General features: G+C 42.5%; 52 protein-coding genes (1 of these 52 only partly in view). 48 read left to right on the plus strand and 4 right to left on the minus strand.

The window, feature by feature from the left end:
- From QOL74_RS09630 to QOL74_RS09795, 34 genes are all read left to right on the plus strand, one after another.
- Nucleotides 1–404 carry the 3' portion of a S41 family peptidase gene (locus tag QOL74_RS09630; protein WP_283409259.1) on the plus strand. It extends 1120 nt beyond the left edge of the window, so the window shows 404 of its 1524 coding nt (coding positions 1121–1524); its start codon lies off the left edge, out of view; it ends in the stop codon at nt 402–404.
- Between the two features lie 189 nt (nt 405–593).
- Nucleotides 594–2192, plus strand: coding sequence for a CTP synthase (gene pyrG, locus QOL74_RS09635; RefSeq protein WP_283409260.1), 1599 nt, complete (start codon nt 594–596; stop codon nt 2190–2192).
- 455 nt (nt 2193–2647) lie between these two features.
- The gene (locus QOL74_RS09640; RefSeq protein ID WP_283409261.1) at nt 2648–4897 is read left to right on the plus strand and encodes a copper amine oxidase N-terminal domain-containing protein; all 2250 of its coding nucleotides are present in this window, start codon (nt 2648–2650) and stop codon (nt 4895–4897) included.
- 88 nt (nt 4898–4985) lie between these two features.
- Entirely contained in the window at nt 4986–6101 is a 1116-nt protein-coding gene (locus tag QOL74_RS09645) for a TolC family protein (RefSeq protein ID WP_283409262.1), read from the plus strand.
- Complete coding sequence (locus QOL74_RS09650) at nt 6101–7966, plus strand: copper amine oxidase N-terminal domain-containing protein (RefSeq protein ID WP_283409263.1); 1866 nt, start codon at nt 6101–6103, stop codon at nt 7964–7966. Before QOL74_RS09645 ends, QOL74_RS09650 begins: the two co-directional genes overlap by 1 nt.
- Nucleotides 7967–8053: 87 nt before the next feature.
- A complete protein-coding gene (locus QOL74_RS09655; RefSeq protein ID WP_283409264.1) occupies nt 8054–8953 on the plus strand; it encodes a hypothetical protein in 900 nt (299 codons plus the stop codon).
- Nucleotides 8954–9134: 181 nt separating this feature from the next.
- Nucleotides 9135–11054: an S-layer homology domain-containing protein gene (locus QOL74_RS09660; RefSeq protein WP_283409265.1), complete on the plus strand. Its 1920-nt coding sequence runs from the start codon at nt 9135–9137 to the stop codon at nt 11052–11054.
- A 19-nt stretch (nt 11055–11073) separates the two neighbouring features.
- The gene (locus QOL74_RS09665; protein WP_283409266.1) at nt 11074–14130 is read left to right on the plus strand and encodes an O-antigen ligase family protein; all 3057 of its coding nucleotides are present in this window, start codon (nt 11074–11076) and stop codon (nt 14128–14130) included.
- A gap of 12 nt (nt 14131–14142) precedes the next feature.
- Nucleotides 14143–15213: a Wzz/FepE/Etk N-terminal domain-containing protein gene (locus QOL74_RS09670; RefSeq protein ID WP_283409267.1), complete on the plus strand. Its 1071-nt coding sequence runs from the start codon at nt 14143–14145 to the stop codon at nt 15211–15213.
- Between the two features lie 176 nt (nt 15214–15389).
- On the plus strand, nt 15390–15926 hold the full coding sequence (locus QOL74_RS09675; protein ID WP_283409268.1) for a winged helix-turn-helix transcriptional regulator: 537 nt from the start codon (nt 15390–15392) through the stop codon (nt 15924–15926).
- Nucleotides 15927–16019: 93 nt separating this feature from the next.
- Nucleotides 16020–16625 (plus strand): sugar transferase, encoded by a 606-nt coding sequence (locus tag QOL74_RS09680; RefSeq protein WP_283409269.1) that lies wholly within the window; start codon nt 16020–16022, stop codon nt 16623–16625.
- Nucleotides 16626–16686: 61 nt separating this feature from the next.
- Complete coding sequence (locus QOL74_RS09685) at nt 16687–17529, plus strand: NAD-dependent epimerase/dehydratase family protein (RefSeq protein WP_283409270.1); 843 nt, start codon at nt 16687–16689, stop codon at nt 17527–17529.
- 2 nt (nt 17530–17531) lie between these two features.
- On the plus strand, nt 17532–18641 hold the full coding sequence (locus QOL74_RS09690; RefSeq protein ID WP_283409271.1) for a glycosyltransferase family 4 protein: 1110 nt from the start codon (nt 17532–17534) through the stop codon (nt 18639–18641).
- Entirely contained in the window at nt 18641–19960 is a 1320-nt protein-coding gene (locus QOL74_RS09695; protein WP_283409272.1) for a nucleotide sugar dehydrogenase, read from the plus strand. Before QOL74_RS09690 ends, QOL74_RS09695 begins: the two co-directional genes overlap by 1 nt.
- Before the next feature lie 17 nt (nt 19961–19977).
- Nucleotides 19978–20952, plus strand: a complete 975-nt coding sequence (locus tag QOL74_RS09700; RefSeq protein ID WP_283409330.1) for an SDR family oxidoreductase — start codon at nt 19978–19980, stop codon at nt 20950–20952.
- A 1-nt stretch (nt 20953) separates the two neighbouring features.
- Nucleotides 20954–21541: an acyltransferase gene (locus QOL74_RS09705; RefSeq protein ID WP_283409273.1), complete on the plus strand. Its 588-nt coding sequence runs from the start codon at nt 20954–20956 to the stop codon at nt 21539–21541.
- Complete coding sequence (locus QOL74_RS09710) at nt 21538–22680, plus strand: glycosyltransferase (protein WP_283409274.1); 1143 nt, start codon at nt 21538–21540, stop codon at nt 22678–22680. The genes QOL74_RS09705 and QOL74_RS09710 overlap by 4 nt, the downstream gene beginning before the upstream one ends.
- 11 nt (nt 22681–22691) lie before the next feature.
- On the plus strand, nt 22692–23957 hold the full coding sequence (locus tag QOL74_RS09715) for an O-antigen polymerase (protein ID WP_283409275.1): 1266 nt from the start codon (nt 22692–22694) through the stop codon (nt 23955–23957).
- Nucleotides 23958–23989: 32 nt separating this feature from the next.
- Complete coding sequence (locus QOL74_RS09720; RefSeq protein WP_283409276.1) at nt 23990–25495, plus strand: MATE family efflux transporter; 1506 nt, start codon at nt 23990–23992, stop codon at nt 25493–25495.
- Between the two features lie 4 nt (nt 25496–25499).
- Nucleotides 25500–26858: a surface carbohydrate biosynthesis protein gene (locus QOL74_RS09725; protein WP_283409277.1), complete on the plus strand. Its 1359-nt coding sequence runs from the start codon at nt 25500–25502 to the stop codon at nt 26856–26858.
- 21 nt (nt 26859–26879) lie between these two features.
- A complete protein-coding gene (locus tag QOL74_RS09730; RefSeq protein WP_283409278.1) occupies nt 26880–27857 on the plus strand; it encodes an NAD-dependent 4,6-dehydratase LegB in 978 nt (325 codons plus the stop codon).
- A 16-nt stretch (nt 27858–27873) separates the two neighbouring features.
- Nucleotides 27874–28545, plus strand: a complete 672-nt coding sequence (locus tag QOL74_RS09735; protein ID WP_283409279.1) for an LbetaH domain-containing protein — start codon at nt 27874–27876, stop codon at nt 28543–28545.
- 45 nt (nt 28546–28590) lie between these two features.
- A complete protein-coding gene (locus QOL74_RS09740) occupies nt 28591–29709 on the plus strand; it encodes an N-acetyl sugar amidotransferase (protein WP_283409280.1) in 1119 nt (372 codons plus the stop codon).
- Nucleotides 29710–29718: 9 nt separating this feature from the next.
- Nucleotides 29719–30882, plus strand: coding sequence for a LegC family aminotransferase (locus QOL74_RS09745; protein WP_283409281.1), 1164 nt, complete (start codon nt 29719–29721; stop codon nt 30880–30882).
- A 25-nt stretch (nt 30883–30907) separates the two neighbouring features.
- Nucleotides 30908–31954 carry a sugar phosphate nucleotidyltransferase gene (locus QOL74_RS09750; RefSeq protein WP_283409282.1) on the plus strand — a complete coding sequence of 349 codons (1047 nt, stop codon included), beginning with the start codon at nt 30908–30910 and terminating at the stop codon, nt 31952–31954.
- Nucleotides 31944–32798, plus strand: coding sequence for an imidazole glycerol phosphate synthase subunit HisF (gene hisF, locus QOL74_RS09755; RefSeq protein WP_283409283.1), 855 nt, complete (start codon nt 31944–31946; stop codon nt 32796–32798). The genes QOL74_RS09750 and hisF overlap by 11 nt, the downstream gene beginning before the upstream one ends.
- 8 nt (nt 32799–32806) lie before the next feature.
- Complete coding sequence (hisH, locus tag QOL74_RS09760; RefSeq protein WP_283409284.1) at nt 32807–33469, plus strand: imidazole glycerol phosphate synthase subunit HisH; 663 nt, start codon at nt 32807–32809, stop codon at nt 33467–33469.
- Complete coding sequence (locus tag QOL74_RS09765; protein WP_283409285.1) at nt 33470–34699, plus strand: N-acetyl sugar amidotransferase; 1230 nt, start codon at nt 33470–33472, stop codon at nt 34697–34699.
- A gap of 69 nt (nt 34700–34768) precedes the next feature.
- Entirely contained in the window at nt 34769–35362 is a 594-nt protein-coding gene (locus tag QOL74_RS09770; RefSeq protein ID WP_283409286.1) for an acyltransferase, read from the plus strand.
- Nucleotides 35363–35467: 105 nt separating this feature from the next.
- Entirely contained in the window at nt 35468–36466 is a 999-nt protein-coding gene (gene neuB, locus QOL74_RS09775; protein WP_283409287.1) for an N-acetylneuraminate synthase, read from the plus strand.
- The gene (neuC, locus tag QOL74_RS09780; protein ID WP_283409288.1) at nt 36463–37632 is read left to right on the plus strand and encodes a UDP-N-acetylglucosamine 2-epimerase; all 1170 of its coding nucleotides are present in this window, start codon (nt 36463–36465) and stop codon (nt 37630–37632) included. The genes neuB and neuC overlap by 4 nt, the downstream gene beginning before the upstream one ends.
- Nucleotides 37633–38610 carry a Gfo/Idh/MocA family protein gene (locus QOL74_RS09785; RefSeq protein WP_283409289.1) on the plus strand — a complete coding sequence of 326 codons (978 nt, stop codon included), beginning with the start codon at nt 37633–37635 and terminating at the stop codon, nt 38608–38610.
- Nucleotides 38611–38612: 2 nt separating this feature from the next.
- The gene (locus tag QOL74_RS09790; RefSeq protein WP_283409290.1) at nt 38613–39563 is read left to right on the plus strand and encodes a Gfo/Idh/MocA family protein; all 951 of its coding nucleotides are present in this window, start codon (nt 38613–38615) and stop codon (nt 39561–39563) included.
- Entirely contained in the window at nt 39563–40324 is a 762-nt protein-coding gene (locus tag QOL74_RS09795; protein ID WP_283409291.1) for an acylneuraminate cytidylyltransferase family protein, read from the plus strand. Before QOL74_RS09790 ends, QOL74_RS09795 begins: the two co-directional genes overlap by 1 nt.
- 40 nt (nt 40325–40364) lie before the next feature.
- On the opposite strand, the gene QOL74_RS09800 is transcribed toward QOL74_RS09795, so the two are convergent.
- Nucleotides 40365–42785: a S8 family serine peptidase gene (locus QOL74_RS09800; RefSeq protein WP_283409292.1), complete on the minus strand. Its 2421-nt coding sequence runs from the start codon at nt 42783–42785 to the stop codon at nt 40365–40367.
- A gap of 307 nt (nt 42786–43092) precedes the next feature.
- Between QOL74_RS09800 and QOL74_RS09805 the strand changes: the two genes are divergently transcribed.
- The 6 genes from QOL74_RS09805 (at nt 43093) to QOL74_RS09830 (ending at nt 49685) form a co-directional block, all read left to right on the plus strand.
- Entirely contained in the window at nt 43093–44949 is a 1857-nt protein-coding gene (locus QOL74_RS09805; RefSeq protein WP_283409293.1) for a nucleoside-diphosphate sugar epimerase/dehydratase, read from the plus strand.
- Between the two features lie 388 nt (nt 44950–45337).
- Nucleotides 45338–46765 (plus strand): ATP-binding protein, encoded by a 1428-nt coding sequence (locus QOL74_RS09810; RefSeq protein ID WP_283409294.1) that lies wholly within the window; start codon nt 45338–45340, stop codon nt 46763–46765.
- Nucleotides 46766–46941: 176 nt separating this feature from the next.
- Nucleotides 46942–47229 carry a hypothetical protein gene (locus QOL74_RS09815; RefSeq protein WP_283409295.1) on the plus strand — a complete coding sequence of 96 codons (288 nt, stop codon included), beginning with the start codon at nt 46942–46944 and terminating at the stop codon, nt 47227–47229.
- A 235-nt stretch (nt 47230–47464) separates the two neighbouring features.
- On the plus strand, nt 47465–48463 hold the full coding sequence (locus QOL74_RS09820; protein ID WP_283409296.1) for a type II toxin-antitoxin system antitoxin SocA domain-containing protein: 999 nt from the start codon (nt 47465–47467) through the stop codon (nt 48461–48463).
- A 372-nt stretch (nt 48464–48835) separates the two neighbouring features.
- A complete protein-coding gene (locus tag QOL74_RS09825) occupies nt 48836–49132 on the plus strand; it encodes a hypothetical protein (protein WP_283409297.1) in 297 nt (98 codons plus the stop codon).
- Complete coding sequence (locus QOL74_RS09830) at nt 49059–49685, plus strand: hypothetical protein (protein WP_283409298.1); 627 nt, start codon at nt 49059–49061, stop codon at nt 49683–49685. The genes QOL74_RS09825 and QOL74_RS09830 overlap by 74 nt, the downstream gene beginning before the upstream one ends.
- A 204-nt stretch (nt 49686–49889) precedes the next feature.
- Here QOL74_RS09830 and QOL74_RS09835 read toward each other — a convergent pair whose 3' ends face one another.
- On the minus strand, nt 49890–50489 hold the full coding sequence (locus QOL74_RS09835) for a hypothetical protein (protein ID WP_283409299.1): 600 nt from the start codon (nt 50487–50489) through the stop codon (nt 49890–49892).
- Between the two features lie 318 nt (nt 50490–50807).
- On the opposite strand from QOL74_RS09835, the gene QOL74_RS09840 reads away from it, so the two are divergent.
- The 6 genes from QOL74_RS09840 (at nt 50808) to QOL74_RS09865 (ending at nt 54798) form a co-directional block, all read left to right on the plus strand.
- Nucleotides 50808–51032, plus strand: coding sequence for a DUF1659 domain-containing protein (locus QOL74_RS09840; protein ID WP_283409300.1), 225 nt, complete (start codon nt 50808–50810; stop codon nt 51030–51032).
- 40 nt (nt 51033–51072) lie between these two features.
- Nucleotides 51073–51294 (plus strand): DUF2922 domain-containing protein, encoded by a 222-nt coding sequence (locus QOL74_RS09845; protein WP_283409301.1) that lies wholly within the window; start codon nt 51073–51075, stop codon nt 51292–51294.
- Nucleotides 51295–51497: 203 nt separating this feature from the next.
- Complete coding sequence (locus QOL74_RS09850) at nt 51498–51650, plus strand: YvrJ family protein (protein WP_283409302.1); 153 nt, start codon at nt 51498–51500, stop codon at nt 51648–51650.
- Between the two features lie 391 nt (nt 51651–52041).
- Nucleotides 52042–52779 (plus strand): sigma-70 family RNA polymerase sigma factor, encoded by a 738-nt coding sequence (locus tag QOL74_RS09855; RefSeq protein ID WP_283409303.1) that lies wholly within the window; start codon nt 52042–52044, stop codon nt 52777–52779.
- 54 nt (nt 52780–52833) lie between these two features.
- Complete coding sequence (locus QOL74_RS09860; protein ID WP_283409304.1) at nt 52834–53208, plus strand: YcbK family protein; 375 nt, start codon at nt 52834–52836, stop codon at nt 53206–53208.
- Nucleotides 53209–53310: 102 nt separating this feature from the next.
- Nucleotides 53311–54798 (plus strand): copper amine oxidase N-terminal domain-containing protein, encoded by a 1488-nt coding sequence (locus tag QOL74_RS09865; RefSeq protein ID WP_283409305.1) that lies wholly within the window; start codon nt 53311–53313, stop codon nt 54796–54798.
- Nucleotides 54799–54908: 110 nt separating this feature from the next.
- Here the strand turns inward: QOL74_RS09865 and QOL74_RS09870 are convergent, their stop codons facing one another.
- The gene (locus tag QOL74_RS09870) at nt 54909–56123 is read right to left on the minus strand and encodes an ATP-binding protein (protein WP_283409306.1); all 1215 of its coding nucleotides are present in this window, start codon (nt 56121–56123) and stop codon (nt 54909–54911) included.
- Between the two features lie 264 nt (nt 56124–56387).
- On the opposite strand from QOL74_RS09870, the gene QOL74_RS09875 reads away from it, so the two are divergent.
- Both QOL74_RS09875 and QOL74_RS09880 read left to right on the plus strand, forming a co-directional pair.
- Nucleotides 56388–56702, plus strand: a complete 315-nt coding sequence (locus QOL74_RS09875) for a nucleotidyltransferase domain-containing protein (protein WP_283409307.1) — start codon at nt 56388–56390, stop codon at nt 56700–56702.
- Entirely contained in the window at nt 56674–57075 is a 402-nt protein-coding gene (locus QOL74_RS09880) for a nucleotidyltransferase substrate binding protein (protein ID WP_283409308.1), read from the plus strand. Before QOL74_RS09875 ends, QOL74_RS09880 begins: the two co-directional genes overlap by 29 nt.
- Before the next feature lie 74 nt (nt 57076–57149).
- Here QOL74_RS09880 and QOL74_RS09885 read toward each other — a convergent pair whose 3' ends face one another.
- The gene (locus QOL74_RS09885; protein WP_283409309.1) at nt 57150–57629 is read right to left on the minus strand and encodes an ATPase P; all 480 of its coding nucleotides are present in this window, start codon (nt 57627–57629) and stop codon (nt 57150–57152) included.
- Nucleotides 57630–57671: the final 42 nt, after the last annotated feature.

Below are 57671 nucleotides of genomic sequence, written 5' to 3' on the forward strand. Positions count from 1 at the left end.
ACCCGGCCATCAACATGCTCCGTTTTCACCCCAATCACGACCCTGAAAAACTCCTTCCCCTTGAAATCAATCGCAAGCCCCTTTTGGGAGAGCAGGGAGAAGATATCGCCGCCGCCCAGCAGCGGCTGCGCAACATGGGCTATTCCATCACCGACCCCGCCGGCGCCTTTGGCACCAGCACCCAGGAGGCCGTGAAGGCTTTTCAGGAAGATCAGGGCCTGTTCCCCTACGGCGTGCTTGACTTCTCCACCCAGCGCCGCCTTCAAAGAACCTACATTTCATGGCTGCTGGCCCCCGAGCAAGACATGCAGCTCACCACCGCCCTTTATTATCTCCGGGGTAACCGGTCATCCCATATGGGGGTGGAACCCATCCCCTTTGGCAGCCCGGCGGTGAACCAATAACCCACCCGTCAACATCCTTCCGCCTTCCCGGTTTTCAAAAAAACTGCGGCAGGCGGTTTTCTTTTGCCTGGTCATCTGATAAAATAAGCATATTGTAAAAACTTCTGAGACGTATCGACCCCGACATGCTGGCAGCCACCATACCGCCAGCATCCTTTATGTAATGGAAGAATTGAAAGGAGATTGTAAATGACCAAATACATCTTTATTACCGGCGGCGTGGTTTCCTCCCTTGGCAAAGGAATAACAGCCGCCTCACTGGGGCAGCTCTTAAAAAGCCGGGGCCTGAAAGTCACCATGCAAAAATTTGATCCCTACATTAATATTGACCCGGGTACCATGAGTCCCTACCAGCACGGAGAAGTTTTCGTCACCGACGATGGTGCCGAAACCGATCTTGATCTGGGCCACTATGAGCGTTTTGTCGATCTCAACCTTTCCAAGTACAGCTCCGTCACCTCCGGCAAAATCTATTGGTCAGTCATCTCCAAAGAAAGAAAAGGCGACTATCTGGGGGGCACCGTCCAGGTGATTCCCCACATCACCAACGAAATCAAAGACCGGGTGTACCGCCTGGGCAAAGACGGCAACTACGACGTGGTCATCACCGAGGTGGGGGGAACCGTGGGCGACATTGAATCCCTCCCTTTCTTGGAAGCCATTCGCCAGGTGAAACACGAAGCCGGCCGCGAAAATGTCATGTACATTCATGTGACCCTGGTGCCCTTTTTGGGGAAAGCCGGAGAACTGAAAACCAAACCCACCCAGCACAGTGTGAAAGAACTTCGCTCCATCGGTATCCAGCCTGATGTGGTGGTGTGCCGCACCGAAAAGCACATTTCCCGGGATATGAAAGACAAAATCGCCCTCTTCTGCAACCTGGACCCCAACAATGTAGTTGAAAACATGGATGCCGAGAGCATCTACGAAGTGCCCCTCATGCTCCAGGCAGAAGGGCTTGATGAAATTGTGGTGAAAAACCTGGGCCTCACTGCCGGTCCCGCCATGCTGGACAGCTGGAAAACCATTGTGGAAAGAGATAAAACCCCGGAGCACCAGGTGACCATCGCCGTGGTGGGAAAATACGTGGAACTTCTTGACGCCTATCTTTCCATTGCCGAGGCCCTGAACCATGCAGGTATCTACCACAACGCCAAGGTAAACATCAGGTGGATTCAGGCAGAAACGGTGACGGATGCCAATGCCTCTCAACTGCTGGAAGAAGTCACCGGCATTCTGGTGCCCGGCGGTTTTGGCGACCGGGGTATCGAAGGCAAAATTGCCGCCATCCGCTTCGCCCGTGAGAACAACGTGCCCTTCTTTGGCATCTGCCTGGGCATGCAAATGGCCGTGGTGGAATTTGCCCGCCACGTGGCAGGCATCACCCAGGCCCAGAGCTCTGAGTTTGATGAAGATGGGATCCATCCGGTGATTCACATTATGCCGGAACAGAAAGATGTCTCCGACAAGGGGGGCACCATGCGCCTGGGGCTCTACCCCTGCAAAGTGCACTCCGACACTAAAGCCCGCGAAGCCTATGGCGAAGACCTGATTTACGAGCGCCACCGTCACCGCTTTGAGTTCAACAATGAATACAGAGACCAGCTCACCGAACTGGGACTGATCATCAGCGGCATTTCTCCCGACGAACGTCTGGTGGAGATCATCGAGCTGAAAAACCACCCCTGGTTCGTGGGCGGGCAGTTTCATCCCGAATTTAAAAGCCGCCCCACCCGCCCCCATCCTCTGTTCAGAGACTTTGTGAAGGCGGCGCTTGATCAACAGTAACCGGCATATGCAACTAAAAGGCAGCGAAAGCTGTCTTTTACAGTATCAGACTTGTCACTCATTTGTAACAAGGCTGTAATGGTATTCACACGAAGGGAAGGGTATAATGGTAGATAGCAGACGGGAAAGCAGAAGCAAGGGTAAGTGGAGGATGTAGTCCGGCAGTTCATGTGCCCTACTTTACAATCCTGTTACAAACCCCGGCTTTTGGTTGACCCACTGCACCTGCGGGTGATATAATCACTCGTATGATGGAGGGTTGTGCAGTTCACCCTTCCTTTGGAGCCGGTTGAGAGGTGCTGCTTCCTGGTACTTCGCCGGAACCTTGAAGGAGAAGCTTCGAAACCTGGATCGAAAGGAGGGAGCCGAACCAATCACTCAACATCACATGGGCTGAAATCAAACAGCCCGCAGGCAGTACAGAACGACAACATCGAAAAGGAGGCAACAAATTAATGAGAAAGAATATCGCATTAGTATTAGCGCTCGTAATGATTTTGTCATTGATCCCAATGGCATCATTCGCGCAAACAGGCTCAGCTACCTACACAAGACTGACAAGTGTAGCAGGTGGCGAAAAGGGTAACGTGAATGTTGAAACAGGCACAGGCGCTCAAGCTCAAAACTTCGGCACCACTCGTGTAGAAGTAAAAGTTCCCGCCAATGCCATCACAGCTCCTGGCGGCGAAAGAGTTTTCGTAACAATCCCCCGTGGTGTGCAGGTAAACGGCATTACCGCTACCTACACAGCACCTACAGGTATGGCTGGCACAACCATTGCAGCACAAGTATACGCTGCTGGTGGATATGTTGCAGCACCAGCTACTCTGAACGGCAGAACAGAAGTCAGCTTCCTGGTTCAAGACAACAATGCTGAGCAAAAAATTGTTGTTGAACTTGCCAACATCTATGTTGGTGCAAATGCACAAGGAACCGAACTGAACTTCGAATTCGGCGGCCAGCCTGGCACAGCTTTTGCCGGCTCAACCCTGATTCCTTCCGGAAACATCGGCGTTGGCGATGTGACTGTCAGCATCCTTGATGTTAACATCATCACAGACAGCGAAGGTGCCAATCAGGCAATCGGAACCATCAGAATCAATGAAACACAAGCAGGCGCACAAGAAGATCCTGTAAGAATCAAGCTTCCTCGTGGATTCTACTGGGACGACAGCGTAACACCTGCTCCTACCGTAAGATTTGGCGACGGTCAACTGTCTGCAGCTACTTATGACCAACCCATCAACGGCAGACCTACCCGTGTAAGCTTCAGCCGTGTGGCTGCTTCCACTACAGCTACCAGCTGGGAAGTAACCGGTCTTAGAATCGTTGTCGATCCTACCATGGCCAGCCATGGTGACGTTGAAGCCAGCATCAGCAATGCGACTCCTTCTACACTGATCGTAGCTCGCTACGGTGATTATTTGGCTGAAGTATCAGCTGAGTCCAAGCCTCTTCGACTGGCTGGTAAAACCCATCAAAGACTGGGCGACTTCATGATCGAAGAGCTCATCGGCGATACCCTGGTAAACAACCGCACCATCACCATGACACTGCCTGCCGGCACGAAATGGGCTGACATTCTTCCGAACACCATTGACGGACCTTCTATCGTAAGAAGCAAGTCCGAAAACTTCGGTGGCATCGACATTACTGGCTGGGAAGTAGTTGACATTGCAGGCCGCACCCTTCGTGGTCGTGTAGCTGGAAGCAGCTCACAGAACAGCCCAGCAAAACTGTATTTCGAAGCTCCTCGCGTAGCCATTACACCTGAATTCAGAGGCGACGAAATTGTTGTCACCTTTGGTGGATCCGCTGGTGTTGGTGGTGAAGTAGTACTGGCAAGCGTTGCTAAGCCAATGGCTGCTGAACTGACCGGTGCAGAAGCTGACCTGCGCATCGGTATCCAAAACCAAGCAGTTTCTGACATCAAATTGACAGAAGTTAAGACTGAAGCACTTGCACGTGAAGGCGTTATTGAAATCACTCCTGTTTGGGGAGATGTTCGTTTCGCAAAAACACCCACAGCAAAAGTACTCAGTGGTGACATCATCATTGAAGAAATCTGGACATCCGCTAACAGAGGAACCATCAACATCCGCATCACTGCTGACAGTGATAAAGAAGTAGGCGAAATCCTTGTAAGCGATTTGGAAGTATCACTTGACAGAACCGCTCCAGAAGGCGCTCTTGAGTTTGAATTCGGCGGTAGTGCTTTGGTTGACGCGCTTATCTCCGCAACCAACGGTTACTTCCCTGGTGCCAGCGCATCAACAACTCTGGTAGTTGGTAATGTTATCACAGCTGCTCCTGGTGAACTGGTAGACGAAGCAACAGCTGCAGTTAGCTTTACAGTTGGTTCAACTTCCTACACCGTTGACGGTGCAATGCAGATGATGGACGTAGCTCCTTTCATCAGCAACGACAGACTGATGGTACCTGTTCGTTATCTTGAAGCAGTATTTGGTGTTCAGCCTGTATGGAATGGCGCAGCCAGAACCGTAACAGTACTTTATGAAGGTAAAGTATTTGAAATGGCTATTGGCAGCAACGTGCTCCGTGTAAATGGTGCTCCTTACATGGAACTGGATGCTACAGTAGAAATCGTTAACGAAAGAACTTTTGTACCAGCTTCCAGATTCGCCCGCGCTATGGGAATCGACTACAGCTGGGATGCAACAACTCAAACTGCTACATTTAAGTAAGCAGTAAGGTTTCAACTTCACAGACAAAAAAGAGCCCGCAAGGGCTCTTTTTGTCCATCACCAACAGTGTATGGAAGGGGAACATAACATGAAAAGGATTATAGTGGTAATTCTATTGACAGGGTTACTGCTTTCAACGATCACAGGAAGTGTCTGGGCAGCAGAGGAACCGGTGGAAATACCAGTACTAACATTGGAAGAAGCAATTGAGACTGCGTTAAAGAATAATTTGGATTTAAAGAATGCACAAAGACAAGTGGATCAAAGTTTCAAACAAAGGCAGAATGCTGTAGGTATGGTTAACGTAGTACCCATTGGAGGACCAGGTGGCTCTTCAGACGAGCTGGCAAACCAAACAACGATCAATTTAGTGCAAAGTGATCTGCAATGGCAGCAAAAACGAAAAGAACTTGATCTTAAGAAAGATCAGATAGAATATCAGGTGAAAGAACAATACTATGAATTGATTAAGGCTCAACTTGAGGAAGCTCATCACCTACAGAAAGACGAACTGAATCAATGGCAGCATCGCTTAAAAGAAGTGCAGTTTGAACAGGGAATTACCAGCAGGAGCGAAATCCTCCTGGCGACACAACAGCAGGAAGATAATGAACGTCGCATCGAGTTGTTGAAAGAAGCGCGAAGTAACCGAAATCAGGTGCTGAATGAAACCATGCGCATTAACACTAACCGGGAATATGTGGCAGTCGATTTTCCCGAATATGAACCATTGAAACTGTTTAATCTGACGAGTCATATCAACTCTCTTAAGGCTGGCAGTATTTATACATGGTTGGCCAACAGCCAAGTGGATATGGCCCAGCTCCAGTTAAACCTGTTTAATTTCAATGAGGCCTTCAGCCGCTATTCTTATGATGCACAGAAAATCAATAAGAGTATTGCAGAGACCAATCAACTAAGCACGGAAGAACAGATGGAAAATAACGCGAGAGCCAGTTACCGGGCGATTGTTGCCCTGGAAGAACAAATCGATTTGCTGAATTTACAGCTTGAGATGATTGAAGAGCAGGTGCGTGTGGCTTCTGTACAATATGAAGCAGGCGTTATTACAGATTTTCAGCTCAAACAGACTGCTCTGGCAGCTGAAGAGATCATTTGGCAACAACAACAGATGATACTGCAGCATGATTTACTGAAAGATGTTCTTAAAAAACCCTGGGCGATGGGGGGAGGATTTAGCTGATGACAACAAGACAGAAGAATATCATCAGACTGATCAGTGTCTTACTGCTGCTGACGCTAATGTGTGTGCAACCAGTTGCAGCGCAGACAAAGGCAGGTTTTGAGGTGCTGGATTCCGGCAAATCCATCGATCCGGGACTGGGAATGACATCAGGTGGAATCACAGGCACCATTAATACAATTCGGTTGATTGTGCCGGCTAATCGAATTGAAGCTTCTGAATATGATGTCAGAATTGAGTTTAATCTTCCTCAGGGAATTACCGCAGACATTGATGCCGTTTCATTAACCAGCTTAAGTTCTTCTTTCTCGTCACCCTACGAAGTGCTTAACAACGGGAACCGGTTTATTTACCGTACCGATTTGCTGGCTAATGGGAATGACGGCGTGATGGACTTTACCTTTAAAGATTTAAAGCTGCCGCGAAATTTTGATGACTGGAAAGTGACAGTGGATATTACAGTGGCAGGCAGCCGACTTATTGAAGAAGCTTCAATTGATATTGCCTATACAACCCGTGTTTTTTATCAGGCTTCGGCTGGCAGTGCCGCTTCAGTTTCGCCTTCGGCACCCTACGCTCAATCAGCCGGTCCTTTTCGGTTTAAACAGACATCGGTGAATTTTCCCAGAAATGTAAAAGTGACATTGCCCAGAGGCTTTTCATGGGACATGTCAGTAAACCAGGTGGTGGTGAAACCCATTTCCGGGTTTTTAACTGACGAAGTGCAAGTTATTCCTGTCAGGTATGAAGACCCCAATGTACAGAGAACGGCTGCCCGCATTGCAGTGTTGGACTTTGAAAAGCTGACGAACCTTGATGAACGTAAAATGGCAGAATGGGAAGTGGAAGGCGGTTATCAGGAATCGGGACTGTTGATTACTGTCAGTGCTGAAAATGCACGTGCGGGGGAAGTGGTTGCAGATATCAGCAACAGCACCCCTTCCAATTTGGCCATTGCATCATACACGATCAGACGCATCGATACCGAAGGCGGTGAATATCAAAATCTGCCATACCAGGAGAAACTGCCGCTTGCCGGGTTCACAGTTAAGGAACGTGCTGCCGAAGAATTAAGACCGGGCGATACCATTACAGTAACGCTTCCAGATGGTGCCAGCTGGGATTATGTGGAAGAGAGCGACGGCCAAATCAGGCCGGCCAGCAATCCACAGGTGACATCAGGCAGTGAAACCAATGGCATTGAATTTGACAAACGGGGCAACAGGATTGCCTGGGAGTTTGCTGACTACAATCGGCGCTCCATTGTTGGGACAGTCAGTCGGCCGTCGGGAAGTGGCTACACCAAAGATCCCGGCACGCTGATTTTCAGTGGCGGGTTTGCTCTTCTTGAAGATGGCTTTACCGGGCCGGTGGAAGTACTGGTAGCAGGTTCGGGTGGGGCCAATCTCCTTTATACAGCGGCTGTCATTGAGGCAGCACCTGATGAGGAAGAAGATGACATGGTGATTTACGTTGATGGGCTGACATCCGAATATCGACTGCCAATCAACAGTGGCTTTTATACACGCAATGGAAGCATGCTCCCCTATCGGGTGAATCCGTTTATTCTGGACAGTCGCACATTCATGGGGTTAAGAGATGTTTCAGAAATGATGGGCATTCCCGAAGAGGATCTTGTATGGGATGCAGCCACATCAACAGTGACCATCCGTCATCAAAATTCAGTCATTCAGGTGCAGGCAAACAGCAGAGACATTATTGCGGGTGAGGGAACCATCCAAATGGATACGGCACCCGTTATAAGGGAAGGTCGCATCATGTTGCCCATTAGTCCGCTGATGAGGATTTTTGGCATTGACTATCGCTGGGAAAGCGAAACCAGCACCCTTGTGTTTAATCGATGATTTTATCAATAATATTCAAAAAACCGTCGGAACTGCTAAAGGTTCGACGGTTTTTTTCCGATACTGCTTCTGAAAGGTGGTGTCTGCATGATCACGCTTCAAACCAAATATGATCAACACGACAAAAATGCTTCAAATTATATTGAAAACAGTCAAAAAACAATCGAAAAACAAAACACTGCAGTGGCAGCGGCTTCCTTTCAGAATGTACTGGATGATCTTCTGAACCAGTCAACGGGGGCGGTGACACATACAAACCACAACACAGGTGCCGTCACAAATGGTTTGTCTGAAACACAGCTTCCAGATTACGACTATCGTTATGACTCGATTCGCTCCGGTACAACTGCTGCAAATGTTTTGCCACAATCAGGTGACATGATTACGACAACCTACCGTGGGTGGACTCCCAAGAACCCCATTGAGCGAAACCAGCTATGGAATCGAATTGCGCAGGAACATCCAGAAGCGTTAAAAAGCAAAGTGACTGACAGTCAGGGATATGATAATTTGTTGGAAGCACAAGCCGCAGAGGTTCGGGAAAAACTGAGGGCGCTTGGTGTTGACATGATGACCAGTGCCATCATAGCCTCCAGAGAAGTGGCGACGACTGTGAGGAGACCGGATGGATCCGTTCCAGGATATGGCTCTTCAGGCTATCGATCGCTGCCGGCCTCTGTTAAGTCCACACCGGTTCCTGGGGAGAACCTTGCCCGTGAAGGGGTGGGATATGCCTATGTGAACCGATATGGGAAGACGCATGTGGTGCGGGATCTGGCAAGAGCATTGGACTATACCGCCGACGGTAACGTGTACGAATATACCGGTTTCTTTGGCGGCGGACATGCTTATAACAGTCATTTTGTCGCGCAACAACTTTCATTGACAAACAATGTGTTATCATCAACCGATAAACAGTTTTCCTATCGGGTCAGACAACTCACAGACCTCGACATAAATCGAATGACTCAAATTGCCAGCCGTTAATCACAACGCTGCATAAAAGCTCTGCCCGGCCTGGCCACAGAGCTTTTTTTATGCCTGTGATTAACCCCAGATTACTTGCAATCACGATAAAAATAGCGTAAACTGATGAAGAGTGATGAAACTCACACGAGATAAAAACGTCTTATGTAACAGATGAGATCATGATAAAGGAGGATATCGTATGTGCATAAAATCAAAATGGGTGCTTCTGGCAATGTGTGCTTTGATGGTGCTGAGCAGCGGACTGACTGCCTTTGCTTCCGTTCAATTTACCGATGTTCCGGCAAATCACTGGGCATATTCCCACATCCGCAGAGCAGCTGATACAGGAATCATCGGCGGCTATACCCACGCAACCACCGGTCAGCGGGTATATGATCCTGAGAATCCGGTCACCCGGTTGCAGGCGGTTGTCATGGTGTATGAAACATTAAAAGCTACAAATGATTTGAAATCTCAGTCAGACTTCACACAGAAGTACAACAGCCTGATGACAGCAGCGGGTGTTCCCTGGGGTCAAAAGCAGGTGGCTTACGCACTGGAGTATGGGATCCTGACAACCACCGAGTTAACAATGCTGATGAATCAAAGCGGCAGTGAGCCCAAACAGAACCCGGCAACCCGGGAAGAAGTGGCCGTGTTCTTCAGCCGTGCGCTTAACCCTAATCAAGAGGGCACCACCACGGTGAACCTGACATATAAAGACGCTGAAATGATCAACAGTGCGGCGATGCTGCATGTCAACTTTCTGACACAACATCGTATCTTAACAGGCGACGATCAGGGCAATTTTAATCCCCGGGCGGCCATTAGACGTTCAGAGATGGCAGCGGTGATCAGTAAAGCGTATGACTGGCTGAATTCAACTGGCAATGAGATTGTCGTTACCATACCGGTGGAAACCAAAGAACCTGAAAAGGAAGAAAAAGAAGAAGAGAAAGAAACCCGACTTATTGGAGTTATTCAACTGCTCAGCTTCAACAGCAATCGTATTTATTTGGTGGAAGAAGGAAAAACCAGGGTGGATGATTATCCCTTTACCAATGATACCAGGGTCTATGTGCGCGGATCTGAACGAGGCCTCAGCAGCCTGCAGGAAGATCAAACCGCCGAGTTTACCCTGAACAAGGAGGGAATCATCACCCGTATTGAAGTGGACCCTCAAAGAGACAAAGTTGAAGGCACGTTACAGTCGTTAGTGGACATGACAAAAGACAGAGGGTACTACGTATTACGTATTGTCGACAGTGGAAAGAATGTGGATATGACTTTACAGGCCGATGAAAAAATCCCTGTAATGGCAGATACAACTGAGGTTGATTTTGATTGGTTAACCATTGGAGAACGAGTGGTTGTCTATTACCGGGATAAAGAAGCCACAAAGATCGAGAAGCTGGATACCATTAACGATGCAGAAGGCACACTGGCTAAAAGAGTCACCCGGTTTGACAATCACATTACATTAACATCAGGAAATGTTGAAAGAGAGTATCTTCTCGGCGAAGATTTATATATCCGCATCGAAGGTCGAAGTGCAGAACTCAGCGATTTGATGACGGGAGATATCATCACCCTTCGCCTGCGGGATGGAAAAGTGACACGTATTGATGCGAAACAGGTGGAGTTGGAAAATACGGTTGAAGGAACCATTGTGGCCATTCAAATCGCCCGTACCAACATGATCACCATCGAAGATCGCCGCGGCACTGAAAAAACCTATGAAATCACAGATGGAGCACGTGTTTTCATCGATAACGAGCGAAAAGCCATCGCCGACCTGCGCAATGGCGACTGGGTTAAGCTAACGCTGCGGGCAGACAGCGTTCTGGAGATTAGTCTTGAAAAAGGTTACCGGGGCGAGTATATGAGAGGCATCGTTGAAACGGTGTACGAAAGAACCAATCAGATTCGCTTGAGACGTACTGACACAGCCCGTGGCGAAGAAGTGCTTATCTACGTGGAGAACAATACCCGTATTTACGACACAAACAGAAAAGAGATCACCATTGGGAGCATCCGCCGCAACTCACTCATCAGCATTCGCGGTGACTTCGAAGGCGACTTCTTTGTGGCTGACCTGATTGATGTGCTTGAAGAATAAGAGAAGCAGGTGAATTCTGTTGAGCAAAAAGATGAAATCGACACAATTTCCACTAAATAAAAGCAATACCGCAGCCGGCGAGGCTGCGGTATTGCCGCTTCAGTCTTTTTTCGCTTTCTTTATGGGAATCCTACTCACCTTCATGGTGTTATCCCGGGGAGCGTTCTTTCCGGAAGACAAAATATTGTTTTCCTTGATATTTCTGTTATTAGGTGTCGTTGTCTTTGCGCTGACCAGCCTATTTCGCCACCGTGTGTGGTGGGATTCCATTCATGGATTCAGCCCTTTGTTGCTGTTGGCAGCCTACTGGGTTCCGGTGATTACTTTTCAATGGGTAGTCTTGTGGGAAGCGCTTACAATGATTCTATATTATGTGGTGGCAGTTGTTGTTTTCATTCTGGTGCGCAATTTGAATCGCAACAATCGATATACGGAGATGCTTTTAAATCTCATGCTGGTTGCAGGGATAATAGTTGCAACCACTGCGCTTATGGGAGCGGCACAATTATGGGATTACCCTGACCTTGTGATGAGCAATCGCCTGGCAGGCATCTTTCAATATCCCAACACATTGGCCGCATGGATGATGACTCTCTATTTTGTCAGCAATGGTCTCATGCTGGAAGCATCCCAGAAATGGAAAAAAGTAGCTTATGGCAGCATTGGATTCTTCATGCTCTTTGTATTCGTCTTCACCTATTCCCGGGCGGCTTGGTTGCTCTTTCCCCTGATAGCATTGTTTTTTCTAATCATTCTCCCTGGGAAAAATCGCATTATGATGCTGCTCACCTACATCATCAGCGGTGTTCCGCTACTAGTGGCCTTGATGCCCTTCTACCGGGCTACTACTGGAAGTGAAGCAGGCGGTTTCTCTGTCTTCGCCATCATTCTGGCTGCCACCGCGGCCTTTGGGCTGTTGCTGGCCGGTCTGCTACGGCTGTCGAACCGTATGGAAGACTTCCTGCAGTCCCAGCAACATACCCACCTGAAAAAAGTGCTGTTTATAGCAATGGGAGCGGTTCTTTTGGGAGCGGCCGTGTTGTTGATGGTTGCCCTGCAGGCCACAGAACCACTTGTGTTTGACAATATGGACTTGGAGGAACCCCGCAACCAAACCCTTACCCGCACTCTGTCAGACATGCAGCCCTTAACAGCATATGAACTTCATCTGCAGCTGGAAACCCAGGGAGGTAACGAAGAACAGTGGCCCTGGCTGGTGGAGGTAATTTCAGAGAATGCAGGGAGAGACAGCACTCGAATCCTGCAGCACGTGGGCGTGAAAGAAGTTTCCGGTGAAATCATGATCCCCTTTGAAACATTAGAAGACACCACTGCTCTTAGAATTGTGTTTCGCAATCAGTTCGAGAACACCGCGGTCACATTTCATGAAGCAACCGTCATTCATCCTGAAGCTGATCTATTCTATTCCATCCCACTCCAATATAGGGTTTTGCCAGAGGGTCTGGTACAACGGCTGGAAAACATTGGTCGTGAAGAGAATAGTGCTGATACGCGTCTAACCTATTACCGGGACAGTATGACTATTTTACGAAGTCACCCCGTGGGTGCAGGTGGCGGTGCATGGGATGCACTTTATCGTGAATATCAGAGTCAGCCTTATTACAGCCGACAGGTTCACAATTTCTTTCTTCAAACAGCGGTGGAAGCCGGCTATTTAGGCCTGATCTTGCTTGCCAGCATGGTGGGGTTGATCATATGGGGGTTGTACCAGTCTTTTCGCGCTGGCCATCTCTTACAGACCTCTCTTCATGTGGCAGTACTATCACTCTTAGGTCACAGTTTTCTCGACTTCAATTTCAGCTACTTGGCCACGTTTCTTTTCTATTGGATGCTGCTGGCGCTGTTGCAACCACCCTTGTGGCCTTCATCATGGAACAAGAAAGTAAGTCCGCGGGTTTCCAGTAGCGATCTGCCTGGATGGGCAGCATCTCTGGTACTTATTCCTGTTCTGGTGTTGGCTATGACTGCTTGGGGCGCCTCCAGAAGCCATGAAAACGCTGTTCTCTACGGGCAGACAGGAGAAGCTCAGTTGGCTTACGATACCTTCGAACAAGCAGCATCTCTGGACCGTCTGCGGCCAGAGTATCGCCTGGATCTAACGAGTAATCTGCTTCAATTATATAGTACCACCGGCGATCAGGTAATGCTCACAGTGGCAAATCACCATTGGCAACAGGGAATGCGCTATGCTCCCCGCCACCGGGAACTGATCATGGCAGGTGTCGATTTAAAAATCTATCAGGGAGAATTTCAGGAAGCCGGAGAACTTATCCAGCAGCGGATCACTGAAGCTCCACTAGACCGAACGGGTTATGAGGAAGTTTCAGCTGCCTACCTCAACCTGGTGAAATTCATGTCAGGCAATTCGACACAAGATGCATCGCCAGTAGAACCAGCTTTGGCAGAAACTGCGCAGGAAGGTCTTCAGCTTCTCCATATTCAGCAACAGGCCAATCAGCAGGCTAAGGTACCCCTGGCCATCACAAGTGTCTTTAAAAACAATCTGATGTATCTTCGAGCATGGCAGGAGTTTGCCGCAGGCAACCTGCCCTTTGCCTTAAATCCGTCAGAAAACCCCTTGTATGTCAGTTTCCTTGATTTGGAGTATGCCACTGGTGCCGAACAAGCTTGGCGTGCTTGGGGTCGCGAAGATGCCCAACTCACCACTACTCTTACGGATGAAGGGCTATTAACCATCAATACCGGCACTGACCTGGGGCTTGCTCATACTCCCAATATACCACTGCAGTCGAAAACTACGTATCAGGTGTGGGTGGATTTCGCCCAAATTAGTCTGGAGGCTCCCCTGCAAATCCATGTGATTGCCACTGACAGTGAAGGGGGAGCAACACAGCACACCCATATCCTAACCCAGGAAGAAACAAAAAATCTGGCTGCTACCTTTACATTTACCATCATCGGTGACATTGATCCGGTCAATGACCAATACATCCGTTTCGACCACCCTGGTCGCAGTCCAGAATCCGACGCCAACCACGACCCCGGCAGCTTTACAATCCGTGGAGTGGTGGTTCAACAAACTACTAATATATAAAGGAGTTCACCAATGTCACAGGAAAAACAGAGCCAGCCGCAACATTCTCCCATCTTCAACGGTAGTCATTCTCCTAATGGCTACCATAACGGCTATTACGAAGAAGAAACTAGCCTTCGGGAGATCATTGAAGCCTTGCTGAAACACTGGAAGAAGATCGTTGCTATCACTCTGGCTGCGTTAGTGCTGACTGCCGCCATTACTTTGGGCTTCGTCACTTCAGTTGATGAAGCTCGGGTCATCATCAGCATGAGCCGCCCTGACCGCTACACCACTGAAGAACACCTTCAGGAAATCATCGCCAATCGACTTTCTCTGGTGAGTTTCAATGAACGCAATGAAATGAATATTCGAGATGCTCAGATGCTTATTAACAGCCCAGAAGTGGTTGAAGCCGCCATGATTCAGCAGGGTTTTGTGGCGAGACCCATTAACCGTCTCATGGAAACCATCGAGATTAATGCGCTCAACGCTTACTTGTTTCAAATTAATCTTCAGGGGACAGAGAAGGAAGCTCTTCTGGGATTAGTGGACGAAATGGCCGTTCAGTTCAACCGTATCACTGTGGAAGAAATCACCCGGTCACTAAACCAGGAAATTAGCCGTAAGAAAAGGGCCATTCAAACGGCTGAAATGAACTTGGCTTCCAACCGAGCGCAGATGGAAGCTACTGACCCCTATATAACGTTGGAGAGAGCGGTGCTGGATGACCCATCCATGGCCGTGGCCGACCCCGATGCCAACCGCACCACGGTGGTGCGCACTCAGGAGACCAATCCATCCTATTTGGCCCGCCTGGAAGCTGTCACTCAGGCAGAAATGGAACTAAATCAGCTGAAGGTGGCGCTGGATGAGCTAAAGAATGAAGCTGACCTAATCATCGAGCAACTGAATCAGTTGGAAACCGCCCCTGTTCATATTGTGAGAGGTGCAACTGACTATGCAGGAGGCAACCCTTTGCGTAGAATCTCCCCCCGAATTAGCCTCAACCTAGCTATCGCTTTGGCGATAGGCCTCATGATGGGTGCTTTTATGGCCTTCTTCATTGAGTACTGGCAAAAATCTAAACCTAAGCAGCTTTAATACTGTGGTATCGAACTCACGTAGCACTTGCAACCCTTGACAATCTCATTTTCACATGATACGATAACCTTGCGTTCAATTGATGAACGCAAGGTTATTTTTGACACATCGGAGAGAGCTATTCATTGATTCTAGACACTTATTCTACACCCTGTTACCAATCTACTGGAGGTCCTATGAACATATCCTACGACAAAGAATACTTGATTCTTTCCCAAATAGAATCTAACCCCGACGCCACCCAGAGAGACATCTCTCGCCATACGGGCCTTTCCCTGGGCAGCGTCAATTTACTGTTAAAAAAAATGACCAAAGAAGGACTCATTAAAATTGAATCCATCCCTGCTCATCGGGTGGCGTATATGCTTACTCCAAAAGGCATGGTGGAAAAAGCCAACAAAACCGTCAGTTACATCAAGCGTCATTATAACGCCATTACCCAAACCAAAGAACATATAAAAAACACTTTCGCAAATCTGCTGAAAGACCACTCTGCGCTCTACATTTTCTACACTAATGATGAAGTGGGCAGCCTCATCATTACCGCCATTGACGAGTTGTCTCTTCAACAGCGGGCAGCTATCACTCTGATTCAAACTATGGAAGAAGCTATCAATCCGCAGACCCCTGTCATTAAGTACTATCCCAGCAATACTGAGGGATCCATGAACTATGCCAATCCTATCATCAATTTACTGGATAAACTGCCATGAAGCGTAGGCACGTAAATATTGAACTAACACACAGCGAGGAATCAGAAAAATGGATGCATTAGAATAGGAATGGATATGTGGAGGCTAAACACAATGGCTTATTTAAAATTCAAAAGACTAATGGATATCATATTTTCAACTTTAGGACTTATCATATTAGCTCCTGTTTTTATGATCCTTACTATAGTCATTAAGATTGACTCAAAGGGGCCGATTCTCTTCAAACAAAAGAGAGTAGGAATCCATAAGAGTCATTTTTATATTTTAAAGTTTAGGACAATGCGTATTGATACACCGAGAGACACTCCAACACATCTTTTAGAAAATCCTGACCAGTGGATCACAAGAGTGGGCACGATATTAAGGAAGACAAGTCTGGATGAGCTTCCACAGATCATCAATATCTTTAAAGGTGAGATGAGTATAATCGGTCCAAGGCCAGCACTTTGGAATCAGTACGATCTTATTAAAGAAAGAGAGAGGTATGGTGCCAATGAGGTGCCTGTTGGTCTTACCGGATGGGCTCAAATTAATGGTAGAGATGAACTTGAAATTGATGAAAAAGCTAAACTGGATGGGGAGTATGTTGAAAAAATGGGCCTTCTGATGGACATTAGATGTTTTATTGGAACAATATTCTCGATAATAAGATCAGAAGGAGTAGCCGAGGGAAGAACAAGAAGCAAAATCAAAGACTAAATTTATCAGCTATTCTTTTTTGCCTTTCGGATTTCTAAGATGAGCTTTGCGAGGTGACAAAATGAAACATATACTTATCACCGGTAAAAATAGCTACATAGGCACATCTCTTGAGAAATGGCTCTTAAGAGAACCTGATACCTATAAAGTCGATACGATTGATATGAAGGATGGATCATGGAAAGAAAGATGCTTTTCTCAATATGAGGCTGTGTTTCATGTGGCTGGGGTAGCGCATATTAAAGAAACAAATGAGAATCAAGACCTTTATTATAAAGTAAATAGAGATCTTGCTTATGAAACTGCACAGAAGGCAAAACGAAATGGAGTTATGCAGTTTATTTTTTTAAGCTCAATGAGTGTATATGGTGTTCAGAATGGTGTTATTAATAAGGAGACGCCGCTTCATCCTGATACAGCTTATGGAAAGTCAAAAATTGAAGCCGAAGAGTTGATTAATACGTTACAAGACGAATTTTTCACTGTTGCAACTCTTAGACCACCTATGGTTTATGGAAAAGGCTGCAGAGGGAACTACCCAAAGTTAGCTGAATTAGCACTCAAAACACCAATTTTTCCAGATTTTGATAATAAGCGCAGTATGATCTATATAGACAACTTATCGGAGTTCGTTAAGCAAATTATTGATAGCAAAAGTGGAGGAACATTTTTTCCGCAAAATGACGAATATACAAATCCTAGTGAAATGGTCAGGCTGATTGCTGAGTTCCATGGCAAGAAAGTTGTAATGACTAAACTATTTAATCCCGCATTAAAATTACTAAATGTAAGGACGTTAAACAAAGTGTTTGGTGACTTGATTTATGATATGAACATGTCTGAATACATGAGTGATTATAGAGTTTGTGGCTTTAAAGAATCGATTAAAAGGTCGGAGGATTAAGAATGGATAGCAATAGAAGAATTTTGATCCTTTCAAATCATCATTCTTACACTTATAATTTCCGAAAAGAAGTAATCCAAAAACTACTGGATGAAGGCTATGAGATCTATATTACTTTGCCTTATGGTGAAAAAGTGAAAAGATTAGAAGCGATGGGATGTAGTTATATCGAATCACCTCTGGATAGACGAGGGATGAATCCGGTTTCAGATTTAAGATTAATGAAATCTTATTATGGGTTAATGAAAAAGATAAGGCCCAAATTGGTCCTTTCATATACCATCAAACCGAATATTTATGGGGGGATCATATGCAGGATACTAAAGATACCAATCATAGCAAATGTTACAGGCTTAGGAACGGCGGTTGGAAATGAAGGTGTTCTTCAAAAGATAGTAGTGGCGTTATACAAATCAGCGTTTAAAAAGGCAACGTGTATTTTTTTCCAAAACGAAAGTAATAGAGACTTTTTCATAAAAAAGGGCATTTCTTTAAATAGATATAAAGTCATTCCTGGCTCAGGCATCAATATTAATGATTTTTCTTATCGAGACTATCCAAATGATAGTGGCATTGTGAGGTTCTTATATATAGGAAGAATAATGAAAGATAAGGGAATTGAAGAACTTATTGAGGCAGCCAAACGAATAAAAAAAGACCATGAAAATGTGCATTTCGACGCACTGGGGTTTTGTGAAGATGGATATAAAGAGAAGGTTGATTTTCTCCAAAAGAACAAATTAATTACATTTCATGGTGTTATAGATAATGTCAGGGATTATATAGAAAAATGCAACGCTGTTATACATCCAACATATCATGAAGGAATGTCTAACGTATTACTGGAAGCTGCTGCTACTGGAAGGCCTGTATTAGCATCAGAGATTCCGGGATGTAGAGAAATATTTGATGAAGGGGTTAGCGGATTTGGATTTGAGGCTAAGAATATTGATAGTTTAACTCAAGCAATACTTAAATTTATGAAACTATCTAATCAAGAAAGAATGAAGATGGGAATTGCTGGACGCAGAAAAATTGAAAAAGAATTTGACAGAACAATAATTGTTGAAGAATATTTGAAGGAAATCAGCAGAGTCACGGAGGGAAGATGATGAGTTTATACGAAAAGATTAAAAATAGAGAAGAAAAAATTTCTATTGTAGGCCTTGGCTATGTAGGCATGCCTATTGCAGTTGCATTTGCCAAGAAAGTTGATGTTATTGGTTTCGATATTAGCAAAGAAAAAGTTGAGTTATATAAAAAAGGAATTGATCCAACGAAAGAAGTTGGAGATGAAGCGGTTAAAGAAACGACGGTAGAGTTTACAGTAGATGAGTTAAAATTAAAAGAAGCCAAATTTCATATTGTTGCAGTTCCTACTCCTGTAAATGTTGATCACACACCTGACTTGAAGCCAGTTGAATCAGCCAGTAGAATGGTTGGAAGAAATCTAACCCAAAATTCAATTGTTGTATTTGAGTCTACAGTTTATCCAGGAGTTACAGAGGAAATTTGCATTCCAATTCTTGAAAGGGAATCAGGAATGAAGTGTGGTGTGGATTTTAAAGTTGGATATTCACCTGAGAGAATCAATCCTGGCGATAAAGTGCATAGGCTTGAAACCATTGTAAAAGTTGTATCCGGCATAGATGAAGAATCTCTTAACACTATTGCGAAAATTTACGAACTGGTTGTAGATGCTGGAGTACATAGAGCGGAGTCAATCAAGGTAGCCGAAGCGGCTAAGGTAATTGAAAACTCACAGAGAGACATCAATATTGCTTTTATGAATGAACTCTCTATCATTTTTAATAAGATGAAAATAGACACTAAGGCGGTTCTAAAAACGGCAGGAACTAAATGGAACTTCCTGAAATTTCATCCAGGATTAGTTGGAGGACACTGCATAGGTGTAGATCCATATTATCTAACCTATAAAGCAGAACAATTAGGATACCATTCACAAATCATTCTTTCGGGAAGAAGAATCAATGATGATATGGGGAGATATGTGGTTGAAAATCTAGTAAAAAATCTCATTAAGGCAGATGTTCCGGTTAAGGATGCAAAAGTAGCAATTTTAGGATTTGCATTCAAAGAAAACTGCCCTGACACCAGAAATACAAAGGTCATTGATATAGTAAATGAACTTAAGGAATATGGAATCATTCCTAAGATTGCGGATCCTGAAGCTGATGCGGAAGAGGCAGAGCATGAGTATGGCATTATATTTGATTTGCTTGAGGATATTAATAATATGGATGCTATCCTTGTGGCGGTAGGGCATAATCGATTCATAAAAATTTCTAAAGAAGGTTTTGACGATATGTTTAAGTCAGGTCTCAATGAAAGCAAAGTACTAATTGATATTAAAGGAATCTTAGATAGAAATGAATATGAAGCGGCAGGGTATAGATACTGGAGACTGTAGGAAAGGCCGTGAATAGCATGGGATATGAAGATATAACATTTGAAAAAGAGAGTACATTTCTTGTTACAGGTGGAGCTGGATTTATCGGCTCCAACCTGTGTGAGGCCTTATTAGATAAACGATGCAAGGTAAGGTGCCTTGATAATTTATCGAACGGCAAACAAGAAAATGTGGACTCATTTAGAAGTAACCAAAATTTTGTTTTTATCAATGGAGATATTAGAGATTTCAACACCTGTATGGAAGCTTGTGAAGGTATCGATTATGTGCTTCATCAAGCTGCTTGGGGAAGTGTGCCAAGAAGCATTGAGATGCCGTTACTCTATGAAGCAATCAATATTAGAGGAACACTGAATATGCTGGAAGCAGCAAGACAGAATAGTGTCAAAAAGTTTGTTTATGCATCGAGCTCTTCAGTTTATGGCGATGAACCTAACCTTCCGAAACAAGAAGGTAGAGAAGGCAACCTTTTATCACCATATGCGTTAACCAAAATGGCAGACGAAGAGTATGGAAAACTTTATAAAAAAATCTATGGGCTGGATACATATGGTTTAAGATACTTTAATGTGTTTGGGAAGAGACAAGATCCCAACGGTGTATATGCAGCAGTTATTCCAAAGTTCATCAAGCAACTTCTTAATGATGAGCAACCGATAATAAATGGTGATGGGAAACAGAGTAGGGACTTTACTTACATTGAAAACGTAATCGAGGCAAATTTCAAAGCATGTAAAGCAACATCAGAAGTGGCAGGTGAAGTTTTTAATATTGCCTATGGTGGAAGAGAATGCTTAATAGATGTTTATATTTCACTTTGTAATGCTCTGGACAAGAGTGTAATACCAATTTTTGGACCTGAAAGAAAAGGGGACATCAAGCATAGCAATGCTGATATTAGTAAGGCAAAAAAAATGATTGGGTACAACCCAGACTGGAGCTTTGAAAGAGGAATCGAGGCATCGCTAAAATGGTATAAGGAGAATTTGTAGGATGACACAAAATGGAAGAGGTAGAGATAAATTTAAAAGATATAGGAGGGTGTTATTATTATTTTCCTCCTTCTATAAAATATTACCGATTAGATTTAGAATCAAATTACTTGAAATTCATAGAAACACAAACGGATTGATTGGTTTAGTTATAAGATACTCATTGCTCAAATCTGTAGCCCAAAAATGTGGAGATAATGTTATGATTCAGCCGGGAGTATACTTATTATCACCTGACAAGTTGCAAATAGGCAATAATGTCAGCATACATCCAATGTGTTATATAGATTCAACAGGCGAGATTGCAATTGGAAATGATGTATCAATAGCTCATGGAACTACCATAATGAGCACTACTCATAATTATGGCGACAGAACCATTCCAATCAAAGATCAAGGTATTAACCATGCACGGGTTACGATTGAAGACAATGTATGGATAGGTGCCAAAGTGGTAGTTCTTTCAGGAGTAAAAATTGCTTCAGGGTGTATATTAGGTGCGGGTACTGTCATCACCAAAGATACTAATAATGATTTCATTTACGGCGGGGTTCCTTCTAAACAAATAAAAGGGAGGTTCGAGGGTTGAAAGTTTTATTTGCGCATGATCATAAAATTAGACTAATTGATGGCAAGCATTATACCCCTGGAGGTCTGCCAAACGACGTGTTGAGACGGTACACGGAAAAATTCGGTGACTTAACGTTACTTACCAGAATATATGAAGAAGAGCATGCAAGCAATTCTTACAAAGAAATCAGCATAAATAAAATAAGATTTCTCAACTACTTTGAGGGCAGATATAAACAAGTCAAACATGCTGTACAAGGCACGGATATACTAATTGCAAGATTACCCAGTTGGATAGGATGTTTAGCAGTCCACTATGCCAAGGTTTTTAATAAACCGTACTTGTTAGAAGTTGTTGGCGATCCAAAAACGGCATACAGTTTGTATGGAAGTATTAGAGGGAAGTTAATTGCTCCTTTTATGTCATCGGTAATGAAATACCAAGTTAAGCACGCGCCGTTTGTGTTATATGTTTCAAAACGTTTTCTGCAGGAACGTTATCCAACGAATGGCAATTCTGTAGGATGTCCAGATGTGTATTTAGAAGAGCCTTCTTTAGAAGCTCTTGACGAAAGGCTCAGCAAAATATCAGAGCAAGAATTTAATTCAGTAGTTTTGGGCTTAATCGGATCATTAGAAGTTTCATATAGAGGGCATAAAACATTGCTTAAAGTGGCTAATGAACTAAAGAAAAGAGATATATATTGTATAATTAGATTCCTTGGAGGTGGAAGTAATGACAAATGGACAAATATGGCAGAAAAACTTGGCATAAAAGATCAAATCACTTTTAATGGAATACTACCAGCAGGCTTTCCAGTGCTTAAATGGATAGATGATATTGATATTCTTGTGATGCCATCCGAAGCCGAAACATTGGGACGAGCAATTATTGAGGCTATGAGTAGAGGATGTCCTGTGATTGGTTCATTGGAAACCGCAATAGGTGAACAAATTGGATCGGATTGCTTATGCAGTGCGCAGGACTATATAGCGATAGCCAATTTAATTGAAAGAATGATCAGTGATCGGGAATATATGTCATATTGTGCAAAAGAAAATTTTTACAGATCGTTTAAATATACAAACACACAAACAGAGAGAATCAGAAGTGGGTTTTTTGATAAATTTCTCTCAACAATAAACATAGATAGATGAAGGAGTAGACAATGAATTTTTGGGGATATTTCTTATTTTCATTTTTTGCAATATATTTATATATGGTGTTTTATTGGATCACCAAAGATGTTCTTAATCCTCCTGGAATCATGATATCTATCTGGCTTTTTTTTGCAGGGGTTAGTCACTTAAACTTAGGTTCATTCCAGCGAGATTGGATTCCAGAAACATACTGGGCGATAATTCTATCCGCTTTTTCGATGACAATTGCTGGATTATTATTATTAAAAGGGAGAAGAGCTCGATTAGTATCGTTGTCATCGAGGCGCAGGGAAATGCCTTTGAAAAACATGATGCTTACCTATAAATTTAACAAGCTCTACTACGTATGGGCTTGCGTAAGCTTATTTTCAGCGGTATGGGTTATTTTTGAGCAAGGTATCGATATTACTTATTTTTTTACTGTGACATTGGAAGGAAATAAAGGGCAGTGGCAAAAGTCAAATATAGTTTTTATCGAATATTTTTCATTTATGCTTCCTCATATATCGATTATTTCATTTTTCCAGATTATTTTTGGTAGATGTAAGAACAGACTTGAGAAACACTTCAATATTTTTATTATAGGAGCGTCACTCTACTTTACATTATTTGTTATGGTTTCAAGAGGAACGGCAATTATTCAATTATTGGGTTATTTGTATATAGCAAACAGGAAAAAAAGATTATCCTTTGGTCGACTGGGAAGAGTACTTGTAGCAATAATATTTCTTTTTGGGGCATTTTCTTTATTAAGATGGCAGGATCCCACCGTAGGCACCATTTATTCTGGAAGAACCGATTCACTCATATTTAATTCTGTATACAATTATATTGTATATTGTTATCAGAATTTAGATACATTAATTAGGGAAGGAACACCGTATACAATATATAAATATGTATTTGCATCAATTAGCCAAGCATTAGGCCTATCAAGCAGCAGTGAGTTGAGATATATAAGTACTGGAGGATTTAATGCAGTACCTTTTATATTTGGACACTATCATGATCTTGGAATGATAGGGGTAATCATATACCCGGTAATTATTGTATGGATGATGTCAACATTATATAATATGTCGAACAGAAATGAGGCCTACTCAATAGTCTTGGCAATGTTTCAAAAAGGGGTGTTTTCCGTTTTTTTTGGAGATTATATTCTTTTATTCAATGCACAGAACTTAGCAATGGTGATTGCATTTTTAATAATTAGAAGTAGCCTGCGTGATAAAAGAGAGCAAATACACAGAGATGGCGCTTTAATAATCCAATAAAGTCTTAGGAACAAAGAGGTGTTAGCGATACCATGCGATTCATTCAAAAAAACAAGAATACAGTTATTAGCCTGATTAATGTTTTAGTCTCGGCAATTCAATCACTTTGGCTGTTGGGATATGTTCAAAAAATAATGGATGTAGAAGCGTATGGGTATATCGCAGTGATAACCAGCTTTGTTAACATGGCACATATAGTAACAATTGTGTTTACAACATTCACTGCCAGGTATGTGTCTTTAGAGTTGCATAAAAAAAGAATAAATAAAGCTAATGAGTATTTTAATGCATCATTCTTTGGGCTTTTATTAATCTCTGGAATAATGGTGATTATTTTTTCAATGCTTGCAGTGTCTGCAAGAATGTGGCTCAACGTAAGTGATCAGTATGTTTCTCAAGTTCAGTTGTTATTACTGCTAATAGGAGGATCGTTTATAGTCACTACCTTTAGTACACCAATGAAAGCAGGCGTATACTATGCGAATAAGACGTACATTATGCATGGTTTACAAGTTCTTAGTTATCTAGGGAGGATCATTTTTGCATTAGTTTTATACGGGTATTTTCCGGCAAAGCTATGGTATGCTTACATAGGTTCATTTGTTATTGATACAATTTCGTTATTTGTATACTTTTCAATTTACAAAAAGCTCATGCCTGGCATCAAAATAACATGGACATCTTTTTCAGCTGGTGCAATGAAGGATATCATTTCATCAGGGTTATGGATGTCCATTAATAAAATAGGCGCTGTGTTGTTAGCGAATATAAATGTAATAATAATGAGTACATTAATTTCGGTATATATAACAGGGGTATACGCTACTATAGTTCAATTTGTTTCGCTAATAGGTGTACTGACAATGACGTTGTTGTCAACCTTTGTTCCGAACATTTATCGGTTTTACGCAGATGATGATATTGAAAAATTCAGAGAATATGTATCGAAATGTGTAAAGATTATATCAATCACGAATGGGTTTATAGTAGGTGGGATGCTTGTATTCCAGAAGTATTTACTGAGCTTATTTATTAGTAACGATTATATGGATCATAATTTCATCATTATACTAACGCTTATCTATATTCCACTCGCTTTTTCTGCGAATGTACTTGAACAGGTATTGATAGCTTATAATAAGTTCAAAATTCCTGCGATTTCTCAGTTGATCGCGGGAGCGGCCAACATAGTCCTCATTCTATTGATAAGCAAGTTACTTAACATAGGTATATATGGAATTTTAATATCGACAATAGTGGTAGCGGTGGTACGAGACGTGTTCTTTATACCTCTATATACGAATGCTGTGACATTATATCAGGCAAAAGATTACTATAGAAGCGTTTTGTTTGGTATTATCACTTGTGTATATACCGTAGTTATTTCTCGAATAATGGTATCGATTAAAGCTCCTTCATCATGGGAAATTTTTATTATTGAGGTATTCTTGGTAAGTGTACTCTTTGTAGCGTTCTACTTTGTGATATCAAGCAAGCAAGAAACTCAATTTTTAATAACAAATCTAAAAGGTGGTTAAAGCCATGAAGAAGATGTTGATTGTGTATCAATTAAGAGCAAGAGAATTTGATAATGCGTTATTGCTGAAAACTATTTTTGAGAATAATGGATATATTGTAAGCATCAAGAATGATGCTGATACATTTTGTCTTTTTGAAAAATTTGATTTTATCATATGGCCTTGTATGTATGATAACAATCAATTTGATACATTATCATATCGATTCAACTCTTGTGGAGTACCTTCAATAAGTATGCGCTATGAACAAATATTTACTAAACATGATGAGGATACAGGCGTGATGGCACCAAAAGGAAAAGCCCAAGATATACCAACAATGAACTGGGGCATAGCAGATTATAATTATTGCAAGATGAATGGAGTTCCAGATAAAAACTTATCGGTTACAGGGTTTATTACACTTGATTACTTAAGACCAGAGTTTAGTGGTTTCTGGTATAATCGCGATGATATTGCGGATAGATATAACCTTTCCAAGGATAAAAAATGGTTGTTATTTATCTCTAGCTTTGCATTGGCAGATAATGTTGAAGTTGCCAAAACGTTGTACACTTATCAAGAAGGAGAAGACGCCATTTCTATCAGTGACTTAAATACACGGTCCAGAAAAGAAATTTTGGAGTGGCTTGAAAACCTCATACTGGATGATAAAAGTTACAATATTATTTATAGACCTCATCCAGCAGAAAAGAGCGACATCAACTTGTTTAGTGATCTCAAAAAAAAATATCCAAATAACTTCCATGTCATTCCTGAGTTGAATATCAAACAGTGGATTCTCACTACCGACATAATAACAACTTGGGTTAGTACATCGATTACAGAGTGTTATGTAGCAAAAAAACATTGTTTGGTTTTAAGGCCCGAACCATATCCACAAAAATATGATATTGTTCTATACAAGGATGGCAAATTCATAACTAACTATGATGAGTTCAAACTAGAAATAGAAAACAGTTCTAAACAGAAAGATTTTAAAGAAAACTTCCCAATTAGTTCAGATATTTTAAATAGATATTACGACATATCTGACACGCCAACTTATTTACGGATTGTTAATGAAGTAGAAAAACATATCAATGATAATCCTGAAAATGAAATCAATAGAGCACAATGGTTAATAAAAAGATGGAAATACCTTATTTTCAAAGGATATATTCTTAAAATTTATTTAAAAAGAATATATCAGTTTACACATAAGAATTTCCATTTTTCGATTAGGGATGCAAGATTAAGAAAAAAGTATGCGATACAAACATGGGAAGATGAAGCTGTAAACAAAGCCTTTAATAAGAATGATGAAGAAAACAAACTCAAGAAACTTAAGTCAATGGTAAACATGTATGGTAATATCAAATAATTTGTGAAACGGGGGCAAAGAATGAAAATAATAGTGACAGGTGCAGATGGTTTTATCGGAAGTCATTTAACAGAAGAATTAGTCAAACAAGGACACAAGGTGAAAGCTTTTGCCTACTATAATTCATTTAATTCTTGGGGATGGCTTGATGTGATACCTCAGGAGATTATAAAAGAAGTGGAGGTGTTTACAGGAGATGTTCGTGATCCAAATGGCGTTAGAGAAGCCATGAAAGGAATGGATGAAGTTTTTCATCTTGCAGCACTGATTGCCATCCCATTCAGCTATCATTCGCCTGACACGTATGTGGATACGAATATCAAAGGCACGCTTAACGTACTTCAAGCTGCGAGAGATTTGGGTACATCTAGAGTTCTTATTACATCTACGTCAGAAGTGTATGGAACAGCTCAATATGTTCCGATTGATGAAAAACATCCTTACCAGGGCCAATCTCCGTATTCAGCCACTAAAATAGGGGCAGATCGATTGGCAGAATCATTTTTTTGCAGCTTCAACATGCCAATCACAATTGTTCGTCCATTTAATACATATGGACCTAGACAATCAGCAAGAGCCGTCATTCCAACAATAATAACACAGCTTCTTGCAGGTAAAGAAGAGATAAAGCTTGGCTCATTAGCGCCAACAAGAGATTTCAATTATGTAAAAGATACAGTCAATGGGTTTATAGAAATTGCAAAATCAGATGAGGCTATCGGTGAAGAAATCAACATTGCTACCCAACAAGAAATTTCGATTGGTCAACTGGCTGAGGAGTTGATTTTACAAATCAATCCGAAGGCAATAATAGTTTGTGAGGAACAGAGACTTAGACCTGAAAAAAGTGAAGTGAATAGACTTCTTGGTTCTAACGAAAAAATTATGAGATTAACAAATTGGAAACCAAATTATACTATTGAACAAGGATTGGCAGAAACTGTTGAATTCTTTAAGAATAACTTGAATCAGTATAAAATAGATATTTATAATATATAATTTGAGGTGACAACAGATGGAGATGAAAATGGAAATTTGCAGAGAAGATTTGATAAATCTTGTGAATTTGCAGCTAAACAATCTACTTGGATCGTCGGGAAATGTGAAAAACTATGTTGATACGACTTTGGAAAGACTTTCAAAGTGTTTTAAACTGACGAAAGATAAATATTATAGATCTTCAAATAATTGCAAATTCTCGCCCTATCACTCAGGTCAATATTCGATTTTTTTGTATTATCTAGCAAACACAATACACCGTGAAGCTGGAGATTCGGAGCTATCAACTAAATTATACTATCTTAATAAAATCATGAACTCGGTTGACTGGTATTATGAAATAGCATTGCCTGAATATTTTGGAGTAGAGCATCCAATGGGTTCTGTTTTGGGAAGAGCGCGATATTCAGATGGATTCTATATTTTTCAGGGATGTACAGTTGGTGGCGATAAAGGGACGAATCCTAATTATCCCCAAATAGGCAAAAACGTAATTATGTACTCAAATTCAACAGTACTTGGTGAAGTAAATATCGGAAAAAATGTCATCATTTCAACAGGCACCACAATAATAAATGAAAACATCCCAGATGGATGCATTGTTTTTGGGCATTCGCCAAATTTGTTGATAAAGGAAAAAAGTTTAAGCGAAATTAATAAACATATATCAGAGTTTTGGCTGATATGAGTATGCTGTGCATTAAATAGCTTTATTAAAATGGAGGTCCTTATAATGAAATATTGTAAAAAATGTGTCATGTCGAATACAAGACCAGGAATCAAGTTTAATGAAGAAGGAATTTGTTCAGCTTGTCGGTCATATGAAAGACGCAAACAAATTGACTGGGATAAAAGATACAAAGAACTCGAAGCATTATGTGATAAGTACCGTGGGATGAACGGAGCTTCATTCGATTGTGCTATTGCAGTGAGCGGTGGCAAAGATAGTCATTATCAAGTTTATCTAATGAAAGAAGTCATGAAGATGAATCCGATTCTTTTCAGCGTTGAAGACAATTTTGAAATGACAGAAGCAGGAAAACATAATCTGAAGAATATCTCAGAAGAATTTGGTTGCCCGATTATCAGTTTAAAACCTGATAGAAAAGCACAAAAGAAACTAATGAGATATACATTTGAGAAATATGGAAAACCGACTTGGTTCATTGATAGATTAATCTATACATTTCCTATGCATATGGCGATAAAATTTAGTACTCCTTTACTTGTGTATGGAGAGAATGTCAGTTTTGAATACGGAGGTAGTGTTTATGAAGAGACCTATTCTGCAAAAAATCAATTAAGCAATGGAGTGGCATCGGATATTGAACTAGATGAGTTGCTTAGCATTGATGGGATAACTGAACAAGTCCTTGAAATGACAAAAGCACCATCAACTGAAGAATTGAATAAACTTGATCCAATGTATGTCTCATATTTTATTACATGGAATAGTTATTCGAACTATCAATTTGCTAAGAAGAGAGGTTTTAAAGATTTAACTCATGAATGGGAGAGAACTCACCATGTTGAAAATTTCGACCAAATTGATAGTAGAGCATATTTGGTGCATTCATGGATGAAGTATCCTAAATTTGGACATGCTTCAGCAACTGATTATGCAGCAAGATTTGTCAGGTATGGAATGTTATCAAGAGATGAAGCGGTTGAATTAGTCAAAAAACATGATCATGCCTTAGATCCTAAATGTGTTTCTGATTTTATTAATTTTCTTGGGTATTCAGAATCAGAGTTTTGGGACATAGTTGATAAACTCTACAATGAAGAATTATTTGAAAAAGATATATTTGGTGAGTGGAAGTTATTAAATCCAATTTGGCGAGATAGGTAGGTGAGCCATTTGCATAATAAATTTATACCATTATCAGTACCTAATTTAAAAGGAAAAGAGCTTGAATATGTGACGCATGCTATTAAAACAGAATGGGTCTCGACTGGGGGGCCATATGTAAATGAGTTTGAGGAAAAGATAGCGGATTACGCTAAGTGTAAAGGTGCTGTTTCATGTCAAAATGGCACCTCTGGCCTTCATGTAGCCTTAAAAGCATGTGGAGTGACTGAAAATGATGAAGTGATCGTTCCAACACTTACTTTTATTGCTGCAGTAAATCCAGTGAAGTACATCGGTGCAGAACCAATTTTCATGGATTGTGACGATTCGCTATGCATGGATGTAGATAAGTTGAGATATTTCTGTGAAACTGAATGCAACTTTATTGAAGGTAAACTCATCAATAAGACCACTGAAAAAAACATTAAAGCATTGATTGTCGTTCATGTTTTTGGAAACATGGCTGACATGGTGGGTTTTATTGAAATTGCAAAAAAATACAATCTAAGAGTAATTGAAGATGCAACAGAAGCCATTGGTACGTACTATCTTGATGGAAAGTATAAAGGAAAGCACGCAGGAACGATAGGTGATATTGGTGTTTATTCTTTTAATGGAAACAAGATCATGACCACCGGAGGTGGAGGAATGATTGTTTCTGATAACGAGGAGTTGCTTAAGAGAACGAAGCATCTTACAACCCAAGCAAAAAGCGATGAACTCTACTATACACACGATGAAATTGGCTATAACTATCGAATGACTAATCTTCAGGCAGCATTAGGATTAGCACAGTTAGAACAATTGGAAGACTTCATTAAGGTAAAGAAAGACAATTATGACTTATACAAGAAGGAAATTCTAGAGATACCAGGATTAAGAATTATTGATTTTAATAATGGCATTCGGCCGAATTATTGGTTTTATGCTGTGTATGTAGAACCAGAGTATCCATTAAATAGAGACCAAATCATTAAATACCTAGCTTCTAAAAAGATACAGGCAAGACCCATATGGGGGCTGATTAGTGATCAAAAGCCGTATGTAGGAAATCAAACTTATAAGATTGAAAAGGCTTGTCATTATTTGGAGCATGTTGTGAATATACCATGCAGTTCTAACTTAAGTAAAGACGATGTAGTAACGGTTCTTAGCATCCTCAAAAACGCTTGATTGAAAAGGTGAGGAGGATAAAATTTTGGAAGTCAGTGCTGTAATTATAGATGAACACAATAGTATGATTGAAGCAATGGAACGCTTAGATGCAACATCCAAGAAAGTTCTTTTTGTTCAGATTGACGGTAAATTAGCCGCGGCAATTACAGACGGCGATATTCGGAGATGGATATTAAAGAAAGGCAACTTAGATGCAAAAGTAAAAGATATTGCTAATTATAATCCTCTCTACTTAGAAGAAAACAATAAACACGCAGCAAGAGAATTCATGAAGAAGAATTTTATAGATGCTCTACCAATTGTAAACAAAAGCATGGAGATTACCTCAGTAGTTCTTTTGAATGAAGAAGGCATTGAGCAAAAAAAGGAATTGAAAATACCGATTGTTATAATGGCCGGCGGTCTTGGCACAAGATTATATCCTTACACTAAAATACTTCCTAAACCATTGATACCGATTGGTGAAATACCGATTGTTGAGCATATTATGAACCGTTTTAACCAGTATGGATGTGATCAATTTTATCTAATAGTCAATCACAAAAAGAATATGATTAAAGCTTATTTTAATGAAATTGAAAAAGCCTACAAGGTTGACTATGTAGATGAAGATAAGCCGCTAGGTACTGGTGGGGGGTTGAGTCTACTTAAGGGAAAGATCAAGTCAACATTTATTTTATCAAATTGTGACGTTTTAATCGAAGAGGATTATGAAAAGATCTACAAGTATCATGTAAAAGAAAAAAATTTAATTACAATGGTTTGTTCTTTAAAGATTATAAGAATCCCTTATGGTGTTATAGAAATTAGTGAAACGGGTGAGATCGAAAAGATGAAGGAAAAACCTGAACTATCATTCTTCACAAATACCGGTATGTATATTGTAGAGCCTAAAGTGCTTGAAGAAATTGAAGAAGATAGAGCGATTGGATTTCCTGACATAATTGAAAAACACAAAGCTCAAGGCGAAAAGATTGGAGTGTATCCAATAAGTGAAAATAGCTGGATGGATATGGGGCAGATAGATGAAATGGAAGAAATGAGGAGACGACTGGACTATGAATCATAGAATAATAGCTAGGCTAGATATAAAAGGACCCAACCTGGTGAAGGGAATTCATTTAGAGGGACTAAGGGTATTAGGAAAGCCAGAGGACTTTGCAAAATACTATTATGAGAATGATATTGATGAATTAATGTATATGGATGTTGTAGCAAGCCTCTATGAAAGAAATAGCCTATCCGAGGTCATATCAAAGACTGCTAGAGAAATATTCATTCCATTGACTGTAGGGGGAGGCTTGCGCTCCGTTGAAGATATTAGACGCGTACTTAGAGCCGGGGCAGACAAAGTATCATTGAATACGGCAGCTATAAGGAATCCTGATATTATTCGAGAAGCTTCTCGTGAGTTTGGCTCATCTACTATTGTCGTAGCAATAGAAGCGATCAAAGAGCAAAATGGTGAATATCTTGCCTACATTGATAACGGTAGAGAGTATACCGGGATAGAGGTTTGCAAGTGGGCGAAACAAGCAGAAGAACTGGGCGCTGGAGAATTGGTGATTACTTCTGTAGATGCAGAAGGAACGAGACAGGGATTCGAACTAGATTTAATTAAGAGTGTTACTAAGAATGCAACTATTCCAGTTATTGCCCACGGTGGTGCAGGTAAGCCTGAGCATATTGCAGAGGTGATCAAAAAGGGGCGAGCAGATGCAGTGGCGATCGCGTCTGTACTGCATTATGAATGCATCAAAGGAATGCAACTATCCGATGATTATAAAGACGAAGGTAACACTGAATTTCTCGTAATAAATAATAGAGGTTCAAAGAAAGAGACAATGACGATTGATGAAATAAAAAGATCTTTAATTAGAGATGGTGTTATGTGCAGACATAGAGTGAGTTAGGAGGCAATATGGAGAATACAAGGGTAGCGATAATTGATAATGACATGGGAAATATGTTTAGTGTAAAAAATGCCCTAGAGAAAGTTGGCTTGGCTGTAGAGATAACTAAAGATCGCGGGCATATCATGAAAGCAGATGCACTTGTATTGCCAGGCGTTGGCGCCTTTGGCAGTGCGATGAAACATCTAAATGAACATGGACTAGTAGAGACGATAAAAGCATTTGTGGAAACCGGGAAGCCATTTATTGGAATTTGCTTGGGGTTACAGCTCTTGTTTGAAGAAAGTGAAGAGTTTGGAAATTCACCTGGATTAGCCCTTATAAAGGGGAGGGTTGTTAGGTTTCCGCAGCATGTAAATCAAGAAGAAATCAAAGTACCGCAGATTGCTTGGAATAAGATTATGAAGGGCAATATGGAGTGGGAACGGACTGTTCTGAAGAATATTACAGCAGGAGAGTACATGTATTTTGTTCATTCATATTATGTGGTGCCGAATGATGAAAAGGTGATCCTTACAAAGACTAGTTATGAAGGCATAGAGTATTGCTCTGCCATTCAGCAAAATAATATTGTTGCATTTCAATTCCACCCCGAAAAAAGCGGGTTGAAGGGATTGGAAATTTACGAGAATATTAAGGAATGGATTATAAGATCAAAGGAGGGGAAATAGATGGTTAATAGACGTGAGGTGTATTATGGATTGCCAGAGGATGTTGCTTTTTGTACTAAATGTGTTATGTCAAATCAACGCCCAACATCAGCCGTTGAGCATAATCATACAATAGAGAGCAGGAAGAACACACTAAAGCTTGATGAAGAAGGTGTTTGTGATGCATGTCGTACTGCAGAACAGAAGTCAAAGATTGATTGGGAAGATAGAGAGAGACAGCTGGTTGAACTATTAGATAAGCATAGAAAAAAAGATGGTTCCTACGATTGCTTGGTGCCGGGCAGCGGCGGTAAAGATAGTGTCTATCAGGCCCACGTTCTAAAGTATAAATATGGGATGAATCCATTGACAGTTACATGGCCTCCAATTCTATATACAGATTATGGGTATAAGAATTTTAAGAATTGGATTGATGTTGGAGGGTTTGACAATATTAGCTTTAATCGTAATGGTAAAGTCATGAAGCTGCTGACAAAACTTTCAATTGAAAACTTATTCCATCCATTTCAGACCTTTATTCTAGGACAAAAGAATCTTGCACCAAAGATGGCGCAAAAGTTTGGAATAGAGCTGATATTTTATGGAGAGAATGAGGCTGAGTATGGAAACCCAATCGCAGATAATGCAACTTCATTAAGGGACAAATCCTATTATACCTATGAGCACTTGGATGAGATTTATTTAGGTGGTATATCGGTGAAAGAAATAATGGAAAACTATGATGTTAGACTGTCAGATATAAAATCATTTTTACCGGCGCCAGTTAATGAGGTGGAAAAATGCAACATTGAGGTACATTACTTGGGGTATTATCTAAAGTGGATACCACAGGAGGCCTATTATTATGCTGTTGAGAATACAGGCTTTCGAGCAAGACCTTTTAGAACTCAGGGAACTTACAGTAAATACAATAGCATTGACGATAAAATTGATGATTTGCACTACTATACGACGTTTATTAAATTTGGGATCGGAAGAGCTACATACGATGCGTCTCAAGAAATAAGAAACAAGCATTTGACCAGAGAAGAAGGAATGGCTTTGGTTAAAAAATTTGATGGAGAATTTCCGGACAGATATTTCAATGAAATTATGGAATACTTAGAGATTGACCCAGACTATTTTAGATATGATTTAACAGATAAATTTAGATCACCACATCTTTGGACAAAGGCAGATGGAGAATGGAGACTGAGATATACAGTTAATAGGGATGGAACTGAGGATTAGATACGGTGAAAGGAAACTGCTTTTAATCGTTGGTGGAGGCCGCTGCTGGGAATCAAAAGGAGGGTCAAAATGCTTCAGAGCAAGTATTTAACGGAATATGATATGGCTGATTTTGGTTTTAAAAGTATAGGAAAAAATGTTAGAATATCATCTGATGCTAGAATTTATGGACAAGAAAATATTTCAATTGGCAATAATGTACGAATCGATGATTTTGTCATTTTGTCTGCAGTTAATGGATCAATCACTATCGGCAATTACGTGTTTATAGCACGTAGTTCACACTTAAGCGGTGCATTAGGAATAGAACTAAAAGACTTTAGCAGTATGGCTGCTAATACAGTAATATATAGCGCATCAGATGATTATAGTGGAAGTTATCTGACAGCACAAGCTGTTCCGCAAAAGTACACAAATTATCGTGGTGGAAAAGTAGTTCTTGGAAGACATGTTATTATTGGTAGCAGTACAACTATTATTGGGCCGTGTGATATTGGCGAAGGATGCAGTGTTGGGGCAATGACCTTAGTTAACAAAAAATTAGAACCATGGGGTGTATATGCCGGTGTTCCAGCGAAACGATTAAAAGATAGAAACAAAAAAATGCTGGAATTAGAGCTTGAGTTGTTGGCAGATGATAATAGTAATCACAACGGAATATAAGAAAAGGTGTATTTTACTTGATGTTTGCAGCTGTCAACGTTGGAGTCATTAGCTTTATACGAAGTAATATCGCTAAGGAAATGTTATAATAGGAGATCGATAACTATGAGAAAAACACTTATTATTGCGGAAGCTGGTGTGAACCATAATGGTAGTTTAGAGTTAGCGAAAAAATTAGTAAATGCAGCTAAAGATGCAGGTGCTGATTGCGTAAAGTTTCAGACCTTTATCTCAGAAAATATTGTATCAAAGAATGCAGTAAAAGCTGAATATCAAAAGAAGCAAACAGAAGCTGAAGAATCACAACACGATATGCTTAAAAAGCTCGAACTTTCTTTCGATGAATTCGTGCAACTGAATGAGTATTGCAAAAATATACATATAGAATTTATGTCCACTGCTTTTGATTTTGATAGCATTGATTTTTTAGATAGTTTAGAGATGGGTAGTTGGAAAATTCCATCGGGAGATATCACAAATTTACCTTATCTGATGAAGATTGCTAAATTTAAAAAGCCTGTCATCCTTTCTACAGGGATGAGTACGATGGATGATATAAGAAGTGCAGTTAATGTTTTAAGAGATAATGGCGCAGGAGAACTGACTGTTCTTCACTGCACAACAGAGTATCCAACACCATTTAAAGATGTGAATTTGAAAGCAATGCTTACGATAGAAAATGAATTTGGTGTACAAATTGGCTATTCTGATCATACCAAAGGTATAGAGGTTCCTATTGCAGCAGTTGCGTTAGGCGCTAAAGTCATTGAAAAACATTTTACGCTCGATAGAAATATGGAAGGACCTGATCACAAAGCTAGTCTAGAACCTGATGAACTGAAGGTTATGGTTGATTCCATAAGACACATTGAATTAGCTCTAGGTGATGGGATGAAACAGCCAGTTGAATCAGAGAAAAAAAATATGGCGGTTGCACGTAAGAGTATTACTGCAAAGCAAGACATAAAAGCAGGAGAGGTTTTCACTGAAGATAACCTTACGGTAAAAAGACCTGGCAATGGAATAAGTCCTATGAAATGGTTTGATGTTATAGGGCGAGTTGCTTCAAGAGATTTCGAAGAAGATGAGCTGATAGAATTATGAAGAAAATAGTTAGTATACTAACAGCAACAAGAGCGGAATATGGTTTGTTAAAACCGATTATTGCCAAATTAAATTCAGTTAAAGAGTTTGATGTTAGAATTGTAGCAACAGGCGCACATCTATCGCCAGAGTTTGGTTTAACATATCAGGAAATTGAAAATGATGGTTTTAAGATTGACAAGAAGATAGAAATCCTATTAAGCTCAGATACACCATCCTCAATTTCTAAATCAATGGGACTTGCGATGATTAGCTTTGCAGATTATTTTAAGGAGCTTAATCCGGATTTGTTGATTGTCCTGGGTGATCGTTATGAAACGCTAGCAGTAGCAACTGTGGCTATGAATCAGAGAATTCCAATCACTCATCTCTATGGCGGAGAAACTACAGAAGGAGCCATAGATGAATCTGTTCGTCATGCAATTACTAAATTAAGCTACCTTCATTTTACTAGCACTGAGGAATATCGCAAAAGAGTGATTCAATTAGGTGAACATCCGGATCGTGTATATAATGTCGGAGCGATAGGTATTGAAAATATACTAAATGAAAAGCTGTTATCAAAAGAAGAACTAGAAGAAGATCTTAAAATGGAATTATCGAGACCATATGCGATGGTTACATTCCATCCAGTAACACTTGAAAACAACAGCGCTAAGAAGCAGATTGAATCTCTTCTTGAAGCCTGCAAAAAATACAAAGACATCACTTTCATTTTCACTAAGGCAAATGCGGATACGGAAGGGCGAATCATTAATCAATTTATTGATAATTACTCAAAAGAAAATGCTAATATTGCAACGTTTACTTCGCTTGGCACGAGGCGATATTTAAGTGCACTTAAGTACTGTTCAATGGTTATCGGAAATTCATCAAGCGGGATATTAGAGGCTCCAAGTTTTGGTATTCCGACAATTAACATAGGAGACCGACAAAAAGGAAGGCTGCAATCAAATAGCATCATAAATTGTGAACCATCGGAGGAAAGAATAAAAGAAGCAATCGTGCAAGTGATGACAAAATCTTTTGTTGAAAAAGCAAAAAAAACGGTGAATCCTCACGGAACCGGCAATACTTCTGATAGAATAGTTGAGGTTGTTAAAGAATATGTATTTGATGGGAAGATTAACCTTAAAAAGAAGTTTTACGACTGTGAGGTGAAGTAGATGAATATTGCCGTAATTGGACTCGGCTCAATGGGAAGAAGAAGAATTCGTTTAATTCAGCAATATAACAACTCTTTTAAAATCATTGGAATCGATTTAAATAAAGAGAGAAGGGATATTTCTGAAGCTGAATTTGGAATAGACACAAAAGATAGCTTAGAAGAGGTTATTAAATACTATGATCTTAACTGTGCGATCATCTGCACTTCTCCATTATCTCATAATAAACTAACTCAGATAAGCTTAGAGAATAATCTACATGTTTTTACAGAGTTAAACTTGGTAACCGAAGGATATGATGAGAACGTTCAATTAGCAGAAGCAAAAAAGAAAGTTCTATTTTTATCATCGACGTTCTTATATAGAGCAGAGATAAAAGAAATTAATAGGTTAGTAAAAGAACAAGATAACAAACTAAACTATACTTACCACATTGGGCAATATTTACCAGACTGGCACCCGTGGGAGAATTATAAGGATTTTTTTGTTGGCGACAAGAGAACGAATGGATGCAGAGAAATTTTTGCAATCGAATTACCATGGCTTATCGAAGTATTCGGGAACGTGAAGGATATTATTGTGAGAAAAAGCAAGATCAGTTCATTAAATATTGATTACGATGATAACTATATAGTTATTTTTGAACATGAATCAGGTCACAAAGGCGTAGTTGCCGTTGATATTGTGTCAAGGAAAGCAGTAAGAAACCTGGAAGTTTTCGGAGAAAACATATATTTGTCTTGGGACGGATCCGCTAATGGACTTAAAATGATGGACATAAAGAATAAGAAAGAAGAGAATATTCATTTATACGAAAAGGTGGATCAACTGGGCCAATATAGTCAATTTGTAGTTGAAAATGCTTACTATGATGAAATTAAGTCTTTTTTTGACGTGATAGCGAAAGCTATTGAACCTATCTATAATTTTGAAAAAGATAAAAAAATTCTCGAGCTGATTGATAGAATTGAGGCTTAGTTATGCAAAAAAAATACAAAATTGCAATGATTGGCTTAGGTGCAATAGGAAAAAGACATCTTCTAAATATTGACAAAGTGCTTCAAAGAAGAGGGATTGAATATACGGTTGATTTGATTAGAAGAAAAAGTAGTTGTGCTTTGGATAAGTCTTTACATAAAATTGTTTCTACTGTCTATACAGAACATGAAAATGTTCCGGATGATTACGATGTCATATTTATCACCAATCCAACGTATCTACACTATGATACGATCAGAAAGTTTAGTTGCAAATCAAAGAATATGTTTATTGAGAAGCCCGTTTTTGATGAGGTTGCTGTAGATATAGCGAAACTATCTTTAGATGAAGATGGTGTTTACTATGTAGCTTGTCCGTTAAGATACACTGATGTTATTCAATATGTAAAAAATGAGATCGACTTAGATTGTGTATATAGTGCGAGAGCAATCTGTTCAAGTTATTTGCCAGATTGGAGGCCGGGGACAGATTATCGAAAAACGTATAGTGCGCATTTGGACCAGGGTGGCGGTGTTTCAATTGACCTTATACATGAGTGGGACTATATAATGTATTTATTTGGAAAGCCTAAGCAGGTTATGAATTATCGCGGTAAATTTTCGCGATTAGAAATAAACAGTGATGATTTGTCGGTATATATTGCTGAATATGAGAATAGGCTAGCAGAAGTACATATAGATTACTTTGGGAGAAAGCTAATAAGAGAACTACAACTATTTACAGCAGATGAGACTATAGTAGCTGACATTGCAAATAGTGAAATAAGATTTTTAAAGGAGAACAACGCAATTCAATTCAAGGAGGATAGAAACTCTTATCAACTCAAAGAAATAGAAAACTTCTTTGATATCTTAGAAGGAAAAAATAATAATGAAAATGACATTACTATAGCGCTGGACACGCTGAAAATTGCGAAGGAAGGAGAAGCATAATGAAGATATTATTTACAATATGCGGCAGAGCAGGTTCGAAAGGAATAAAGAATAAGAACCTGAAAGATTTTTTAGGGTTACCATTGCCGTTTTATACAGTGTCAATAATAGATTTGTTTATGAAGAACAATGAGCAATACGAGTGCGATATTGTTTTAAATACCGATAGTAATGATTTGATTGATTTATTTAGAAATAGATTGATGATACCAATCGAAGTAGTAGAAAGAGAACCCGAACTAAGTGAAGATAATACGCCAAAGGCTCATGTTGTCCAAAACAGTTACGCAGCTATAAAAGAACGATTAAAAAAAGATTATGAATTAGTTGTGGACTTGGATATTACATCTCCGTTAAGAACGCTGAGCGATCTTGAAGCGCTGGTAGATAAAAAAATTAAAACAAATGCTGATGTTGTTTTCTCTATTACAGACTCGCGAAGGAACCCATATTTTAATATGGTAATGAAAACCAAAGAGGGATATGATCGCGTTATTAAATCTAACTTTAATGCAAGACAAGAAGCACCAGAAATGTACGATATGAATGCTTCAATGTATGCATATTCTCCGGATTTTCTTATTAGCGGCAAAGGAATTTTTGAAGGGAAGTGTGATGCCATTAAAATGATGGACACAGCAGTGCTTGACATTGACCATGAAATTGATTTTGAGTTGATGGAAGTTATTGCAGCACATTTGTTTGATAAGAACCAAAGTATGAATTTGATTAAATTGAACATAAGTACAATAACAGTTTAATTGAAGTTTTACATTTTGACATTGGCGTATATAATGAACCTTAGTTCTGTGCGGAAGAAACCTCAAAAGAAAGGCCGCGCTGCATGTCCCATGAACTGCTGGAAAAAGCGTCTTTGGCATGGACAACCAGGGTATAAAAGCCTGGAACAGTGGGAGTCCAATTATAAAAGTTCTGAGACCCATAAGACTGAACTAAAACCCATGAACCAGTATCCTGGTTGTGAACATAGAATCTGTAAAGCGGGTTTGAACTACCGCTTGATTGAGCGGTAAGAGCGATGGTTTGACCAAGAGACTGAGGACTTGGCAAATCACTGCTGAAGGACAGACTGGTCACCTTCTGTGCGGAAGAAACCTCAAAAGAAAGGCCGCGCTGCATGTCCCATGAACTGCTGGAAAAAGCGTCTTTGGCATGGACAACCAGGGTATAAAAGCCTGGAACAGTGGGAGTCCAATTATAAAAGTTCTGAGACCCATAAGACTGAACTAAAACCCATGAACCAGTATCCTGGTTGTGAACATAGAATCTGTAAAGCGGGTTTGAACTACCGCTTGATTGAGCGGTAAGAGCGATGGTTTGACCAAGAGACTGAGGACTTGGCAAATCACTGCTGAAGGACAGACTGGTCACTTGGGTTGGACTAGAGTTCTCAATTAAGGAATCAACTGAAGCTACAAAATTCACCAAGCCCCAGCCATACTCATTGTCTTTCCCTGCAGGGCCCAAATCAGTGGCTGTGGTTGTCAGGATGTTTTTGATTCCAGCCGGTGTTACAGAAGGATCCAGCCCTTTCAGCACTGCTGCCATGCCTGAAACAATGGGAGCGGAAAAGGAAGTGCCATTGGCAGTAGGGGTGCTGGTGGTGGTATAGGTGCTTCCAATGTCGGTGGTAACCATGCCGACGCCTGGGGCAACTAAATCAACGGTGCTGTTATAATTAGAAAAAGAAGCCCTGGTGTTGGCAGCATCATTGGAAGTGGCACCAACGTTAATGGCATTGGCATAGGCGGCTGGATAAACCAGGCTGGTGCTGTAAAAGTTTCCGGCAGCAGCGATTACGGTAACACCTGCAGCCACAGCATTGTTAATGGCGGTTTCTTCGGCAATAATCGCACCACCAGTGTTTCGACCCAAGCTCAGGTTGATGACATGAGCCCCTTGCTGAACGGCATAATCGATTGCCGCAATCATATGGACATTGGAGCCGTTGCCTGCATCATCCAACACTTTAAGAGGCAAAATGGAGACGGGCCAGGTATAGGCGACACCAGCCATGCCGGTGCTGTTGTTGGTGGAAGCGGCGATAATACCGGAAACCCGGGTGCCATGGCCATGGCCGTCGGCGGGGTTAGAGGTGCTGTTAGTATAGTTGAAACCACCGGCAGCAATGCGACCGGTCAAATCGGGATGATTGGCTTGAACTCCGGTATCAAGAACAGCCACCTTCACAGGCGATAATGTGCGGCCGGAGGTGACAATGGTGGTCCAGGCTTCAGACGCTTTGACGCGTGGCAGGTACCACTGGGTTGCATATAACGGGTCGTTAACAGCCATAAGAGAAATCGGTTGGTTCTCTTCCACGGCAATGACATTGGGATTTAGTGCAAGGTCATCCATGAGGGTTTCACGGTCTTCGGAAGACTGTGGAATCACCAGGTCTGTATGGGATGAGATTTGCTGCAGACGTTCAATTTTATCAATGGCTTGGGCAGACATGAGACGCATTTGCCCCTGGGGACGGTCGTAGGTGACCAAAAGCCATTCGCTTTTGTCAGTGGAGGGCGGTCCCCGTGCTTCTTGCATGCGAAGCAACCCTTGAGCCGCGGGACCATAAGGCTCCACCGGTATTTCCACCCAATCAGTCAGGTCTTTCAGTTCCACACCTTCCTCTGGAAGCCCGTCAACCTCTTCAAACCCATCTTTTTCTTCATCAGCTTCCGGGCTAACAGGCTCATCCTCACCAGAGGCCATTTCTTCTTCAACGTCTTCGGGCGCTGATGTTTCAGGCTGCTCATCTGGCATATCCATCGGTAATTCTTCAAGCATACCCGTTTCTGGGGTTTCGGGATCTGTACCTTCAACATCGTCTTCAACCTCACTGTCAGGAATGAAGCCATCCCATATCACCACAGCACCCAAACCACGAAGTGCTGTAGCCAAGGCATGGGTTTCTTCATTGGCTTGCAGCTGGTTTTTCTGTAGCAAAAAATCCAAGTCCAGCAACAGGTCTGGAAAGCTTTCCTCTTTTTCAAGCAATGTTTTCATCCATTGATTGAAATCATCAATGGTGGCAAATGCTGAAGCCTCAAAGGGTTCCAGCGGTTCATCCAAAGTAGTGGAAGTCGTGGCTGTATCCAAAGCATAGGCAATGGGGAGGGTGTTTACCCAAAAGGAATTGAAAAGCAAGAGAAAAGAAAGGAGTGCAGGAATCAGTTTATTTCGGTGAAGCATCATTTTCATAGTGAACCCTCCATGGCAATATTATGTTAACCATCCTATAATACATATCGGCAACACACAATGATGGTTAAGATGGTTAAGGCGGTTTGCGGACAAATAATGACCTTCTTTATTATACACCGAAGAAGATAGACAATAAAGATAAATATGTCTGCTTAATCCAAATAATATCAGTTGTGATCGACTGAAACAACTGGCAGGGCTGACTGGCAGTTTGTCCCATTTTTTGGTATAGTGTTAGGGGAATAGAGAAGCTTCGGGAAAGCTGCTGAAAGACGCAGCAACAACTGACGGGAGTGAGAGGCTGTTGAAGCTGACTTTACAGATGAAAAAAGGGGTACTGCTGGTGCTGGACGCCCTGCTGATTCAGCTGGTGTATCTGCTGGCCTTTGCCATACGATTTGACTATGATTTTTCGGGACGAATGGTGAGCAACTACTGGCCGGTATACCGGGAAAACCTGCTATGGATTTTACTCATTAAGCTGGCGGTTTTTTATCTGCTGGGGCTGTACCACAGCCTTTGGCGGTATGCCAGCATTGAAGAATTGATGAAGGTGGCCATAACGGCGGTGTTGGCCAATGCTTCGGTGATGGCTTATTTAGCCATTACCCAGCAAATGCTGCCCAGGGGGATTCATGCCCTGGCCATTTTGCTGGACATGGCCCTGATTGGTGGGGTGCGCTTTGCTTACCGGGTAAGCCGCACTTATCGGGATACGGGGTTTCTCACCTTTAACCCCCAGGTAACCAGTGCCCGCCGGGTATTGATTGTGGGAGCAGGTGAGGCGGGGGCCATGGTGGTGAAGGAACTGAAGGCCCATGGCTACCAGCACGGTCGACCCGTGGGAATTGTGGACGATGATAAAAGCAAAATTGGTCGCAAGCTGGCGGGAGTCACCGTGCTGGGAAGCCGGGAAAAACTGCCGGAGCTCATCAAAAGCAAACGGGTGGATGAAGTGATTCTGGCCATGCCCTCGGTGCAGCGTCAGGTAATGCGTGAAGTGATTGATGTGGCCGCCGGCGCCGGGGTGCGCCTCAAAACCGTGCCCGGTGTGTATGAGCTGATCGACGGCCAGGTGAGTATTAAAGAGATTCGGGATGTGGACATTGAAGATCTGCTGGGCCGGGAACCGGTGGATTTGGATCTGGAGGCCATTGCCGGTTTCCTGAAAGGCAAGAAAGTGCTGGTCACCGGTGGCGGCGGCTCCATTGGAAGTGAACTGTGCCGGCAGATTGCAGATTTTGCTCCCCGGGAGCTGCTGATGCTGGATATTTATGAGAACCATTTGTATGAATTGCAGCAGGAGCTGCGAAAAAAACACCCCCAGCTGACTATGAAGGTGCTGGTGGGTTCGGTGCGGGACAAAGCCTGTATGCAGGCGTTATTCCAGCGGGAACAGCCTACGGTGGTGTTCCATGCAGCGGCCCATAAGCATGTGCCACTGATGGAGGACAGCCCGGCAGAAGCAGTGAAGAACAATGTGATGGGCACTCGCAATGTGGCCTGGTGCGCCCATGAGGCGGGCTGTGAGAAGCTGGTGTTGATTTCCACCGACAAGGCCGTGAACCCCACCAATGTGATGGGAGCCAGTAAACGGCTGGCAGAAATGGTGGTGCAGTCTCTCGATGAAATAAGTCAAACAGAGTTTGCAGCGGTGCGCTTTGGAAATGTGCTGGGTTCCAGCGGCAGCGTGATTCCCCTGTTTAAAAAACAGATTGAAGACGGGGGGCCGGTGACGGTGACCCACGAAGATATGACCCGTTATTTTATGACCATTCCTGAAGCAGTGCAGCTGGTGATTCAGGCAGGGGCCATGGCTCGGGGAGGCGAAGTCTTTGTGCTGGATATGGGAGACCCGGTGAAGATCATGGACCTGGCGGAAAACCTGATTCGCCTCAGTGGGTTCACTCCTGGTGAAGATATTCAGGTGGAGGTGACGGGCCTGCGACCGGGAGAAAAGTTATATGAAGAGCTGCTGTTGGACAGCAATGGCCTGGAAGCCACGGTGCACCAGAAAATTTTTGTGGAAAAACCGGCAGTCACGGCCTTTGAGACACTGAACCAGCAGGTGGATGAACTGGCAGCGGAGATCTGCATGCAGTCTCCGGAAACGGTAAAGGCGGCTGTGGCCCGCCTGGTCACCACTTACACACCCCAATAGGGGACAATAGGCGATAAAAAACCAGGAGAACCGGAAATGGCCGGTACTCCTGGTTTTTTAAACTGACCGAGCAGGCCGGACAAATGCCCATCTGCCCATCTGCACATTGATGATCCCTTTGACATAAGCTGGAAAGAGAACTGGAAGGTCTACGTTGAGGAAGATTGGGTAGATCAGATGGCAGTGGAGCATAGAGAAGAAGAGGAGTAAGTGAAATTGCATGATGATTTTCGAGAAATTTCTTCAATAAAATCTGAATTAAACTTCTTTAAAATGGTTATATTTACTTAAAAATACAAATTATTTGCATTAATTATTGATTTTTGCATAAATTATTGATATTTACATAAAATGATAGTATGATTGTAGGTGAGAAGGAGGGATTTTCATGTTAGAAGAGGAATTGGTTCAATTAGTCAATAAAATTATTTCTCAGAAATGTGAAAAACAGCACATAGAAAGCAAGAAGGCGTTAGGTGGTACACCAACTAAACTTTATGATACGTTATCCAGCTTTTCTAATCAGATTGGCGGCGGGATTATCATTTTTGGAGTTGATGAAGATGCTGGTTATGAGGTGGTAGGTGTTTATGATGCTCAAGACCTTCAAAAAAAAGTTGTGGAACAGTCTTTGCAAATGGAGCCGGTTGTTAGGCCATTGTTTACGGTGGCAACTGTAAAAGAGAAGATCGTCGTAAGTGCGGAGATTTCAGAATGTGACATTTACGATAAGCCTTGCTTTTATAAAGGGGCAGGAAGGCTGCGGGGGTCTTTTGTTCGTGTTGGTGATTCTGATCAGCCAATGACAGAGTACGAAATTTACAGTTACGAAGCCTTTAAAAGAAGAATTCATGACGAACTTCGCACTGTTGATCGGGCAACCATGGCTTATTTGAAAAAAGACAACATGACTGAATATCTATTAAAACTACGCAGACAAAAAAACAATCTTGCTAATCTTGAGGATCAACGAATACTCGAAACTCAAGGCATAAGTCAAGATGGTTTGCCAACTTTGGCAGGATTGATGCTTCTTGGTGAATACCCGCAAGAATTCTTTCCACAGCTAAGCGTCACTGCGATGGTGGTGCAAGGAAAAGAGATGGGGGATCTTGGTGATGATGGAGAACGATTTGTAGACAATAAACGAATCGAGGGCACCATATCTCAGATGCTTGAAAGTACATTGGCTTTTGTCCGAAGGAATATGAAAGTCAAAACCATTGTTACAGAAGAGGGGATGCGGGCAGACAAACCAGAGTATCCCATTAAGGCAGTAAGGGAAATAATATTAAATGCACTGATTCACAGAGATTATAGTGTCCATACAGAACGTTCGCCCATAAGGTTGGTCATGTATGAGGATAGATTGGAACTGGAGAACCCCGGGGGCCTGTATGGTAGAATAACTGTCGATGATTTAGGGAAAGCAGCTGCAGATACAAGAAACCCGTACCTGGCAGGTGCATTGGAAATGATGATTGATACTGAGAATCGATTTTCTGGGATTCCGACTGTTATCGCTGAGCTTAAAAAAGCTAATATGCCCGCTCCTATATTTATCGATCGGCGAGGTGCATTCAAGGTCATTTTCTATAAAAAGACAATCGTTCAGGATAAAAGTGCTGATCTTGCACAGGAAATAATATCCTATTGCAGGACGCCAAGAACAAGAGAAGAGCTCGCTGAACAGTTTGAATTTGAAACACCCAGCTATTTTATTAAAACCTATCTATATCCATTAATTCAGGCGGGAAAAATTAAAATGTCATTACCTGATAAACCAAAGAGTAAATATCAGAAATATTTTTCATGAAGAACATCATACCGGGACGGAGGTGTTGTAACCTTCGATTACCAGCAAGGCAGGCCGCTCAAATGTACCATCGTTGGGCCTAATCTTGCTAATGGTGTATTAATTAATACGATTTAAATTGAAAAAATGGTTAATTGACGTATAATATGGTTATACTATCGATAAGGAGTGTTCATTTGAGCTCCAAAAATCCGAACCCTCAAAAATATATTAACTTCTCCCCGGACGACATAAAAACTTATCTGGATATGCTTAGAAAATGTGTTCTTGAAGGTAGCTATTCAATTGCCAGGAATGAGAACGGGCAGGAAAACATGGATTTCATTGAGAATTATAAGATTAGTTCGAAGAGAGAGAAAGAAATATTACTTGGTTTACAGTTTGATGATTTCTGCTACGCTGTTGAGAATGAGAAGCTTGATTACGCTCATGAGATTTTATATGTTTTTTTGCAAACAGCATGAACTGGACTTTTGGGGAGAACTTGAGAGTGTTGAGATATATATTAAAGTGAATATGATTGAAATGAGAAACGGAGATTCCAGAGCATTTGTTGTCTCATTTCATAAAAGAAATTTTGAAATGACGTACTTATTTAGATAGATCAAGGTGGGTAATGGACTGCCATAGAAGAAAATGGGTAATGGACTGCCATAGAAGAAGGTGGGTAATGGACTGCCATAGAAGGAGGAGATCAAAATGAAGGGATATTGTGAAAATTGCCGCGATATGGTTGACTACAGTATAAAGACAGTGAATAAGGAAAAAACAATTAAAGGAAAAACAATTCGTTATGTCGGTAAAGAAGCTTACTGTGAGGAGTGTAAAGAAGAAATTCTTGTGGCAGAAATCAGGGACTATAATTTAATGCAACTTGATGCTGCTTACAGAGAAGCCGAAGATTTGATTAAAGTGACAGATGTTGAGAGCATTTTAGAGAGGTATGGTATCGGGAAAAGGCCCTTGTCTTTGCTGCTGGGATGGGGGGAAGGAACATTAACGAGATACGTAGATGGCGATACGCCGTCAAAACCATACTCGGATATCCTGAATCGTATTCTTGTTGATAAGACGTATTACCGAGACTTGCTGGAGCAGAATAGGGAACGAATTTCTGAAGTAGCATATCGTAAAAGCATGACAGCTACTGAAAAAATCCCTGACCCTGAGGTAGAAGGGAATGAAATTAGTAAGCTTGAATCAGCAGTTAAATATATATTGATGGAGACATCAGAGATTACGCCTCTCGCTTTACAAAAATTATTGTACTTTACTCAGGGATTTAATAAAGCTTTTGCAGACACCTTTATGTTTGAGGAAGACTGCGAGGCTTGGGCACACGGGCCGGTTTATCGCGATGTGTATCATAAGTATAGAGGGTATGGGTATAACCCTATTGAAGAAGGCCATTTATCTTATGAGAACATCAATTTGACAGATGATGAAAAAGAGCTGCTTGACCATATTGTTTTATACTTTGGCTGCTATAGCGGTACAATTCTTGAAAACATGACGCATTCAGAAGAACCTTGGCGAGTAGCCAGACGCGGCTTAGTGGACGGTGAAAGGTCTGAGAGAGTTATTGAAAAGCAGGACATTGGTGCTTATTTCATAAACGTTAAAGAAAAGTATAAGATGTTGAATCACACAGACATCAAAGACTATACGAAAGATTTGTTTAGTAAGCTCTATGCATAGAGGTGGAGTTAGAAATCTGAAGATCGGTAAAGGATGTCGTAAAGCGTAGTGAAGGTAGAAAGAAAGAGTGATCAAAAAACCAGGAGAACCGGAAATAGTCGGTACGCCTGATTTTTTTAAACTGATGGAACAGAACTGTCGAATAATCACCCACTCAATATTCATCTTTTCGCCATGGGGTGAGGATGATTATAAAGGCTTACTGAGGTTGTGAACGTTGAAGCTCTTGATACTGGAGGGGATTGATTCATTGGATATGTGCTAAAAGTAAAAAGACACCCTATTGACACAATCTTCAACATAATTTACGTTTAAAGCATCAATGACGTGTCGTATATAACATGCAACCCTATTGACACGGGGGAAGTAGTCATGGAAAGCAACCTGGTTCCTAAAAACAATAAACGATACAGTGGAGTAGAAGTAATGGAGTCACATTGGGACGAAGGTGTTGTAACTTTTGGGGAATTAATCTCTAAGGGTTTATTCGAAAATGAAAGGGTGAATGAAAAGATGAAACAGGCAAACAATGCATTTTTGCTCAATATAACAAAAGACTATTTAGATGGCATTCAAAAGGAGGTCTGTAACCATTATGGACAAATTAGCTTTCACAGGAACGATTATTTCAATCCAGCCCAGGATCCGTCTCGCCAGGTCTTTCGATGAAGCTTCCCATACATACCTGGGTTATGCCATTAAGCTAGACGGAGAATTAGATGGTGAGAAAACCGTTTTCTCCATCGGGATAGGTAAAGCTGCCCATGCGAAACATCAATTCAAAGTAAATGATACTATCTCAGGTGAGTGTGTACCGGTACCGGATCTTGATATGGAGCCAGTTGAATATTATAAAGTTTCAAAACTGAAAGTTATCTCTACAGGAGAACAAGGCAGCAGTTCATCTCCATGGGAGCTGGTGCCGCCGGAGTTGGAAGTCTATAGAGAAAGAGGACACCGAAGACTGGCAGCCAGGACCTATGACACTAAGTGTAGTAGCTGCATGTGGGGCTGTAGAATGCCAGTTGAGATTATTGTCGATAACTGGAATCCGAGAGGCAAGAAGAAGCATCGATTTGAGACATTCTGCTATGGTCCTCTTAATTGTCAATTGTATAAGGCGGGTCCTAATCGCAAAGTGGAAGGCCGGAACGGGATGGTCTACGTTGAGGAAGATTGGGTAGATCAGATGGCAGTGGAGCATCGGGGAGAAGATGAGTAGGTTGCAGCAAAAGAAGGGTGGCAAAGTGGCGCAGGTAAGAGTTTGAATTAGAAATCTAAAGATCGGTAAAGGATGTCGCAAAGCGTAGTGAAGGTAGAAAGAATTGTGATCAAAAAACCAGGAGAACCGGAAATAGTTGTTACTCCTGGTTTTTAAATTGACCGAACAGGCTAATTGACCGAACAGGCTAATTGACCGAACAGGCTAATCAAAGGTTCGCCGCTCCTGCAGCTTTAGCAATGACGCCTGCTGCAGCAAAGCCACGGCCAGCTGAGCCTGGTTGATGCGCCGGTTCACGGTGGCCTGGTGATTCAGACAGGGGAAGGCCTGCCCGCTGACCAGAAGCAGGGAGTCTTCTGCAACTGTGGTGTGCTGCAGGGCACATAAATTCACATACCCGTGAACATCGTCCCCCTTCACGGTGAGGTGCCGGGTTTTCACTGGTACCAGCACCAGCTGGCTGGTGAGGGGCAGGGGAACATAATAGTTGATGCCCAACTGGTCCCGAAGGCGGCGCTTCAGCACCCGCAGATTCACCAGATAAGTGTCTGCCAGGGCATTGAGAAAAGTGGTGGTGGTCATGGGAAGCTGTTCCCGATGGCCGCTTAAGAGGCAGACTTCCAGTGCGGTGCCCATGGCGGGCACATGCACCGGCATAAATCCGGTGATGGTATCAGGTTGCTGCAGCAACGCTTCCAGCGGCTGTTCTTTTGACGGGCGGGGTGAACGGCGTTTCTTTCGGCCGGGGCTCAGGGTGTAAAGGGCCAAAGGGTCTTTCAGTAAGGGTGTGGGTGTGTTTTTCAAGGGGCTCTCCTCCTTCTCGGTGGCGCAGGGTGTCATGTATAAGGGCGCCATGTAAAAAGCGCCAGGTATCAGAATCGGAAGCGGTGCAGGAATCCAAGTGGGTGGCTTTTTCATCATACCAGAACATAAGTTCGAAATCAAGGCATAACCATTTGAGTTCTGCAAGGGTCAGACTGCAGGAACAATAAAAAATCAAAGCCTACGGCGCTGAACCCACTGCGCCAGGGGCTTTTGTCGTTTCAGGAATCATTTTTTTACAAAAAGAGGGCTATGCTTTCTTCTCTGCTGCGATTTATCCAGTAGAAGGGAGGTGAGCACATGCCGATTCAAATCATCAATGAACAGGCCAGACTGCGACTGCGTTACATCGACAGCGTGGATGGCGAAGGAAACGAGAAGCTGAGCACCAGAAGCTTCAGCGGTGTTAAAACCACCGCCGCCGATGAAGATCTGCTGGAAGCGGCCCAAACCATGGCGTCGCTGCAGACAAAGCCGGTGAAGCACGTGATTCGTGCAGAAGAAAAAGAAATCATCGAAGCGTAGTCACTCTTTTTGACGACGCGACAGCAAAGGAGGTGAAGGAATGAATAAGCGACTGGAACTGAACTTTCGCAAAACCGACGGTAAAACCGCCCGCATCACCCTCCAGGAACCCCGGGAGGATCTGACGGAAGCAGAAGTGGAGGCGGCCATGAACAGCCTGGTGATGCAGGATGTGTTCGCTCCTGCCGGTGTGTCCCTGGCGACACCGGTGAGTGCCCGCATTGTCACCACTGACGCAGAAGTCTTTGACTTCGAAGGGTAGGAAAAGTGGGGGAAATGATGCCAAAAAGTGCCCTGTCGCAGGCGGTGTTTCAGCCAGCGGCGGGGCACTGCTTGTAAAGCTGCGTCAACAGCAGGGTTTAAGAGGCTGTTGATGTATGGTTGAGGATGAAAAGACTTGCTGGTCGAATCATTGGGATAATGATCGGCTGTGGTGCTTAAACTGAAGAAAAGGAGGTGCATTCCATGAACGAGCTGCTGAACCCTGTGGCCAACCTGGGGTTTCCCATTGTCCTTTCTGTTTACCTGCTGGTGCGGTTGGAAGGCAAGATCGACACCCTTTCTGCCAGCCTGCAGGACTTGGCCCGGTCCATTGAAGGGATGACAACAGAAAAATAAAGTGACACACGGTGGTGCCAATGGGCGGGAGAAATTTCTCCTGCCTTTTTTGGTGTTTTTCTAACTTGTTGAATAAAAAATAGCATGCGCAAAAAATCGGTGGATAACGTTTTCGTAATGGTTTCAAGCTCTTTATTCACTATCCCTGTCACCTGTTCACTGAAAAACTGCTGCAGGCAGTTTTGTTCTTTTCAGGGATCAGCGTCATTCAGTGGTGAATTTTCTTGATTAGAGATTTCAGTGGGTGAGTTGGGTCCATTGTTCATGAACGTGGTTGGCAGAGACAGCCAAAAGAGAAGGAACGTGAGTTCGATTTCCGGCATTGTCCATGATAAAGTGGGCTCACCGGTAAAACATACAGGAGCGCGTTCCTTGAGAAAGAGGCACTTTCATGAATAAATCATTGACAACAAACACCTCGCCACATTTGCCCACCCAACCCATGAAAAGGGAAGCGGCGGCTCAACTGGCAGAGGCGGCACGGCAGCATCAGCCCGGTGCCCGGGAGAGCCTGCTTCAGCAGCTGTACCCCATGCTGGCGGCGGTGGTTCACCAGTACCCCAAAGTGTTTCCCAGCCGTGAAGATGCCCTGCAGGAGGGGCGGCTCATCATTCTGGAAGCACTGTACAGTTATCGGCCTGAACTGGGAGTTCCCTTTCTGGCCTATGTGCGCCAGCAACTCTGGTACCATTTTATGAACCAGGCTCGGCGCAAACAGCCCCTGCCTATTCTGGACAGTGCTGGCGGTATGACCGGCGGCGGTTCCGGGCGGGGTGCAGGGCCGGGAGATGACAGGGAAGAAAGCTGGCTGGCCCGGATTCCCGACGAAGGCCCCCTTCCTGAGGAGGCATTAATTAATGAAGAACTGCATCAGTGGTTGTTGGAAGCGGTGGCAGGTCTTTCAGAAGGCGATGGCTTGCTTTTTCAGGAACACTACGGCAGGCAGAAGACCCTGCGGCAGCTGGCGGCAGAAACCGGCAAACACCCCGTCACCCTGTCCCGGCAAAAAGCAGCCATGCTCACCATGCTGCGTCAGCAGCTGCAGGCAACAACGGTCATGAAAGCAGCGGTCATGAAAGGAACCGACGTCGGAAAACAAACCACTAGCCCATCAAAAAGATCACATTAGGAGAAAACAAGAGCAAATGAAATGAAAACTGAACAGATATAGGGAGGACTATAAATGACAGTCATGAACCGAATCAAAGTATCAGAGAACTTTTACCTCCGCGAATTTGAATGCAAAGACGGCAGTCATCAGGTGCGGCTGCATCCACAACTGCTGGAAAAACTGCAACAGCTTCGAAATAAACTGAAACGCCCGGTGATCATCACCAGCGGCTACCGGAACCCCGCCCATAATGCCCGGGTGGGGGGCAGTCCCACCAGCCAGCACCTGCTGGGAACAGCGGCAGATCTTCAAGTGACAGGCGTCAGCATTCATCAACTGGCGCTTGAAGCCCGGCAGGTGGGATTCACAGGCATTGGGATATACGACACCTTTGTGCATGTGGATGTGCGTGCCACTCCGGCCAGCTGGGATCATCGTTCAGGATGATCTTTTGAAATGTTTTTTCGGTTAAGAAATGAAATGAATGGGTAAATAGCCTACAGAAAATTTATCCGAAAATTCATTCAAAACAGGGAGAGGGGTGTCCATTTGAAAAATGCATTAGATCAAAGGAAATCATTACCGCCGATTGCGCCACTTCATGAAGCAGCACCACGGGGTTTCACCGGCAAGCTGAAAGGAGCCACATTGTTGGTGCTGGTGCTGTTATTGACCATGCTGCCGTTAACCGGTTGCAGCGATGACCTGCTGGGGCTGGGAGATGCTTTCGAAGCCCTTGAAGAACGGGCAGAAGCTCTTGAAGACCGCATGTATGAGATTGAATGGCACCTGGATTATGAGCAGTCCCTGATTTTTGAACAACGCATGGAACAGGCGCTGGAAGCATTTGAGAAATCAGTTGAGGCCGATGTGGTGGCACTGATGGGAGGCGAAGTGACTTACGAAGAGCTGGAAATGATGAGTGAAGCGGAAATTCTGGAATTGCTGAATGAGGAGAGTGCCGCCAGCCTCATCGAAATGCTGGACCATCTCATCGATCAGCTGCATGTCACCATGGACGAAGTGGAGCATGCGTTGCTTCCCTACCGCAAAACCATCCGGTTAACCATTGATGAGGCAGAGGGCCTTGTTAACGGCCGCATACAGCCGCTGGATCAGGCGCCTGTGATCACTGACGGCCGCACGCTGGTGCCTCTCCGCTTTATTGGAGAAGCCCTGGGGGCGGCAGTTGAGTGGAGTCACACCGACCGACGGGTGACCTACACTCTGGGTGATCAGGTGCTTCAGCTGACCATCAACAGCAACGAGGCAAACCTCAATGGGCAAACCATCACGCTGGAAACAGCTCCAGTGATTGCTGGCGGCCGCACGCTGGTACCCCTTCGGTTCGTCGGTGAAACCCTGGGATTTGAGGTGGAATGGGTCGGCAGCAAACGCATGGTGGTCATTACCACACCTTTTGAGGGAGTGGAGGATCCCTGGAGCCTGCCCCCTGAACCCCCTGCTGCTGTCAGCTATCTCCATGGAGTGGTGGTGGACGCTCAATGGATAGAGGAAGACCCCGTCATCACCCTGTTGGTGAATGGTGAAGAAGAAACTTATGAGGTACACCCCACCACCTACTGGGACGTGGTGGAAGACTGGGACTACTATTCTCACTGGGGGCTGTTTCAGGCAGGATTCAGCGATGAAATGATCCTGGTGTCCCTGGAATATCTGGAAGGTGTCGCAGAGTATGTTGGTATTTTCGCCGATTATGAAGACGAAAAAACCCTGGCGGATGTGCTGGCTCTGGAAGGGAATCTGCTGACATTTATTGGAGTGGAGCACCTGCTGGACAGCGACGACCCGGACGCCCTGGCCGGCTTTGACACCATCATCAACACCCAGTTAACACCGGCAAACGGAGAAACCATTCAACTGTCGGATGATGTGGTGGTGTATGTGGAAGGGGAAGATGGCCTTTTCCAGGTGGGTGACCCTGAAGCGATGGTGGGAGACGCCTATGACTATGTGGAGTTGTACGATATCGACGGCGATCTGGTTTATGACATTGTGATTGTGTGGCTCATTTAGGATAATATATGTTACACAGCTAAGACCACCGGAACAGCAACCGGTGGTCTTTTTCATTTTAAGGATTGTTCAGTTGGCGTAACTTTATATTGTGTTCGGTTTTCAGTGAATTATGCGGAGTATGTGTTGAGCAAGAAATCGAGGATATTGACTACTTTGATTCCAGAATAGTCGTTGAAGACGGTTTGATCCATGGTCAGAATATATTTTGGATAATTATCAGAGATGGATTCAAGAGGTCTAAGCTCCCGATTTCTTGTTGTTTCATCCATCATGCTGGCAGAAACCTGGAAGTAGATTTTTTCATCGGGTTTCGTAGCAACGAAGTCAACTTCCAAGGTGCCGATTTTGCCAATAGCAACCTGATAGCCGCGTCTTAACAGTTCAAGATAAACGATGTTTTCTAACACATGGCCATAATCGGTTCCCTTTAGTCCTGTTAGTCTGTTACGGATCCCCATATCTACGATGTAATACTTTTCAAGTGTTTTCAGAAACAGCTTACCTTTTAAGTCATAGCGGTTTGCCTTGTAAATGATAAAGGCATTTTCAAGCATCTTTAAATAGTTATCAATGGTGTCGCTGGTTGTTTTTCTACCACTGCTGGTGAGATAGTCACTTATTTTTTTTGTGGAGACAATGCTTCCGATGTTGGCGGCGATGAATTTTAAAATGCTTTCCAGAAGAGCGGCATCTCTGACCTCATTTCGTTCAATCACATCCTTCATCAGAACAGTATTGTAGATACCTTCCAGAAAAGGCCCGATAGTATCGGGATGATCCAATAGCTCCACGATAGTGGGAAGCCCGCCATAGAGCAGGTATTGATTAAATTGTACAGGAGGATGGCTGTTGTTGCCTGAATCTGTGAAGTCGACATATTCCTTAAAGGATAATGGCAGCATTTTAATTTCAACATACCTGCCAGATAACAATGTGGAAAGCTCAGAAGACAATAGATAAGCATTGGATCCGGTGATATAGATGTCCACATTGGCATCCACAAGGAAGGCATTAATCACTCTTTCCCATGACGCAACCTGCTGAACTTCATCAAGAAGAATATAGTGCTTTATGTTCTTGTCGGCGATGCGTTCGGTGATGTATGCGTGGAGTTCTTTATAAGTTGTTATGTCATCGAACTCAAAAGACTCAAAGTTCATTCGGATAATATGATTCTTGTTAACGCCGCTTGCAATCAGATGATTTTCAAAAAGTAAAAGTAAAGTTGATTTACCTGATCGCCTTAAACCAGTGATCACCTTGATCAATTTTTTGTCTCTGAACTTAATGAGTTGATTAAGATAAAGATCTCGATTTTTCATTTCATCACCTCTTTAATTAGAGTATAATCGAAAAAAGAAATGATATCAATAAAATTTCGAGTATAGTCGAAAAAATAGACAAAGATGAAAGGCGGCTGACGGCGTGTTTATCTCATTGAAAAGTCAACCCGGGCGGTTTTGCGCTGGAAAAGCGGGTGCCGAAAACCAGAGGACAGAACATTGTTCACCACTGGAAAATATGCTATGATCAGGGCACACAGGAAATCCATAGAGAAAGCAGTGATGAAAATGGGTGATGACCCTATGGATCATGAAAAGGATCAGGTGATGTGTGCAATCAAGAAAGCCATTGCTGAACATGATGTCAAAAAAGTGGTGTTGTTTGGATCGCGTGCCAGAGGAGATCATGAAGAAACCAGCGACTATGACCTGGCTGTTTTTGGAGAAGGGTTGACGGCTGGTGAACAGGCGCTGATTCGTGAAGCAATGGAAGCGATTCATACGCTGAAAAAAATAGATGTTGTTTTTGTGAATGAGGCCATTGGGGAGCAGCTGTTGAAGAACATTGAGAGTGAGGGGGTGATCATTTATGAGCAAATTGGAAAGCAAACAGATTAACTTTAAAAAAGCGCTGGATCGACTGAAGGAAGCGGTGGAAGAGTATCAAAAGGAGAATGCAAGTGATGTGGTGAGAGATGGTGTTATTCAGCGATTTGAATTTACCTATGAGCTTTCGTGGAAAACAGCGAGAGAATACATGAAAGAATTGGGGATTGTGGACCTGAATGCACCCAAGCCTGTGATCAAAGAGGCTTTTGCTCAAAAATGGATTACCAATGAAGAAAACTGGCTGTTGATGCTCAGTGATCGGAACATGACGTCTCATGTGTACAGGGAAGAAATGGCTGAAGAGATTGCGGAACGTATCGCATCCTGCTATGTGCAGGAGTTTGAACAATTATTAACAAAACTGACAGGATCATTGGAATAGATCGGGCGAACGGGCTGAGAAATACAACTAAGACCACCGAAACAGCAACCGGTGGTCTTTTTCAGTTCGCTGGATTACCTGCGCAGGGTGGCCACCAGACGATTGGGCTCCAACAGCAGCACCAGCGCATCCTCGATGCGAGTCACCGCCAGATCTGCCACGGCAAGCAGCGGCGCATAGACGCCTTCGCCGCCGATGATGGCCACTGAAAGAGCGGCTTTTTCCAGCATTTTCATATCATTGGCCCCATTCCCCAGGGCAATAGTCTCATGTGCTCCCAGGGATTCAACGAAGCGCTCTTTTTCATGGGCGGTATGGGTGCCGCTGATGACTTTGACACTGGCGGCGTCTCCCAGTAACCGCTGGATTTGCGGGGCCGTCTGGTGGGTATCGGCAGTGATCACATAAAGCTGTACATGAGAGGCCAGCCGGGTCAGCAACTGCTGAACAGACGGGGCGATTTCACCGCCAACGGCCAGGGTTCCGTTGAGATCAAACACAACCTGACGGATGGTGTAGGTCTTGTCGCCGGGAATCTGAAAATGAAGGGACATGGGCATTCTCCTCACTTTGTGGAACGTTCATCATATCTATGG

Source organism: Anoxynatronum buryatiense, assembly GCF_900182905.1.
GTDB lineage: Bacteria > Bacillota > Clostridia > Peptostreptococcales > Tindalliaceae > Anoxynatronum > Anoxynatronum buryatiense.

Coding starts and splice junctions, on each gene's coding strand:
- QOL74_RS09825 (WP_283409297.1), top strand. CDS start 48,836: ATGGAAAGCAACCTGGTTCCTAAAAACAATAAACGATACAGTGGAGTA.
- QOL74_RS09875 (WP_283409307.1), top strand. CDS start 56,388: ATGGATCATGAAAAGGATCAGGTGATGTGTGCAATCAAGAAAGCCATT.
- hisH (WP_283409284.1), top strand. CDS start 32,807: ATGGAGAATACAAGGGTAGCGATAATTGATAATGACATGGGAAATATG.
- QOL74_RS09660 (WP_283409265.1), top strand. CDS start 9,135: ATGTGCATAAAATCAAAATGGGTGCTTCTGGCAATGTGTGCTTTGATG.
- QOL74_RS09820 (WP_283409296.1), top strand. CDS start 47,465: ATGAAGGGATATTGTGAAAATTGCCGCGATATGGTTGACTACAGTATA.
- hisF (WP_283409283.1), top strand. CDS start 31,944: ATGAATCATAGAATAATAGCTAGGCTAGATATAAAAGGACCCAACCTG.
- QOL74_RS09800 (WP_283409292.1), bottom strand. CDS start 42,785: ATGAAAATGATGCTTCACCGAAATAAACTGATTCCTGCACTCCTTTCT.
- QOL74_RS09640 (WP_283409261.1), top strand. CDS start 2,648: ATGAGAAAGAATATCGCATTAGTATTAGCGCTCGTAATGATTTTGTCA.
- QOL74_RS09795 (WP_283409291.1), top strand. CDS start 39,563: ATGAAGATATTATTTACAATATGCGGCAGAGCAGGTTCGAAAGGAATA.
- QOL74_RS09785 (WP_283409289.1), top strand. CDS start 37,633: ATGAATATTGCCGTAATTGGACTCGGCTCAATGGGAAGAAGAAGAATT.
- QOL74_RS09735 (WP_283409279.1), top strand. CDS start 27,874: ATGGAGATGAAAATGGAAATTTGCAGAGAAGATTTGATAAATCTTGTG.
- QOL74_RS09845 (WP_283409301.1), top strand. CDS start 51,073: ATGAATAAGCGACTGGAACTGAACTTTCGCAAAACCGACGGTAAAACC.
- QOL74_RS09720 (WP_283409276.1), top strand. CDS start 23,990: ATGCGATTCATTCAAAAAAACAAGAATACAGTTATTAGCCTGATTAAT.
- QOL74_RS09870 (WP_283409306.1), bottom strand. CDS start 56,123: ATGAAAAATCGAGATCTTTATCTTAATCAACTCATTAAGTTCAGAGAC.
- QOL74_RS09790 (WP_283409290.1), top strand. CDS start 38,613: ATGCAAAAAAAATACAAAATTGCAATGATTGGCTTAGGTGCAATAGGA.
- QOL74_RS09730 (WP_283409278.1), top strand. CDS start 26,880: ATGAAAATAATAGTGACAGGTGCAGATGGTTTTATCGGAAGTCATTTA.
- QOL74_RS09705 (WP_283409273.1), top strand. CDS start 20,954: ATGACACAAAATGGAAGAGGTAGAGATAAATTTAAAAGATATAGGAGG.
- QOL74_RS09655 (WP_283409264.1), top strand. CDS start 8,054: ATGATCACGCTTCAAACCAAATATGATCAACACGACAAAAATGCTTCA.
- QOL74_RS09695 (WP_283409272.1), top strand. CDS start 18,641: ATGAGTTTATACGAAAAGATTAAAAATAGAGAAGAAAAAATTTCTATT.
- QOL74_RS09770 (WP_283409286.1), top strand. CDS start 34,769: ATGCTTCAGAGCAAGTATTTAACGGAATATGATATGGCTGATTTTGGT.
- QOL74_RS09690 (WP_283409271.1), top strand. CDS start 17,532: ATGGATAGCAATAGAAGAATTTTGATCCTTTCAAATCATCATTCTTAC.
- neuB (WP_283409287.1), top strand. CDS start 35,468: ATGAGAAAAACACTTATTATTGCGGAAGCTGGTGTGAACCATAATGGT.
- QOL74_RS09670 (WP_283409267.1), top strand. CDS start 14,143: ATGTCACAGGAAAAACAGAGCCAGCCGCAACATTCTCCCATCTTCAAC.
- QOL74_RS09765 (WP_283409285.1), top strand. CDS start 33,470: ATGGTTAATAGACGTGAGGTGTATTATGGATTGCCAGAGGATGTTGCT.
- QOL74_RS09680 (WP_283409269.1), top strand. CDS start 16,020: ATGGCTTATTTAAAATTCAAAAGACTAATGGATATCATATTTTCAACT.
- QOL74_RS09725 (WP_283409277.1), top strand. CDS start 25,500: ATGAAGAAGATGTTGATTGTGTATCAATTAAGAGCAAGAGAATTTGAT.
- pyrG (WP_283409260.1), top strand. CDS start 594: ATGACCAAATACATCTTTATTACCGGCGGCGTGGTTTCCTCCCTTGGC.
- QOL74_RS09850 (WP_283409302.1), top strand. CDS start 51,498: ATGAACGAGCTGCTGAACCCTGTGGCCAACCTGGGGTTTCCCATTGTC.
- QOL74_RS09880 (WP_283409308.1), top strand. CDS start 56,674: ATGAGCAAATTGGAAAGCAAACAGATTAACTTTAAAAAAGCGCTGGAT.
- QOL74_RS09810 (WP_283409294.1), top strand. CDS start 45,338: ATGTTAGAAGAGGAATTGGTTCAATTAGTCAATAAAATTATTTCTCAG.
- QOL74_RS09860 (WP_283409304.1), top strand. CDS start 52,834: ATGACAGTCATGAACCGAATCAAAGTATCAGAGAACTTTTACCTCCGC.
- QOL74_RS09645 (WP_283409262.1), top strand. CDS start 4,986: ATGAAAAGGATTATAGTGGTAATTCTATTGACAGGGTTACTGCTTTCA.
- QOL74_RS09855 (WP_283409303.1), top strand. CDS start 52,042: ATGAATAAATCATTGACAACAAACACCTCGCCACATTTGCCCACCCAA.
- QOL74_RS09830 (WP_283409298.1), top strand. CDS start 49,059: ATGGACAAATTAGCTTTCACAGGAACGATTATTTCAATCCAGCCCAGG.
- neuC (WP_283409288.1), top strand. CDS start 36,463: ATGAAGAAAATAGTTAGTATACTAACAGCAACAAGAGCGGAATATGGT.
- QOL74_RS09700 (WP_283409330.1), top strand. CDS start 19,978: ATGGGATATGAAGATATAACATTTGAAAAAGAGAGTACATTTCTTGTT.
- QOL74_RS09650 (WP_283409263.1), top strand. CDS start 6,101: ATGACAACAAGACAGAAGAATATCATCAGACTGATCAGTGTCTTACTG.
- QOL74_RS09840 (WP_283409300.1), top strand. CDS start 50,808: ATGCCGATTCAAATCATCAATGAACAGGCCAGACTGCGACTGCGTTAC.
- QOL74_RS09685 (WP_283409270.1), top strand. CDS start 16,687: ATGAAACATATACTTATCACCGGTAAAAATAGCTACATAGGCACATCT.
- QOL74_RS09740 (WP_283409280.1), top strand. CDS start 28,591: ATGAAATATTGTAAAAAATGTGTCATGTCGAATACAAGACCAGGAATC.
- QOL74_RS09885 (WP_283409309.1), bottom strand. CDS start 57,629: ATGTCCCTTCATTTTCAGATTCCCGGCGACAAGACCTACACCATCCGT.
- QOL74_RS09675 (WP_283409268.1), top strand. CDS start 15,390: ATGAACATATCCTACGACAAAGAATACTTGATTCTTTCCCAAATAGAA.
- QOL74_RS09715 (WP_283409275.1), top strand. CDS start 22,692: ATGAATTTTTGGGGATATTTCTTATTTTCATTTTTTGCAATATATTTA.